Annotated in this window: 61 protein-coding genes (2 of these 61 only partly in view); 30 read left to right on the top strand and 31 right to left on the bottom strand. The window is 56.3% G+C overall.

From position 1 onward, the window contains the following. The 10 genes from ACFO5Q_RS06300 to coxB all read right to left on the bottom strand — a co-directional run. Positions 1-759: the 5' portion of a M16 family metallopeptidase gene (locus ACFO5Q_RS06300; RefSeq protein WP_068153073.1), read on the bottom strand. 483 nt of this gene lie to the left of the window's left edge; only the first 759 of its 1,242 coding nucleotides appear in the window; the start codon lies at positions 757-759; its stop codon lies beyond the left edge, outside the window. A 1-nt stretch (position 760) separates the two neighbouring features. Then, the gene (gene thrC / locus ACFO5Q_RS06295) at positions 761-2,152 is read right to left on the bottom strand and encodes a threonine synthase (RefSeq protein WP_068153499.1); all 1,392 of its coding nucleotides are present in this window, start codon (positions 2,150-2,152) and stop codon (positions 761-763) included. Between the two features lie 132 nt (positions 2,153-2,284). Then, on the bottom strand, positions 2,285-2,989 hold the full coding sequence (locus ACFO5Q_RS06290) for an SURF1 family protein (protein WP_068153070.1): 705 nt from the start codon (positions 2,987-2,989) through the stop codon (positions 2,285-2,287). Further along, complete coding sequence (locus tag ACFO5Q_RS06285) at positions 2,982-3,398, bottom strand: DUF983 domain-containing protein (protein WP_197421343.1); 417 nt, start codon at positions 3,396-3,398, stop codon at positions 2,982-2,984. The genes ACFO5Q_RS06290 and ACFO5Q_RS06285 overlap by 8 nt, the downstream gene beginning before the upstream one ends. 15 nt (positions 3,399-3,413) lie before the next feature. Next, positions 3,414-4,265 carry a cytochrome c oxidase subunit 3 gene (locus ACFO5Q_RS06280; RefSeq protein ID WP_068153064.1) on the bottom strand — a complete coding sequence of 284 codons (852 nt, stop codon included), beginning with the start codon at positions 4,263-4,265 and terminating at the stop codon, positions 3,414-3,416. 60 nt (positions 4,266-4,325) lie between these two features. Next, on the bottom strand, positions 4,326-4,895 hold the full coding sequence (locus ACFO5Q_RS06275) for a cytochrome c oxidase assembly protein (protein ID WP_156432082.1): 570 nt from the start codon (positions 4,893-4,895) through the stop codon (positions 4,326-4,328). Beyond that, positions 4,892-5,023: a hypothetical protein gene (locus ACFO5Q_RS06270; RefSeq protein ID WP_269448995.1), complete on the bottom strand. Its 132-nt coding sequence runs from the start codon at positions 5,021-5,023 to the stop codon at positions 4,892-4,894. The genes ACFO5Q_RS06275 and ACFO5Q_RS06270 overlap by 4 nt, the downstream gene beginning before the upstream one ends. Beyond that, positions 5,020-5,940, bottom strand: coding sequence for a heme o synthase (locus tag ACFO5Q_RS06265; protein WP_068153059.1), 921 nt, complete (start codon positions 5,938-5,940; stop codon positions 5,020-5,022). The genes ACFO5Q_RS06270 and ACFO5Q_RS06265 overlap by 4 nt, the downstream gene beginning before the upstream one ends. Before the next feature lie 39 nt (positions 5,941-5,979). Beyond that, complete coding sequence (gene ctaD, locus ACFO5Q_RS06260; protein WP_068153057.1) at positions 5,980-7,584, bottom strand: cytochrome c oxidase subunit I; 1,605 nt, start codon at positions 7,582-7,584, stop codon at positions 5,980-5,982. 23 nt (positions 7,585-7,607) lie between these two features. Next, entirely contained in the window at positions 7,608-8,498 is an 891-nt protein-coding gene (coxB, locus tag ACFO5Q_RS06255; RefSeq protein WP_068153055.1) for a cytochrome c oxidase subunit II, read from the bottom strand. Between the two features lie 368 nt (positions 8,499-8,866). Between coxB and tldD the strand changes: the two genes are divergently transcribed. Further along, the gene (gene tldD, locus ACFO5Q_RS06250; protein WP_068153052.1) at positions 8,867-10,300 is read left to right on the top strand and encodes a metalloprotease TldD; all 1,434 of its coding nucleotides are present in this window, start codon (positions 8,867-8,869) and stop codon (positions 10,298-10,300) included. Here the strand turns inward: tldD and ACFO5Q_RS06245 are convergent. Next, positions 10,297-10,869 (bottom strand): PAS domain-containing protein, encoded by a 573-nt coding sequence (locus tag ACFO5Q_RS06245; protein WP_068153049.1) that lies wholly within the window; start codon positions 10,867-10,869, stop codon positions 10,297-10,299. The two genes, tldD and ACFO5Q_RS06245, sit on opposite strands and share 4 nt — an antisense overlap. A gap of 144 nt (positions 10,870-11,013) precedes the next feature. On the opposite strand from ACFO5Q_RS06245, the gene ACFO5Q_RS06240 reads away from it, so the two are divergent. Both ACFO5Q_RS06240 and ACFO5Q_RS06235 read left to right on the top strand, forming a co-directional pair. Further along, on the top strand, positions 11,014-11,769 hold the full coding sequence (locus tag ACFO5Q_RS06240) for a transporter substrate-binding domain-containing protein (protein ID WP_068153045.1): 756 nt from the start codon (positions 11,014-11,016) through the stop codon (positions 11,767-11,769). Positions 11,770-11,947: 178 nt separating this feature from the next. After that, positions 11,948-12,985 carry a GGDEF domain-containing protein gene (locus ACFO5Q_RS06235; protein WP_197421341.1) on the top strand — a complete coding sequence of 346 codons (1,038 nt, stop codon included), beginning with the start codon at positions 11,948-11,950 and terminating at the stop codon, positions 12,983-12,985. A 46-nt stretch (positions 12,986-13,031) separates the two neighbouring features. On the opposite strand, the gene ACFO5Q_RS06230 is transcribed toward ACFO5Q_RS06235, so the two are convergent. Together ACFO5Q_RS06230 and ACFO5Q_RS06225 are read right to left on the bottom strand one after the other, a co-directional pair. Next, positions 13,032-13,661 (bottom strand): CoA transferase subunit B, encoded by a 630-nt coding sequence (locus tag ACFO5Q_RS06230; RefSeq protein WP_380084299.1) that lies wholly within the window; start codon positions 13,659-13,661, stop codon positions 13,032-13,034. Continuing rightward, positions 13,661-14,365, bottom strand: a complete 705-nt coding sequence (locus tag ACFO5Q_RS06225) for a CoA transferase subunit A (protein ID WP_068153038.1) — start codon at positions 14,363-14,365, stop codon at positions 13,661-13,663. Before ACFO5Q_RS06225 ends, ACFO5Q_RS06230 begins: the two co-directional genes overlap by 1 nt. Before the next feature lie 275 nt (positions 14,366-14,640). Between ACFO5Q_RS06225 and ACFO5Q_RS06220 the strand changes: the two genes are divergently transcribed. Further along, a complete protein-coding gene (locus ACFO5Q_RS06220) occupies positions 14,641-14,910 on the top strand; it encodes a hypothetical protein (RefSeq protein ID WP_156432081.1) in 270 nt (89 codons plus the stop codon). Positions 14,911-14,968: 58 nt separating this feature from the next. Here ACFO5Q_RS06220 and ACFO5Q_RS06215 read toward each other — a convergent pair whose 3' ends face one another. Then, positions 14,969-15,862: a CPBP family intramembrane glutamic endopeptidase gene (locus tag ACFO5Q_RS06215; protein WP_068153033.1), complete on the bottom strand. Its 894-nt coding sequence runs from the start codon at positions 15,860-15,862 to the stop codon at positions 14,969-14,971. Between the two features lie 287 nt (positions 15,863-16,149). On the opposite strand from ACFO5Q_RS06215, the gene ACFO5Q_RS06210 reads away from it, so the two are divergent. From ACFO5Q_RS06210 to ACFO5Q_RS06195, 4 genes are read left to right on the top strand one after another with little or no spacing between them, the layout of a single operon-like run. After that, the gene (locus tag ACFO5Q_RS06210; protein ID WP_068153030.1) at positions 16,150-16,878 is read left to right on the top strand and encodes a glutathione S-transferase family protein; all 729 of its coding nucleotides are present in this window, start codon (positions 16,150-16,152) and stop codon (positions 16,876-16,878) included. 56 nt (positions 16,879-16,934) lie between these two features. Beyond that, positions 16,935-17,231, top strand: a complete 297-nt coding sequence (locus tag ACFO5Q_RS06205) for a YciI family protein (RefSeq protein WP_068153027.1) — start codon at positions 16,935-16,937, stop codon at positions 17,229-17,231. Between the two features lie 10 nt (positions 17,232-17,241). After that, entirely contained in the window at positions 17,242-17,847 is a 606-nt protein-coding gene (locus ACFO5Q_RS06200; RefSeq protein ID WP_068153024.1) for a DNA-3-methyladenine glycosylase I, read from the top strand. 32 nt (positions 17,848-17,879) lie between these two features. Further along, on the top strand, positions 17,880-18,257 hold the full coding sequence (locus tag ACFO5Q_RS06195) for a VOC family protein (protein WP_068153021.1): 378 nt from the start codon (positions 17,880-17,882) through the stop codon (positions 18,255-18,257). Between the two features lie 100 nt (positions 18,258-18,357). Here ACFO5Q_RS06195 and ACFO5Q_RS06190 read toward each other — a convergent pair whose 3' ends face one another. From ACFO5Q_RS06190 to ubiA, 3 genes are all read right to left on the bottom strand, one after another. After that, positions 18,358-18,723: a group I truncated hemoglobin gene (locus tag ACFO5Q_RS06190; RefSeq protein WP_068153017.1), complete on the bottom strand. Its 366-nt coding sequence runs from the start codon at positions 18,721-18,723 to the stop codon at positions 18,358-18,360. Positions 18,724-18,884: 161 nt separating this feature from the next. Then, positions 18,885-19,421, bottom strand: coding sequence for an inorganic diphosphatase (ppa, locus tag ACFO5Q_RS06185; protein WP_068153014.1), 537 nt, complete (start codon positions 19,419-19,421; stop codon positions 18,885-18,887). A gap of 82 nt (positions 19,422-19,503) precedes the next feature. Continuing rightward, positions 19,504-20,442 (bottom strand): 4-hydroxybenzoate octaprenyltransferase, encoded by a 939-nt coding sequence (gene ubiA / locus ACFO5Q_RS06180; protein WP_068153496.1) that lies wholly within the window; start codon positions 20,440-20,442, stop codon positions 19,504-19,506. Positions 20,443-20,578: 136 nt separating this feature from the next. Here ubiA and ACFO5Q_RS06175 point away from each other — a divergent pair, with 136 nt between their 5' ends. Beyond that, a complete protein-coding gene (locus ACFO5Q_RS06175) occupies positions 20,579-21,430 on the top strand; it encodes a hypothetical protein (protein ID WP_068153009.1) in 852 nt (283 codons plus the stop codon). 32 nt (positions 21,431-21,462) lie between these two features. Here ACFO5Q_RS06175 and ACFO5Q_RS06170 read toward each other — a convergent pair whose 3' ends face one another. The 3 genes from ACFO5Q_RS06170 to ACFO5Q_RS06160 form a co-directional block, all read right to left on the bottom strand. Further along, positions 21,463-22,074: a DUF6151 family protein gene (locus ACFO5Q_RS06170; protein WP_068153004.1), complete on the bottom strand. Its 612-nt coding sequence runs from the start codon at positions 22,072-22,074 to the stop codon at positions 21,463-21,465. 87 nt (positions 22,075-22,161) lie between these two features. Then, positions 22,162-22,557, bottom strand: coding sequence for a helix-turn-helix transcriptional regulator (locus tag ACFO5Q_RS06165; protein WP_082720110.1), 396 nt, complete (start codon positions 22,555-22,557; stop codon positions 22,162-22,164). 429 nt (positions 22,558-22,986) lie between these two features. Then, the gene (locus tag ACFO5Q_RS06160; RefSeq protein WP_156432080.1) at positions 22,987-23,697 is read right to left on the bottom strand and encodes a hypothetical protein; all 711 of its coding nucleotides are present in this window, start codon (positions 23,695-23,697) and stop codon (positions 22,987-22,989) included. A gap of 129 nt (positions 23,698-23,826) precedes the next feature. Here ACFO5Q_RS06160 and ACFO5Q_RS06155 point away from each other — a divergent pair, with 129 nt between their 5' ends. After that, complete coding sequence (locus ACFO5Q_RS06155) at positions 23,827-25,494, top strand: isovaleryl-CoA dehydrogenase (protein ID WP_068152991.1); 1,668 nt, start codon at positions 23,827-23,829, stop codon at positions 25,492-25,494. 88 nt (positions 25,495-25,582) lie between these two features. Here the strand turns inward: ACFO5Q_RS06155 and ACFO5Q_RS06150 are convergent, their stop codons facing one another. Further along, entirely contained in the window at positions 25,583-26,533 is a 951-nt protein-coding gene (locus ACFO5Q_RS06150; protein ID WP_068152987.1) for a hypothetical protein, read from the bottom strand. A gap of 162 nt (positions 26,534-26,695) precedes the next feature. On the opposite strand from ACFO5Q_RS06150, the gene ACFO5Q_RS06145 reads away from it, so the two are divergent. Then, positions 26,696-27,175, top strand: a complete 480-nt coding sequence (locus ACFO5Q_RS06145; protein ID WP_068152984.1) for a GNAT family N-acetyltransferase — start codon at positions 26,696-26,698, stop codon at positions 27,173-27,175. On the opposite strand, the gene ACFO5Q_RS06140 is transcribed toward ACFO5Q_RS06145, so the two are convergent. Continuing rightward, positions 27,172-27,690, bottom strand: a complete 519-nt coding sequence (locus ACFO5Q_RS06140) for a hypothetical protein (RefSeq protein WP_082720108.1) — start codon at positions 27,688-27,690, stop codon at positions 27,172-27,174. The genes ACFO5Q_RS06145 and ACFO5Q_RS06140 overlap by 4 nt on opposite strands. Before the next feature lie 140 nt (positions 27,691-27,830). Between ACFO5Q_RS06140 and ACFO5Q_RS06135 the strand changes: the two genes are divergently transcribed. The 3 genes from ACFO5Q_RS06135 (at position 27,831) to ACFO5Q_RS06125 (ending at position 30,815) form a co-directional block, all read left to right on the top strand. Beyond that, positions 27,831-28,574 carry a 16S rRNA (uracil(1498)-N(3))-methyltransferase gene (locus tag ACFO5Q_RS06135; protein ID WP_068153493.1) on the top strand — a complete coding sequence of 248 codons (744 nt, stop codon included), beginning with the start codon at positions 27,831-27,833 and terminating at the stop codon, positions 28,572-28,574. Positions 28,575-28,709: 135 nt separating this feature from the next. After that, a complete protein-coding gene (locus ACFO5Q_RS06130; protein ID WP_197421339.1) occupies positions 28,710-29,267 on the top strand; it encodes a cysteine dioxygenase in 558 nt (185 codons plus the stop codon). 189 nt (positions 29,268-29,456) lie between these two features. Further along, complete coding sequence (locus tag ACFO5Q_RS06125) at positions 29,457-30,815, top strand: glutamate--cysteine ligase (protein WP_068152978.1); 1,359 nt, start codon at positions 29,457-29,459, stop codon at positions 30,813-30,815. A 58-nt stretch (positions 30,816-30,873) separates the two neighbouring features. Here the strand turns inward: ACFO5Q_RS06125 and ACFO5Q_RS06120 are convergent, their stop codons facing one another. Genes ACFO5Q_RS06120 through ACFO5Q_RS06110 form a run of 3 tightly spaced genes read right to left on the bottom strand, consistent with a single transcriptional unit; the run spans position 30,874 to position 32,361 of the window. Then, a complete protein-coding gene (locus ACFO5Q_RS06120) occupies positions 30,874-31,392 on the bottom strand; it encodes a hypothetical protein (RefSeq protein WP_156432078.1) in 519 nt (172 codons plus the stop codon). A 4-nt stretch (positions 31,393-31,396) separates the two neighbouring features. Beyond that, a complete protein-coding gene (locus ACFO5Q_RS06115; RefSeq protein WP_068152974.1) occupies positions 31,397-31,939 on the bottom strand; it encodes a pyridoxamine 5'-phosphate oxidase family protein in 543 nt (180 codons plus the stop codon). After that, on the bottom strand, positions 31,939-32,361 hold the full coding sequence (locus tag ACFO5Q_RS06110; RefSeq protein WP_068152972.1) for an MAPEG family protein: 423 nt from the start codon (positions 32,359-32,361) through the stop codon (positions 31,939-31,941). Before ACFO5Q_RS06110 ends, ACFO5Q_RS06115 begins: the two co-directional genes overlap by 1 nt. Positions 32,362-32,570: 209 nt before the next feature. Between ACFO5Q_RS06110 and ACFO5Q_RS06105 the strand changes: the two genes are divergently transcribed. The 3 genes from ACFO5Q_RS06105 (at position 32,571) to ACFO5Q_RS06095 (ending at position 34,461) form a co-directional block, all read left to right on the top strand. After that, positions 32,571-32,807, top strand: coding sequence for a hypothetical protein (locus ACFO5Q_RS06105; protein WP_068152969.1), 237 nt, complete (start codon positions 32,571-32,573; stop codon positions 32,805-32,807). 98 nt (positions 32,808-32,905) lie between these two features. Beyond that, on the top strand, positions 32,906-33,400 hold the full coding sequence (locus tag ACFO5Q_RS06100) for a GNAT family N-acetyltransferase (RefSeq protein ID WP_068152967.1): 495 nt from the start codon (positions 32,906-32,908) through the stop codon (positions 33,398-33,400). 83 nt (positions 33,401-33,483) lie between these two features. Further along, positions 33,484-34,461, top strand: coding sequence for a hypothetical protein (locus ACFO5Q_RS06095; RefSeq protein WP_068152963.1), 978 nt, complete (start codon positions 33,484-33,486; stop codon positions 34,459-34,461). Here ACFO5Q_RS06095 and ACFO5Q_RS06090 read toward each other — a convergent pair. From ACFO5Q_RS06090 to uvrB, 4 genes are all read right to left on the bottom strand, one after another. Continuing rightward, complete coding sequence (locus ACFO5Q_RS06090) at positions 34,458-34,772, bottom strand: cupin domain-containing protein (protein WP_068152962.1); 315 nt, start codon at positions 34,770-34,772, stop codon at positions 34,458-34,460. The two genes, ACFO5Q_RS06095 and ACFO5Q_RS06090, sit on opposite strands and share 4 nt — an antisense overlap. Before the next feature lie 80 nt (positions 34,773-34,852). Next, on the bottom strand, positions 34,853-35,215 hold the full coding sequence (locus ACFO5Q_RS06085) for an MmcQ/YjbR family DNA-binding protein (protein WP_068152959.1): 363 nt from the start codon (positions 35,213-35,215) through the stop codon (positions 34,853-34,855). A 4-nt stretch (positions 35,216-35,219) separates the two neighbouring features. Further along, positions 35,220-36,095 carry a hypothetical protein gene (locus ACFO5Q_RS06080; protein WP_068152956.1) on the bottom strand — a complete coding sequence of 292 codons (876 nt, stop codon included), beginning with the start codon at positions 36,093-36,095 and terminating at the stop codon, positions 35,220-35,222. A gap of 9 nt (positions 36,096-36,104) precedes the next feature. Further along, positions 36,105-38,264, bottom strand: a complete 2,160-nt coding sequence (gene uvrB / locus ACFO5Q_RS06075) for an excinuclease ABC subunit UvrB (RefSeq protein ID WP_156432089.1) — start codon at positions 38,262-38,264, stop codon at positions 36,105-36,107. A 258-nt stretch (positions 38,265-38,522) separates the two neighbouring features. Between uvrB and ACFO5Q_RS06070 the strand changes: the two genes are divergently transcribed. The 6 genes from ACFO5Q_RS06070 to ACFO5Q_RS06045 all read left to right on the top strand — a co-directional run bounded on the left by ACFO5Q_RS06070 (position 38,523) and on the right by ACFO5Q_RS06045 (position 43,207). Next, the gene (locus tag ACFO5Q_RS06070) at positions 38,523-39,233 is read left to right on the top strand and encodes a TorF family putative porin (RefSeq protein ID WP_082720128.1); all 711 of its coding nucleotides are present in this window, start codon (positions 38,523-38,525) and stop codon (positions 39,231-39,233) included. Positions 39,234-39,580: 347 nt separating this feature from the next. After that, positions 39,581-40,783, top strand: a complete 1,203-nt coding sequence (locus tag ACFO5Q_RS06065) for a pyridoxal phosphate-dependent aminotransferase (RefSeq protein WP_068152950.1) — start codon at positions 39,581-39,583, stop codon at positions 40,781-40,783. A gap of 12 nt (positions 40,784-40,795) precedes the next feature. Next, complete coding sequence (locus ACFO5Q_RS06060; RefSeq protein WP_068152948.1) at positions 40,796-41,647, top strand: EamA family transporter; 852 nt, start codon at positions 40,796-40,798, stop codon at positions 41,645-41,647. Between the two features lie 72 nt (positions 41,648-41,719). Next, the gene (locus tag ACFO5Q_RS06055) at positions 41,720-42,013 is read left to right on the top strand and encodes an autorepressor SdpR family transcription factor (protein WP_068152945.1); all 294 of its coding nucleotides are present in this window, start codon (positions 41,720-41,722) and stop codon (positions 42,011-42,013) included. Further along, the gene (locus ACFO5Q_RS06050) at positions 41,997-42,656 is read left to right on the top strand and encodes an SdpI family protein (RefSeq protein ID WP_068152942.1); all 660 of its coding nucleotides are present in this window, start codon (positions 41,997-41,999) and stop codon (positions 42,654-42,656) included. Before ACFO5Q_RS06055 ends, ACFO5Q_RS06050 begins: the two co-directional genes overlap by 17 nt. Before the next feature lie 92 nt (positions 42,657-42,748). Beyond that, entirely contained in the window at positions 42,749-43,207 is a 459-nt protein-coding gene (locus tag ACFO5Q_RS06045) for a Dps family protein (protein ID WP_068153488.1), read from the top strand. Positions 43,208-43,210: 3 nt separating this feature from the next. On the opposite strand, the gene ACFO5Q_RS06040 is transcribed toward ACFO5Q_RS06045, so the two are convergent. After that, a complete protein-coding gene (locus ACFO5Q_RS06040) occupies positions 43,211-44,503 on the bottom strand; it encodes an NAD(P)/FAD-dependent oxidoreductase (RefSeq protein WP_068152938.1) in 1,293 nt (430 codons plus the stop codon). A gap of 146 nt (positions 44,504-44,649) precedes the next feature. On the opposite strand from ACFO5Q_RS06040, the gene ACFO5Q_RS06035 reads away from it, so the two are divergent. The 5 genes from ACFO5Q_RS06035 (at position 44,650) to arsH (ending at position 52,393) form a co-directional block, all read left to right on the top strand. Further along, positions 44,650-44,949, top strand: coding sequence for a FeoA family protein (locus tag ACFO5Q_RS06035; protein WP_197421332.1), 300 nt, complete (start codon positions 44,650-44,652; stop codon positions 44,947-44,949). Then, positions 44,946-46,787 (top strand): ferrous iron transporter B, encoded by a 1,842-nt coding sequence (gene feoB, locus ACFO5Q_RS06030; protein ID WP_068152933.1) that lies wholly within the window; start codon positions 44,946-44,948, stop codon positions 46,785-46,787. The genes ACFO5Q_RS06035 and feoB overlap by 4 nt, the downstream gene beginning before the upstream one ends. A gap of 134 nt (positions 46,788-46,921) precedes the next feature. After that, positions 46,922-48,097: a dipeptidase gene (locus ACFO5Q_RS06025; RefSeq protein WP_082720106.1), complete on the top strand. Its 1,176-nt coding sequence runs from the start codon at positions 46,922-46,924 to the stop codon at positions 48,095-48,097. A 151-nt stretch (positions 48,098-48,248) separates the two neighbouring features. Then, positions 48,249-51,572 (top strand): S41 family peptidase, encoded by a 3,324-nt coding sequence (locus ACFO5Q_RS06020; protein ID WP_068152925.1) that lies wholly within the window; start codon positions 48,249-48,251, stop codon positions 51,570-51,572. Between the two features lie 104 nt (positions 51,573-51,676). Further along, a complete protein-coding gene (gene arsH, locus ACFO5Q_RS06015) occupies positions 51,677-52,393 on the top strand; it encodes an arsenical resistance protein ArsH (protein ID WP_068152919.1) in 717 nt (238 codons plus the stop codon). A gap of 27 nt (positions 52,394-52,420) precedes the next feature. On the opposite strand, the gene ACFO5Q_RS06010 is transcribed toward arsH, so the two are convergent. After that, entirely contained in the window at positions 52,421-53,167 is a 747-nt protein-coding gene (locus ACFO5Q_RS06010; RefSeq protein WP_082720105.1) for a hypothetical protein, read from the bottom strand. Between the two features lie 135 nt (positions 53,168-53,302). Between ACFO5Q_RS06010 and ACFO5Q_RS06005 the strand changes: the two genes are divergently transcribed. Both ACFO5Q_RS06005 and ACFO5Q_RS06000 read left to right on the top strand, forming a co-directional pair. Further along, on the top strand, positions 53,303-54,586 hold the full coding sequence (locus ACFO5Q_RS06005; RefSeq protein ID WP_068152916.1) for a spinster family MFS transporter: 1,284 nt from the start codon (positions 53,303-53,305) through the stop codon (positions 54,584-54,586). 96 nt (positions 54,587-54,682) lie between these two features. After that, positions 54,683-55,239 carry the 5' portion of a sulfatase-like hydrolase/transferase gene (locus ACFO5Q_RS06000; protein ID WP_068152911.1) on the top strand. The gene runs 1,084 nt beyond the window's last position, so the window shows 557 of its 1,641 coding nt (coding positions 1-557); it begins with the start codon at positions 54,683-54,685; the stop codon falls past the right edge of the window.

Genomic DNA, 55,239 nt, shown 5'->3' with positions numbered 1-55,239 from the left:
GTAATAATTGTCGTCCGTAAAGGACACGCCCGGCCACGCCGCCGTCACATGTACCTGTTCAAGGTCGCGTTTCTCGCGGATATCCCCACCAGTAAAGCGCGCGGGTGTTGTGCTGCTGGCCACGCCTGCCTTAAGCCCTGCCAACTTCTCTTCCGCCAAAGCCACTAGGTCCTTGTGCTCAAGATTGCCTACAGCAGAGACCACAATATTTGATGCGGTATAATTACTGGTCAGGTAGCTACGCAGATCAGCGCTTGAGAAACTACGCACGCTGTCTGCTGTACCCAGGATTGACCGGCCGATGGCCTGGTCGCGGAAGGCCGCGTCCTGAAGGTGGTCGAACACGATATCGTCTGGCGTATCAAGCGCCTGCCCGATTTCCTGCAGGATCACCTCTTTTTCACGCACAAGTTCACTGTCATCACACTGGCTGTTTAGGATGATGTCCGCCAGAACATCGAATGCAAGCGGCAGGTCATCTTTCATCACACGGGCGTAATAGGTGGTGTTGTCGCGACTGGTATAGGCGTTCATCTGGCCGCCAACGGCTTCAATCTCGCTGGCGATATCGCGCGCGGTCCTACGCTTCGTGCCTTTGAACAGCATATGTTCCAGGCAGTGCGTGATGCCGTTGAGCTTCAGAGGTTCGTGGCGTGCGCCGATATCCACCCACATGCCGACGGCCACAGTTTGAAGCTGGGGCCGGCTTTCACTGACAATACGGAGGCCTGATGGCAGGCGGGTAACCTCTACACTCAATCTATAGTCCTTGCTCTATTCGCGCCTGAAGCGCTGTCACGTCGTTGGCGAGCGTGATAAGCCTTTCTTCGCGCGAAAGCAAGTCTGCCATATGGGCGGGGAGTGCTGGGTCAACGCCAGTGGCCTCTGTAACCGCCGCACCAAACTTGGCCGGATGGGCGGTCGAGAGCGTCACCATAGGTACACTTGGGTCAGTGTTGCACACGGCAGCAGACGCCAGCCCCACGGCAGTATGCGGGTCCGCCACATAGCCGCTGGCCTTGTAAAGATCAGCCATCACCTTGGCCGTCAGGGCGTCATCTGCCTGGCTTGCGGCGAAAGACGCCCGCAGTGCCTCAAGGTGCGCCTGTTTGAGGTCAAAGCCCTTCTCAGCCGTCAGCGTATCCATATAGGCCCGGATTTCCGCAGCGTCGCGACCGGCCAGATCAAACATCAGGCGTTCGAAGTTGCTGGACACCTGGATATCCATGCTGGGCGACAGCGTTGCCTCCACCCCGTCTGCACGGTAAGCGCCCGACTGCAGCGCGCGGGCCAGGATGTCATTCTTGTTCGTGGCGATCACCAGTTGGCGGACCGGCAGGCCCATGCCCTTGGCAATATAGCCCGCGAAAATATCCCCGAAGTTGCCGGTAGGCACAGTGTAGGACACTTCGCGGTCAGGTGCACCAAGTGCGACCGCGGAGGTGAAATAATAGACAATCTGCGCCATCACCCGCGCCCAGTTGATGCTGTTCACAGCCGTCAGGCCCACACGGTCGCGGAACTCAAGGTCATTGAAGCAGGCTTTCACCAGCGCCTGGCAGTCGTCGAAATTGCCCTCTACGGCGATATTGACTACATTGTCCTCAAGGACCGTCGTCATCTGGCGGCGCTGCACTTCAGACACACGGTCTTTGGGGTGCAGCATATAGATGGTGACATTGTCGCGCCCGCGGCAGCCCTCAATGGCGGCAGAACCGGTGTCGCCAGACGTTGCGCCCAGAATTGTCAGCTTCTGCCCGCGCTTGGCCGTGAAATGGTCGAAGAAACGGCCGAGCAGTTGGAGTGCGAAATCCTTGAACGCCAGCGTCGGGCCATGGAACAGCTCCAAGAGCCAGTCGTTTGCGCCAAGCTGCACCAAGGGCGCCACAGCCGGGTGGCGGAAGGCCTTGCCATAGGTGGCGTCCAGCATGGCTTTGAGGTCTGCGTCCGACAGGCTTCCGGCAACGAAAGGCTGGATCACTTCGAACGCCACGTCTGCATAGGGCTTGCCGCGGAAGCTGCGGATCTTGCCTGCGCTGAATTTTGGCAGTTCCTCAGGCACATAGAGACCACCGTCCCGGGCCAGGCCAGTCAGCGTTACCCCTTCAAAATCCAGTTTTTCGGCTTCGCCGCGCGTAGATATATATTTCACGATCAGTGCACTCAACTTTACGAATCTTGCGAAGGCTAGTAGTAGGCGCAGACCGACCGGGATGCAAGAGTAAGCGCGCCGGATTGCGGCATAATTGCTTTAGCCTTCGTGAAGACCGACTTTTTCGAAAGTCTACTCTTCCCGGCCACGCTTGAAGCCGAAAGCGATATAAACACCAAGGAGCGTCATGGCGAGGCCATACCATGTAAGGGCATACTGAAGGTGATCGTTGGGGATATCCACCCGCACCTGCCCGCCCTGCGGCAGTGCACCTGGCTGCCCCACATGATCACTGAAAATGCGGAAGTGATAATATTCCTTGGTCCTGAGGCCCCAATAGGCTGCCATCTCATGCACGTCAGCGGTAAACCAGTTGCCGCCGGCCGCATCGTTCGGCGGGGTCATGGAACCCGGCGTAGCGCTGGTGCGCAGCACGCCGGTTACCGTGATGTCACCTGACGGCAGCGCCGGGATTTCTTTCTGGTGGAATGGTATCCAGCCGAAATTCACGACTACGACCATGCCGTGGCGCTTCTGCACCGGCGCATAAACGTGATAACCAGCCTTGCCAGACATGCTCGTGGCCGACACCTTGATCGGCGCGCGATCCAGCACTGTCCCGGTAAAAGACACGCGGTGATATTCCAAGCTAAGCGGATCATCAAGATGCACAGGCAGCGGCATGGGTGCTGCCGCGAGCCCGGCCTCTATCCGCGCCAAGAGGTCGGTCTTGGGGCCAACCTTGCTGGCCTGCCAAGTACCAAGGCCGATCAACACGATCATGCCCAATAGAGCACAGACTGTCAGCGCCACACCAGGTTTGAAGCCCTTAGGCATCTTTGTCCTCGCCATCTGTCAGGCGGCCCTCGGCGGCGTCATGATGGAACTGCAGCGCTACCAGTGTGGCTTTGAACACCCGCAACATCCAGATGCTGCCAAACAGGATCAGGGCGAAGATGATGGTCATGGCGAGCCACGGCGGCATATGCATACCGCCGATCAGGATAAAGCCGACAAGGGCCGCAATCGCCCCCATGATCAGGATCACGAACACCTGCGCGCCATCGCCCGGGTCTGCCGCCCTTAGGTCGAAACCGCAGACATCGCACGTATCGCGGATATCCAGGCTCATGGGCTTGAAGAAAGCGCCTTCGCCGCACTTGGGGCAGCGGCCAAGGAAACCGGCCCTATAAGGCGAAACCGACCGGGATTGCTCCCGGCCGGCTTCTTTTTCTTTATTCTGCATGTCTGCAGGCATGCCTTATGCACCGCCCCAGATGTAGATGCAGAAGAACAGGAAGATCCAAACAACGTCCACGAAATGCCAGTACCAGGCAGCAGCCTCGAAGCCGAAGTGGTGGTCTGGCGTGAAGTGGCCCTTGTAAGAACGGCCCAAGCAAACAGCCAGGAAGATGGTGCCGACAAGTACGTGGAAACCGTGGAATCCGGTTGCCATGAAGAATGTCGCGCCATAGATGTTACCGGAAAACTCGAATGCCGCGTGCATATACTCATACACCTGAACGCAGGTGAAGATCGCACCCAGGATCACGGTCAGCCACAGGCCCTTTTTCAGGCTGTCGCGGTCACCTTCAACCACAGCGTGGTGTGCCCAGGTCACGGTCGTACCGCTAAGCAGCAGGATCAGCGTGTTCATGAATGGCAGGTGCCAAGGATCGAACGTCTCGATACCGGCTGGTGGCCACATAGCGTCGTTATTCAGCGTTTCCCAGAAAGCGCCAATCTCAGGCAGTGGGATCTTTGGGTACAGGGCAGCATTGAAGAATGCCCAGAACCAAGCCACGAAGAACATCACTTCAGAGGCGATGAACAGGATCATGCCGTACTTGAGGCCAATACGAACAACCGGCTTATGGTCGCCGCCTTCGGCTTCGTCGATCACATCCGACCACCACGCAAACATGGTGTAGAGGAGGCCAAGAAGGCCTGCGCCAAACAGCCAGTTGCCAAAACCGGACATGCCAAACAGCGTTGCATCCGGCTTCATGGCGAAAACTGCTCCGACCATCATGATCAGAACAGCAAATGAGCCAAATGCCGGCCATGGGCTTGGGTTTACCAGGTGATAATCATGTTTCACATCGCCCGCCATAAAATCTCTCCTAACAAGCACCGGCACATTTGCCGACGTTCCCTTATTGTTACCCTAGCTTTAGCGACTCTGTTCCGCTTGCACACGCGCCGTCTCGTCTTCCATGACGAAGAAGGTGTATGAAAGCGTCACTTCGCTAACGTCATCCAAATTTGGATCCTCAGCAATCAGAGGATCAATGAAATAGACGACAGGCATATCTACCCGTTCGCCTGGTTCCAGCACCTGCTCCGTAAAGCAGAAGCAATCAATCTTCGCAAAATATTCACCTGCCTTGTGCGGCGTAACATTATAGGTGGCCGTACCCACGATCGGCTTGTTCGTTGGGTTATAAGCCTCATAGTGCGCAATGGCCTGCTCGCCGATCTTCAGCTTCTGATGCACCTGCACAGGCTTGAAGTCCCACGGCATATCGCGGTGAACGCTGGCATTGAAACGCACGTCCATTTCACGGTCCAGCACAGCACCTGATGCCACTTCGGCAACCTGCGTGGTGCCGCCATAGCCAGTCACTTTGCAGAACAGGTTATAAAGCGGCACTGCAGCATAGGCGAGACCGATCATGCCGGCCACCACAAGGCCGACAAGCATCGCCACACGCGTATTCTTATTTGCAGCCACGGCCGTCAAGGTGTCAGCCCCTTGATCTTGAAATAGCTGAACACCGCAACAAGCAGTACAAAGGCGCCAAGCGACAAGCCCAGCACGCGGTTGCGCTTTTTCATGCGTTTGTGCATTTCGCTATGGTCGTCACTCATGCCAGCCACCCCGTTATCAGGCGCTCAAAAGCGAGCGTCGCAAAAAGAACGAAAAGATAAAGGATCGAAAATGCGAAAAGCTTTCGCTCGGCTTTTTCAACACCCTTGAATACCAACGCAGCCAGCATCAGGAACCAGGCACCGAAAAGCGTGGATACCACGCCGTAAACGGGCCCGGCAAAGTCCAGGAAATACGGTGCGATGCCGCACGGCACCACAAGCAGGCTGTATAGAAGAATCTGCTTCCGGGTCTCACGCTCACCGGCCACGACCGGCAGCATAGGCACACCCACTTTTTCATAGTCCTTGGAAATGAAAAGGCTGAGTGCCCAGAAGTGCGGCGGAGTCCACAGGAAGATAATACCGAAGAGCACCATGCTCTCAATCGTAACGCTGTCGGTAACTGCGGCCCAGCCGATCATCGGCGGGAAAGCGCCAGCTGCACCACCGATAACAATATTATGCGGTGTGCGGCGCTTGAGCCACATGGAATAAATGACAACATAAAAGAAAATCGTAAGCGCCAGAAGCGCTGCTGCCGTCATATTGACGATCAGGCCCAGAAGCACCACCGAAGCGACGCTTAGCGTCAGGCCAAAGCCGAGTGCATCACCCGGTGTAACCTTACCCGCAGGGATCGGCCGCTTGGCCGTGCGGTCCATGATGGCGTCGATATCGGCATCATACCACATATTGAGGGCGCCAGACGCCCCTGCCCCCACAGCGATCAAGAGGATCGCAGCGAAAGCCAGTACCGGGTTCATGGTGCCGGGTGCAGCCACAAGGCCCACAAAGCCCGTGAAGATAACAAGCGACATGACCCGTGGCTTCAGAAGTGCCACGAAGTCACGCGCTTCAGCCTCCCGGGTACCGGAAGGCTGAATGGTTTGATCATAAGATGTCAGGCTATCGGCCAAAACGTCTGTCCTTTTCCCAAAGGAGTAAGCCCGGTGGGCTTACTTAATCTTTGGCAGTTCGTTGAACTGGTGGAATGGTGGAGGCGAAGAAAGCGTCCACTCAAGCGTCGTGGCACCTTCACCCCATGGGTTGTCGGCACAGTCTTTCTTCTTCTTGAATAGAGTCATAGCCATCACAACGATGAAGAGAAGCACACCAACAGCCGTGATCTTGTAGCCGAGCGTAGATACCCAGTTCCAGTATTCATAGGCATCAGGATAGTCCACATAGCGGCGTGGCATCCCCTGCAGCCCCAGGAAGTGCTGCGGGAAGAAGATCAGGTTTACGCCAACGAATGTGATCCAGAACTGAATGTTCGCCAGAATGTTCGGGTATTGCTTGCCCGACATTTTGCCAATCCAGTAGTAGAGACCCGCGAAGATAGCGAACACCGCACCCAGCGACAGTACATAGTGGAAGTGAGCAACCACATAATAGGTGTCGTGCAGGACGATATCAGCACCAGCGTTCGACAGAACCACGCCCGTTACACCACCAACGGTGAACAACAGGATAAAGGCAATCGCGTACATCATCGGCACTTCAAAGGTGATGGAGCCACCCCACATGGTCGCAATCCAGGAGAAGATCTTCACACCAGTCGGTACTGCAATCACCATGGTTGCTGCCACGAAGTAAGCCTTCGTGTCCACATCCAGACCAACGGTGTACATGTGGTGTGCCCACACGACGAAGCCGATGAAGCCGATTGCCGCCATGGCGTACGCCATCCCCAGATAGCCGAAGACCGGCTTACGGGAGAAGGTCGACACAATGTGGCTGATGATGCCGAATGCCGGCAGGATCATGATGTACACCTCAGGGTGACCGAAGAACCAGAACAGGTGCTGGAACAGGATTGGGTCCCCACCGCCTGCTGGATCGAAGAAGGTCGTGCCGAAGTTACGGTCTGTCAGCAGCATGGTGATGGCGCCAGCCAGAACAGGCAGCGACAGAACCAGCAGGAAGGCCGTGATCAAGATGGACCAGCTAAACAGAGGCATCTTGTGCAGGGTCATGCCCGGCGCACGCATGTTGAAGATGGTCGTGATATAGTTGATCGCACCCATGATGGACGAAGCACCAGCCACGTGCAGCGAGAAGATCGCCAGATCCATGGAAGGACCAGGGTGACCGCTCGTCGACAGCGGAGCATAAGCCGTCCAGCCACCGCCGAAACCGTTCATGCCAGGTGCGCCTTCCACAACAGTGGACAGCAGCAGCAGAATGAAGGCCGGAGGCATCAGCCAGAAGCTGACGTTGTTCATGCGCGGGAACGCCATGTCAGGCGCACCGATCATGAGCGGCACGAAATAGTTACCAAAACCACCGATCAGCGCAGGCATTACCATGAAGAATACCATGATCAGGCCGTGGCCGGTGGTCAGTACGTTAAACATGTGACGGGCGTGATCTTCGGTGATGCCGAGGAATTCTGGCAGGAATTGAACACCAGGTTCAGCCAGTTCCATACGCATCAGACCGGACATTGCAAAGCCGATCATACCGGCAAAGAATGAGAACCAAAGATACATCACACCGATGTCTTTGTGGTTGGTGGAATAGACCCAGCGTCTCCAACCAGTTGGGTTATCGTGAGCCATTGCTCTTCTCTCCCTAACTTGTCTTAGCGACCAAGGGCCGTGGTACCCGCGTCAGCATATTCTGCTTTCGCACGTTCCACCCACTTGGCAAATTCATCTTTGGACACAACTTGTACCGCAATCGGCATGAAAGCGTGGTCCTTACCGCACAACTCCGAGCATTGACCGTAGAAAATGCCAGTTTTGTCTGCTTCGAACCAAGTTTCATTGAGGCGACCAGGCACAGCATCCAGCTTCACACCAAACTCAGGCACAGCCCAGGAGTGAATAACGTCAGAAGCCGTGAGCATCACCTTGATCTTGGTGTCAACTGGCACCACCAGTCGGTAGTCCGTATCCAGAAGCCGAGCGTTCAGTTTTGCGTCCTTACCCAAGAAAGCCGATAGGTTGGCTTCAGCCTTGGCTTTCTCCGCAGCGTCCTTGAACGTGGCGTCCGGAATAACCATCGCCGTAAACTCGATACCGTCGTGATCCGGATAGTTATAGGTCCAGTTCCACTGGTTACCCGTTACACGGATCGCAAACTCTGTCTCCGGCACTGTATCTTGGAAATACAGGAGCGGGATCGACCAGAAGCCAATAACCACAAGTACGCCAATCGGAACCACCGTCCAGATGATCTCAATCAGGGTGTTGTGACTTGTTTTGGATGGCTCTGGGTTCGCTTTGGCACGGTAACGCACCATCACGTAGAACATGAGGATGAATACAAATGCCGTGATTACAGTGATGATCCAGAGAAGGAGCTCGTTAAACTCTACTACCCGGCTGGCTTGGTCGTTTGCGGCTTCACGAAGCCACAGACCCTTGTCCTGAGGAACGCCGAGACGGTCCTCTGCCAGCGCGCTAACCGAGAAACCGAACAGGGTCGTCAGTGCGACCATAATTCCGGCGGTAAGCCTTTTGACGTTCATAGTTCTGCTTTCCTTTTGTTCCTACCCCTTTGCGGGGGACCGGCGCCATTCTTGTCTGTGGCGTCCAGTAATCAGCCTCGAAAAAGTATAACCTGCTCCCCGTGGCCGATATGAATGCGGGCCCGTTTATACCAGACGTTCCCAAAGGCTCAAGTCCGAGTGAGCACCTGATGCCGTTTTTTTGCCTTTTTTTACCCAAAGCCACCATAATTTATTGAAGATGGCTTGTCATTCCCACATCTCCATACCATGGTAGCGCCAGCGATTGCCTCAAAAATGCGACATTGTGCCGCACTTTCGGTGTAATCTGCCTTTCTGGCCCATAAATCATAGAATCATTCTCGCATAGCGATAGAAAGGGACGTTCCATGACCGATGCAGCCGCGTCGCTGAATTTTTTCTTCCAAGAGTCGGACCTTGATGAGAAGCGCACAGAAGCGCTGGTCTCCGATACCCTCTCGGATATGGAAGACGGCGAACTGTATCTTGAGGCTACGAGTTCCGAGTCATTCAGCTTCGATGACGGGCGCCTGAAGGGGGCGAGCTATGACAGCAGCCAGGGGTTTGGCCTTCGTGCTGTGATAGGCGAAAGCACAGGCTTTGCGCATTCGAATGAACTGTCGGAAGACGCAATCCGGCGCGCTGGCGAGACTGTGCGCGCGGTGAAAACCGGGAACGCAGGCATCATGGCCCCGGCGCCCGTGCGCACCAACAAGCAGCTTTACACCGACGCAAACCCGCTCATGGGCATCGAGTTCGGTCGCAAGATCAAGCTTCTTGAAGAAATTGACGCCTACACCCGCGCCAAAGACCCGCGCGTGGCACAGGTCAGCGCAAGCCTTCTTGGCAGTTGGCAGGCAGTGGAGATCATCCGCGCTGACGGCCACCGGGTGCGCGACATCCGCCCGCTTGTACGCCTGAATGTGCAGGTGGTGATGCGCGACGGCGACCGGCAGGAAATGGGCTATGAGGGCTCAGGCGGACGCCAGGCCTATGACTTCCTGTTTGATGAGGCCCATTGGCAGGCACAGGCAGACGAGGCGATTCGCCAGGCCGCCGTGAATATGGAAAGCGTGGATGCCCCCGCGGGTGAAATGACTGTGGTCTTGGGCCCAGGCTGGCCCGGCGTGCTGCTGCATGAAGCCATCGGCCACGGGCTGGAGGGTGACTTCAACCGCAAAAAAACCTCTGCCTTCGCCGGCCTTTTGGGCGAGCGCGTGGCGGCACCGGGTGTGACCGTGGTGGACGACGGCACGCTTTCTGACCTGCGTGGCAGCCTGACGGTGGATGACGAAGGCACACCGACCGAGCGCACTGTGCTGATCGAGGACGGAATCTTGAAGGGCTACATGCAGGACCGGCTGAACGCCCGCCTGATGGGCATGCAGGCCACCGGCAACGGCAGGCGTCAGAGCTTTGCCCACTCCCCGATGCCGCGCATGACAAACACTTTCATGCTGGCGGGCGACAAGGACCCAGCGGAGATTTTGGCAAGTGTCGATGACGGCCTTTATGCCGTGAACTTCGGCGGCGGCCAGGTGGACATCACCTCCGGCAAGTTCGTCTTTAGCTGTACCGAAGCCTACCGCGTGCGCGGCGGCAAGATCATGGAACCGGTCAAGGGCGCGACGCTCATAGGCAACGGACCGGATGTACTCACGCGCGTGTCGATGATCGGCAACGATCTGAAGCTGGATAACGGTGTGGGCACCTGCGGCAAGGGCGGTCAGAGCGTCCCCGCGGGCGTTGGCCAGCCAACCCTCCGGATTGACGGCCTCACGGTCGGGGGCACTGCAGGTTAGGCCTCCACACCCGTATCCGGTTTGCCGGCGCCAATGTCGATGTAGCGGAAATTGTCGGACAGATAGACTGTCTCGCGTTCATATTCGCGTGCCGCCACCTTGGCCTCATGGACTTCCTTCGACAGCACGGTCAACTGCATGATCTTGCGCGGGTGCCCCTCTTCATCTGGAAGGATGGGAACACTTGCGCCTATGAAATCCACATTGCCGACGGGAGGCGTGGTCCAAACCGCTGCTGCGGGCTGGGCAACCACGCCCCAGAGACGTTTGGCCCTGAGCGCGCGATTTTCCTGCGGCGTGATATCCATATAATTCAGCCCAGTAAAATCGAACTTATACATGTCCTGATACTGAGACCCGGCATAGCGAAAGACCATTTTCTCAGGCGCAAAGGCATCCATCAGCATCACGCCGCGCATAAGCCCGGGAATATCGCCCGGCCTGATATCGCTGCGTTTGGGCGCAACGGCTTGCCCCCGCCAACGGTTCCACGCCGCAAGAAAAGCCCTTATCGAAGGATCCTGCGCAAATGCCGGAATTTCAAAGTTAAATTCTTGTACAGCGGACAAAACATTCCCCAGCGATGATCTGTTTGTTGAATTCTGCGACACTTTCGCGGGCAGCACAATAAATTGGTGACAAGCCCCTAGCTGAACGATTTGTTAAGGCGACAACACTATACTGCAAAGTCTATAGGAGGCCCGGCTGAGAGATTGAAACCGCTTATAATATATAGCCTTATCGTCTTTCTGACGACCGCAGTGGCGGCTGACGACCGGCCAGCCATCACGATCACCTATTATCATTATCCGCCCGACATCAGGGTCGTGAACGGCAAACCCACGGGTAAATATATCGATCAGTTGACCGCAGTGGCCGATACCGCAGGCTATGATGTGCGCTGGATGGCTTCTACAATTGACGAAGAAGCCGACATGTTGAATGAAGGCCGTCGGGCCATCTGCACAACGGGCCGCATGCCCACGCCAGAGCGGGTAAAGAAATGGGCCTTTCTGCCCTACCTGTTTGACTTGGTGCCCGGTGATATTGTCCTCACATTGCCTAAATACCGCGACCGACTGAAGGCCCACGGCAACATTGTCTCGCTGGCGCAGGACAGCAGCATGATCGGTACGCTCCTTGAAAGCGGCATATATGGCGAGGAAGTAGATTCGATCGTGCGCGCAAACCCAAGCTGGATCCTCCGCACCGGTAAAACAGACTTTCAACTGATGAACATGGTCCTGGCAGGCCGCGCCCACTATACCATCGTGCCGCTGGACCAGTGGGACGAAGCCAGGCGGGTTATGCCACAAACCAATACACTGGTGACCCTCCCCAATTATGGCACCCACCCGGACTATCCTATAGCCATTGCCTGTAGCAAGGGGGTGCCCTCAGCGACCCTGAAAGCGCTTGGTGAAGCCATGGCCGAACATGGTTTCAAGCCATATGATCTGCCGCACTAACAAGGCGCGACAGCTGAGAAGAGGTCCCAGGCTCGAAGCAGCGTCAAGATGTTCCGCCTCCAGGAAGCTGTAAAAAGACTTTATTTACCCTTTCAGCACAATACTATGTACCTAACGTACGGGGTCGTATCACTGGAGAAAAATCATCGATCGCCTTCGTCAGACACTGCTTGACCAGATGCAAATCAGCGACTTCGAAATCTCGAACCGGATGAAGTTGCTTGGCCTGAGACAATCTGATTTGAAGCAGCTTGCATCCTTGCAGGACAAAATCTCCGCTGTTCTCGGCGCCATCGTCGATGAATTTTACCAGAAACAGACACAGATTGATGAAGTGATCCTGCTGATCGGTGACGCTGAGACGCTCGCCCGGCTGCGGCGGTCTCAGTATGACTATGTGCTGGAGCTTTTCTCTGGCAGATATGACGCGGAATATGCCAACAGCCGCCTGCGCATCGGCATGGTTCACAAACGCATCGGCGTTGATCCCAAGCTATACCTTGCCGCCATACGGTCATTGAAAGAAATCCTCTCGCGGGTCATTTCCTCGCTGGTTGAAGATGCTGAGAAGGCCTTCAGCCTCATAGATACACTGGATAAGCTGATTTATTTCGACACCACACTGGTCTTTGACGCCTATATCCTCAGCCTTGTTAGTGAGATTGACGCCGCCCGTAGTCGTACCGAAAAATATGCGCTGGACCTGGAACGAAAAGTGGAGCAGCGAACAAAAGAGCTGGAACGTATCGCCCGCACCGATCCGCTTACAGGCCTCTACAACAGGCGCTCGATGGCTGACCTGTTCGAGCGGGAGCTTGCCCACGCACGCCGTAAAAGGGGCACGCTATGCTGCGCTTATTTCGACGTCGACAAATTCAAATCCATTAATGATGAAAAAGGCCACGTGTATGGCGACCAGGTCCTGATTGCCGTGGGCAAGGCTATCCTGTCCAGTATTAGGGAAGTGGATATTGGCTGCCGGTATGGCGGCGACGAATTCTGCCTGATCCTGCCGGACTGTTCCCAGGATGATGCCCGGATCATTTGCGGCCGCATCATCGCGGCCTTCAATGAAAAATTCCCGAACCATACCCTCAGCATTGGTGTGGCACAGAAAGGGATAGAAGACACGCCGACAACGCAGGACCTGATAAGCGCAGCCGACAAAAAAATGTATGAGTCCAAAAAGGCCGAGGGCTCTTGTATTTCCTGCTAGCCGACTTGCGGCAGTGAGAAAAAAAGGGGCTTCCGCCCCTTTTTCCTTAGCCCACGATGGTGGCTTCTGTTTTGGCGCGAACCTCGTCCATGGTGACGTCGGGCGCAAGCTCGACAACCTTCAGGCCGCCTTCCGTCACGTCGAACACGCCAAGGCCGGTGACGATGCGGTCCACCACCTGTGTGCCGGTCAGCGGCAGCGTGCAGGATTTCAGAAGCTTCGGTTCGCCCGCCTTGTTGGTGTGATCCATGATCACCACCACCCGCTGAACGCCAGCCACAAGGTCCATCGCACCGCCCATGCCCTTGACCATCTTGCCCGGGATCATCCAGTTGGCCAGATCGCCATTCTCCGCCACTTCCATGGCGCCAAGAATGGAGAGGTTGATATGCCCGCCCCGGATCATGCCGAAGCTGTCAGCCGAGGAGAAATAGCTGCTGGTCGGCAGTTCGGTGATCGTCTGCTTGCCGGCGTTAATCAGGTCAGCGTCCACCTCGTCCTCATAAGGGAATGGGCCCATCCCCAGCATGCCGTTCTCGCTCTGCAGCGTTACATGCATGCCGTCGGGGATATAGTTGGCCACCAGCGTCGGTATACCGATCCCCAGGTTCACATAGAAGCCGTCCTGAAGCTCACGCGCGGCACGCGCCGCCATCTGGTTCCTGTCCCAAGCCATTAGCCAGCCTCCCTTTCACGAACGGTACGTTGTTCAATCCGCTTTTCAAACGTGCCCTTGACGATCCGCTGAACAAAAATACCCGGCGTGTGGATGTGATCCGGGTCAATCTCGCCCGGCTCCACCAGTTCCTCAACCTCAACAACCGTCACCTTGCCGGCAGTTGCCATCATCGGGTTGAAGTTGCGGGCTGTCTTCCGGAACACCAGGTTGCCTTCGGTGTCCGCCTTCCAGGCTTTCACGATGGACACATCAGCCACAAGGCCGGTTTCCATGATGTATGTCTGGCCGTCAAAATCCTTGTGTTCCTTGCCTTCGGCGATCAGCGTGCCAACGCCTGTCTTGGTATAGAAACCCGGAATGCCTGCGCCGCCCGCGCGGATGCGTTCCGCCAGCGTGCCTTGCGGGTTGAACTCCAATTCCAACTCGCCGTCCAGATACTGGCGTTCGAACTCCTTGTTCTCGCCAACATAGGAGCTGATCATCTTCTTGATCTGCTTGGCATCGAGCAAGATGCCAAGGCCAAAGCCGTCCACACCGCAGTTGTTGGAAATAACCGTCAGATCTTTCACGCCTGCCTTGTGTGTGGCAGCGATCAGATTTTCAGGAATACCGCACAGCCCGAAACCGCCAGCCATCATGGTCATGCCGTCAAACAGCAAGCCATCAAGCGCAGCTTCGGCACTATCAAAAACTTTTTTCATCGCTGACTCCCGCCTGAAAAGTTAGGGATAACAGAGCACCGGCATAGCCAGTGACGCAGCCCAAAGTGGCCGCCCGCCTCAGATACCGCCAATTAGTTTCACTTGCAACAAATTCTTGCAGCGTCAAACCGCAGATTTCCTTGCATCAAGGAATATATTTCCTTGTATCGGTTACCTTGAAGCCATTGTTAAGCCACATTATATTGATCCTATAAATAGACAAAACTTATGGTGCGGCAAATGCCGCCCGACAGACAGCGAAACGGAGACACCTTGTGGGACGCATTTTGTGCCAAATCATTGGCGGCGCCTTCTGCTTTTTTGGCATTCTGGGCGTATTGACGCCCATTCCTTTCGGGCTGATCTTTTTCGCGATCGGGCTCCTGTTCCTGATTCCGACAACCCCATGGGTGACACGGACGGTTCGCCGGGCGCGCGGTCGGTTTGCGACGTTTGACCGCGCCATGGATGCCATGACCCGCCGGGCACCAGCCCCATACCGCCGCGTGTTGCGGCGCACCGAAATCGGCAATTTCGACTGGTAAAGAAAAAGCCCGGCAGGACTTGTCCAACCGGGCTTGCCAAAACTGATCCTTCAGGGCGCTAGTTTGCTTTGAACTTGCGCACCAGCAAGACACTTGCTCCAATCAGAACCACCACGCAAACGATGCTGGCTTCAGGGCCGACTTCTCCGCCTGTAAGCCACAGCGGCCCCGACGCCTTCATTTCAGCGACCAGCGCCGGAACGGTGGACTGCTGCCCTGTTACCGGAATGGTAAAGCCAACGCCCTGAAACCAGTTCCATCCTGCATGCCAGCCGATGATGCCCCAAATACTGCCCGCCTTGATTGCCCAGTAGCATGCGAACAGGCTGAACAATACGGACGTCGCAGCGTCAACCAGCATGTTTGGATTGTCCGGGTCAAAGTGTAGCAGGGTGAACAGAAGCGCGCTGGTAGAGGAAGCTGCAATCACACCCACCTTGCGCGACATGGCAGACAACAGCCATCCCCGCATCACCACTTCCTCGACGCCGGCCTGCACGCTGTAGCCCACAGCAAGCATGAGCATGGCACCCAAGGCTGCAGGAGAGGTAAAAGCGGGCGCGATAGCCCCGATTTCATAGCCGCCCAGTGCCAAAATCCCAATAACGGTTACAGCGATCATCGCGCTGCCAACAAGAAAACCAACGGAAAACCTGCTGACCTTGGCTTCGCCACCAAGGCCTATGGAAGCCAATGACCGCTTTTCCACAAACCGAAGCCACAACAGCAAAAGAGCAAACATGATGGCGAACGGCACAATCAGGGATGCTGTCAGGTCTGTCGGCAGGATCGGTGCACCGCTTTCGGGAAGCAAGCTAAGGGCACGCATCAGCTTAACGCCGGTTACAAGTGGAATGATGGTAAACAGAATGGCAACAACAGGGACAAGAAGCGCCCAAGGCTTCCAGCCCTTCGGTTCCTCAGAACCAAAAAGTACGGTTGGATTAAACATTTTTCTCTCTCGCTATCTTTGCGGTTTCCCCGCTTTTTTATCCGAACCACGGCCCCCTCGCCCCAATCCGGCGGGTCACGTTTTCTGGCGCGACACCGCAACCATAAAAACGGCTAATAAAATGAAAATCCACAGAAAAATCTAATGCCCAGCATTACATTCTAAAAAGTCAAAGAAACCCGCGAAATTGACATCTAAAATTTCTGAACTTCTCCTGACAATAATTGTCACTAGCCAGGTGTATACGCTTCTCCACGACCCAAGTCACAAGAGCGAGGAGCAAAAAGATGACATCCCTGACCCTATACGCATTCCCCACAGCACCGGGCTATTTCAACGCAAGCCCCTATTGCGGCAAGGTTGATATCTTGCTTAAGGAAGCTGGCCTTGAGTTCACAACAGTGATGCCCGAAGACCCCAAAGGCTTTTCAAAAGGCAAGCTGCCCGTACTGAAGGATGGCGACCAGATTATCGAAGACAGTGAATTCATCCGCCTTCACCTGATCGAGAAGTATCGTGCCACGCTTGACCAGGGCCTTTCGCTTGAGGCCAAAGCTGTAGGCCACGCTGTATGCCGCATGCTGGAGGAACGAACCATCTATGGCTTGGCCTGGTCCCGCTGGGTAGAAGATGAAGGCTGGGCTCAGGCAAAAGAAATCTTCATGGAGGGCGACCCACACGGGTTCGGCGAGACCATGCGCCGTGAGATTCGTGAAGGCTACACTTATGCGGGATACGGGCGGCATTCAGCCGACGAGCAGCGGCAGTTTATCAAAACGGATATCGATTGCCTGGCCAACCTTCTTGGAGAGCAGGACTGGTTCCTCGCGAACCAGCCCACGTATCTGGACGCTACAGTCTTCAGCTTCGTTGCCAATTTTTACGCCAGTCCTATCAAGACATGGCTAATCCCGATCACGGCACAGCATGACAACCTCATTGCCTATTTTGAACGCGGGATGGAACGCTGGTACCCTGACGGCATGTACATGCTCGAACGCGAGGCTGCTGAATAGCTGGCGCTGTTCCGGCCACTCGGGGCCGCCAAACGGACAGAAAGAGGGGACAAACCATGTTTATCGTTTTCCTGAAACTTAAGGGCGACAAAAGCCGCATCCCGGACTTCATGGCCGATCATAAGGCGTGGATCGGAAAGGGGTTTGACGCAGGAACCTTCCTGGCCGTCGGGACGCTTGAACCGGGCTTGGGCGGCGCAATCCTGGCACACGGCGTTGGCCGCACCGACCTTGAAGCCTTCCTGAATGAAGACCCGTTCGTTGTGGAAGGCATTGCTGCGCCGGAAATCCACGAAGTCACCCCCGCACGGACGGAAGAGCGGCTGGCTTTCCTTATGCCATCCTGTGACTGAAGGAAAACTCATGCGCAAGATATTTGAAGGCCCGGACGGGCAACCACGCTGCCACTGGTGCGCCGCCACGGAAGGCTATATCCACTATCACGACCATGAGTGGGGCTTCCCGGTGGATAACGACATCCGCCTGTTTGAAAAAATCTGCCTGGAAGGGTTCCAGTCCGGCCTTAGCTGGCTGACGATCCTGAACAAGCGGGATAACTTCCGCGTCGCCTTTGAGGGGTTCGACTTTAACAAGGTCGCAAACTTCGGCGAAGCGGATGTGGAGCGCCTGCTCACGGACGCAGGTATCGTGCGCCACCGGGGCAAAATCGAAGCGGTGATCAACAATGCCGCCCGCGCGCAGGAAATGGTCGCGACCGAAGGTTCGCTTGCAGCCTTTTTCTGGCGCTATGAAGCCGATGACGCACAAGCAGTAAAGCACAAGCTGCCGTCAACCACTAACCAGTCAGTTGCCCTTTCGAAAGAACTCAAAAAACGCGGCTGGAAGTTTGTTGGCCCCACAACGGTCTATGCCTTCATGCAGGCTATGGGGCTGGTGAACGACCACGCCGAGGCCTGCAAAAGCCGCCTTGAGGTGATACGTGCGCGCAACGCCTTCACCAAACCATAACACCACGACACGATCAGCAGAGGAGACAAAAGATGATCGGATACACTACCGTTGGCACCAACGACATGGAAAAGGCTGCCGCCTTTTATGATGCGCTGTTTGCGGAAATGGGTGCCAAGCGCACCATGGACTATGACATGTTCAAGGTCTGGTCCACCGGTGACGGCGCTGGCTTTTCCATCACCTTGCCGTTCAATCAGGAAGCCGCCACTGTTGGCAATGGCGTGATGATCGCACTGACGGCAGACAGCCCCGAAACAGTAGACCGCCTGCATGCCAAAGCAATGGAACTGGGAGCTACAGACGAAGGCGCACCAGGTCCACGCGGAGACGGAGCCTTCTATGCTGGCTATTTCCGCGACCTTGATGGCAACAAGCTGAATTTCTTCCACTATAACCCGGCAGCGTAACAGCGGGCACAGCTTTACCCCTGAGGTGTCCCAGCACCTCTCCCTACCTTGTGGCCCGGGAATCCCGGGCCTTTCTTTTTCTTGCTGTCGTACCGCGGGGTTAGCGATTCAGAACCGCGTCCCTGAGCCCGGCGGCGGCGCCCATGATCTGGCCAATCAGGTCTTCCGGCACCTGCAGGTCAACGAGTGTGGCGTTCAGGTGTCCTGCAACCGCATCGAAATGCGCGTCACTCAGCCCTTTCTCCGCCACCAGGCCTGCGTGGGCCTTACGCATATAGGCATCGGCGCCCTTGGTCTCGCCCTTGAAAATGGTTGTGAAAAAGGCTTTCTGCTTGCGGTTCTGCGCACCCATTTCCACGCCTTCAAAGAAGGGTACCAACAATGGGTCCGCCATTACCTTGTCGTAAAACAGGTCCACCGCCGCATTCACGGCCGCTTCGCCGCCTACTGCTTGATAAAGTGTCATCTTTTGTTCTGTTTCCTCTTCCCAAAGTCACCTGCCAATGCAGGAGAGCGCAATCTAAGCATGGTCCTAGTTAACAAACTGTGATGTACATCACAGACACAAAAAAGCCCGACCAGAGTATCTCTGAGCCGGGCTTTCATTATCTGGTTAAGCTGTGGCGCCTACTTGTTCGCAGCTGCTTCCGCCGCGATGCCTTCTTCGATCAGGCTGGCAGCTTTTTCAGCGCCTTCCCAACCAACGATCTTCACCCATTTGCCGCTTTCCAGGTCTTTATAGTGCTGGAAGAAGTGAGCGATCTGGTCGAGGAAAATCTTCGGCAGCTCGTCATAGCTTTGTACGTCTTTGTAGAAGGGGTGCAGCTTGTCCACTGGCACCATCAGAAGCTTTTCGTCCATGCCAGCTTCATCTTCCATGATCAGCACGCCAAGTGGGCGGCAGCGCACTACAGCGCCCGGCATGATCGGTGTGCGGTTTGCCAGAAGCACGTCTACAGGGTCACCGTCATCCGCCAGCGTGTGCGGGATGAAGCCATAATTGCATGGATAGCGCATGCTGGTGTGCATGATGCGGTCCACAAACAGGGCGCCTGATTCTTTGTCCAGCTCGTATTTAACGGGTTCGGTGCCGGCTGGCACTTCGATGATAACGTTCACGTCCCAAGGGGCGTTTTCGCCAACGGAGATCTTCTTGATATCCATGGATATGCGTCCTTCAATTTGCCCCGAAATAGAATGGGGCTACTCAAAAATCGCACAAACACCAGAGTGGACGCCGGGGAGGCTACTGGACCGCTTGCCCCAGAAGGAGGGCCGCAAACACGATCCAGCCAAACGCGATGTTCGAGCGGAAAACTTCCAAACAGACAGCAGCATCATCGATATTGACGCGCCTTATCTGTGCGGCGAGGTGGAGCCCCGCAAGCGCGAGCACGGGATAATAGATTATGCCCAGATTTGCAAGGATTCCTGCGCCTAAAAGGGCAAAAATAAATAAACCGTAGAATAAGCTGATTGCAGGCCGGGTTTTCGCCCCCAAGGCAAGCGCCGTGGACTTGACGCCGATCAGCGCGTCGTCTTCCTTGTCCTGGTGGGCATAGATGGTGTCATACCCCAGCGTCCAGAAGAGCCCGCCTGCGTACAAAATGATCGCCGGCCAATCCAGGCTGCCGCGCACAGCGGCCCAGCCGACAAGCGCACCCCAGTTGAACGTCAGCCCCAGCCACGCCTGCGGCCAGTAGGTGATACGCTTCATGAAGGGGTAGATCGCCACCATCGCTAGCGAGCCAAGCCCCACCATGATGGCAAAAGGGTTGAGCTGGATCAGGACCAGAAACCCGATCAAGCACTGCAGCACAAGGAAGGCCCAGGCGCCCTTCAGGCTCACCTCACCCGCCGGGATGGGCCGGCTTTTGGTGCGTTCCACAGCGCCGTCGAAATTGCGGTCGATAATATCATTATAGGTGCAACCGGCACCACGCATCACCAGTGCGCCAATCGCAAACAACAGCATCAGGTAGCCGTGATGAAACGTAAGCGCGCCGTCCGCCGCCAATGCCGTTGACCACAGGCAGGGCCACAGAAGGAGCCAGGTGCCAACAGGTCGGTCCATCCGCGCGAGCTTCAGGTATGGCCTGAGGGCCGCAGGCGCGTGCCGGTAGACAAAGCTACCTTCCACCGCATCGGCCGTTTTCACCACGTCTTTTTTGTTGCGCCAAAACATGCATAGCGGCGTACGCGGCGGCGGCGATGATGTCAAGCAGATGCGCATGCGCCTTCACAGAATGACAGGCCGAAGAGTCTCTCAACAATAAAGGACAGGTCTTTGGACCGAAAATCTCATAAACGGAGGAAACACAATGGCGTGCAAAAACAGGAATGCATTTAAAGGGGCTACCGCGACCCTCGCGGCCGCACTGATGACAGCCCAGGTTTCAGCAGCAGACCCCGCCTTGCTGCTCGGGGACAGCATCTGCGACAATCAGGCAGATTCGTTCGACTTCGCCTGGGTCAACGCCAACAACCAGAATGTGCAACCATTTTTCCTCTCGGGCAATGATGCCAGCAATGGCACTATTACAGCGCTCGGGCACGCCAACCCCTTCAACGATTCAGATGATGTTTTCATCGCCCTTCATGGCTGGACGGATCTGGTCGGTGATTTCTCAGGCGCGGACTTTGCGACCGTGTTTCTAGCCAACCATGCAAGCACACCGCAAAACGTGACCTTCTATGTGTGCCAATCCGGCACGGTACCAAACGGCGGCGTCAGCAGCATGGCTGCCGTGGCGCGCAAATACCCCGGTCAGGCTGCCAACTCAACGCTGATTGGTGCTGTCAACGCTCCATCCCCGGGCACATGTCCGGCACTTGCGGTCAATGCCGCATCGGAACCCTTCAATACCATCACAACCATCCAGCCTGCGGTCTACCGCACAGGCATCAGCATGACCGCCGGTCACAACGCAGCAGAAAATACGCTCACAACCGCATGGACAGATGCAACCAACACGCCCTACCCCAACACGACGCAAAGCTTCAAAGACTATTGCACAGGCAAGCTGGCACAGGACCCAACGGGCGCATCGTGGGTCTTGAGTTTCCTGAACAATGTTGAAACCCAGTTTGCCAATGACTATCTGGGGCTGATCAACACCAATTATGGCGGCAATGCGCTCGCGACCTGCGGGCCGAACGTGCAGTGCGACTAGCGCTCAAGCGGCCTGGCAAATCGCCCGGGCCGCTAGACCACCTTTTCGGCAAGCGCCTTGCTCTCAGCCTTTGAAATCGTGATGGGTTTCCTGATTGGGCGCAGAGTATCCTTGTCAAAGAAAGGCTTCCAGCTTTTTCCGCCGCGAATGCGCCACCACAATAGAAGGCGCATGAGATGCGCGAGCATGCCCCAAACCTTCAGCTTCTCAGCGAGCGTCTGCGGGCGTTTCTCATTCGCCACCGCGCGCACGGGGCCAACCATTTCCACCACCGCCTGGTCAGTGCCCTTGTACCCTGTGCAGATGGGCAGCACGCCAAGGAAGGGCACGCCGCCCTTCGGCAATGTGTTGCCAAGCGGGGTCTTGCAGCAATCTGTATACCACCTGAGCGGCCCTTTGGGCGTCATGCGCACGCAGGCCAGATGCTCCAGCCCTTCCTTGATCTCGAAGGTCACCGGGTCAATCTGGAAAATGTTCGAGTATCCAGCTTCGTCCAGCATGTCGGCGGCGCGGCCCAGATAATGGGCGTAGGACTGGCAGCCCTTGCACGGGCACTGGACATGGTTGCTACTGGCGGCGGACAGACCATGGATCACGCCCTTCACCTTGCCGCATGTGCAACTAACCGAAACGTCTTTCGTCATGATCCCCCTCCTGTGCCTCACTCGTGAAACAGACGGTAAAAGGCTTTGCCGGCTGTTGCAATCCATCAGTGGCGTTCAGCTACCACCCTAGCCATCATCCGGCCCTGGATACTGGAACACCTTTTCCAGCGGCACGCCGAACACATGGGCGATCTGGAACGCGGCTTCGAGCGAAGGGGAATAGCGCCCCTGCTCAATCGCGATCACTGTCTGGCGCGTGACACCGATGCGGCGGGCCAGCTCTGCCTGCGTCATCTCATCCGCCATGAAGCGAAGCGTGCGGATATCGTTGGTGATGCGGGTTTTCTTCGCCATCGTCACACCCCGCGGCGATAATAATAAAGCTGGAACACACCCTTCACGATGCTTGATAGCACCATCGCGCCCAGCAGCGCGTTGGCCGTCCAGAACATGCTGAAGCCTGTCAGCATCATCACAAGCACGCCAAGCGCGCCTACGCTCAGCACGAAGCTGCCGCGATATTCGGCCTTCAGGTCCACCAACTTGTCGCGCTCGTCTTCAGTGTCTTCCACGTCGCCATGCCGCGTGACATCCACAATGGCGATCACGATATGCGCAATGATGGCAATCGCCACAAGCGCGGCAATGGTGATCGCCAGAACCGGTGCGATGGATGCAATGGCCACCGCGCCTTCTTCCACTGGCGCAGTTTCGGCGATGGCCAGCATCTGATTGAAATACCAACCGTAAACGAGGACCGTGCCCCCAAGCATCGCCGCCGTGCTTTTTTCATAAAAACCCATGTCTGGTTTCCTTTTCTTTATGTAAAATATTATTTACGTCATCAGATAGGGGCGTGCGGCGCATATGTCAATTATTTTTTACAATTAGTAGAAAATATTAAACAGGGTCATATGTCTCTGGGCAGAAATATTCTCATACCAATTCAAATCAGAACGGGACCTCTTCATCCCCATCTTTATCTTGAGGCTTAGGCAGTGCCTTTTTGGGGGGCTCTATTTGCTGGCGGTCATTCCATGGCGGCAAGCTATCACTCCATTTCTTTGCTTTGTCTAGCCAATCTAAAACACGGTCGATTCTCTCCCAAATTGGTTCGATTTCTTTTGACGCATTTCCAACTGCCCTAAACAGATCTACAACAAAGTTATTAAACGCTTCTGTTCTGGTCAGGCTGCGGTCCAACTCCGCAACAAAAGCGTTTAGTTTGCCAAACATTGCATCTCTTTTTTCCGGAGAAATATCCAGGTCATTCAGACTGCCCTTGATGGCATCGACCAAACTTCGAATTTTTGCTCTAGACGCCTCATCTAACAGCAAGATATTCTCAGCTCCTACTTTGATGCGTCGCGCTCTTTCCAGCTTAAATTTTAATGTCGTTCGATCCAGTTCACGGATTAATCGTTCGTATGTTACGCCTATCGCCGCTGTCCCTATTGAGTCTGAATCACCATCTAGGCGGACAAATTGTACGTCATAAACTTGCTGAAAAACCCAAACAGCATCTATCAATGATCGTTCTGGCCCCCAATCGCTTCTCCTCCCCCTTTCTTCTTCAGAAATTCTACGCTGTTCTTCGCAGTAAATAAGAAAAGCTTCTTCTGGATCGTCTGGAAGGCCGACAAAATCTTCGATCGATTGCATGAACACCCCTTTCATAACCGCATAGAGCACAAAACCATTGGTAGATAACTTTACTATCAAAATCCACCCTTCCCATCCCTCCCCTCTGCCCTAAATTGGGTGTAGGGTATTTGTGAAGGGGGATATGTGATGGAAAATCAGTTCGACACGCACGAGGTGTTCAACCAGCCGCCGGTGTATGACCATGTGAACCTCTATGAAACGGATGCGCCCTTAAAGGCTGCGCTCGCGGCGGAGGACGCAGGCTGGGCAGGTGCATCGCTTTCCGCTTTCGGCGCACAGCTGGGGACGGCCGAGGCCTTCCATCAGGCGCACTTGGCCAACACCCGCCTGCCAGAACTGAACACGTTCGACACGCAAGGGCACCGTCAGGACACGGTTGAGTTTCACCCCGCCTACCATCATTTCATGGACCTTTCGAAGCGCGCGGGCATCCACTGCGGCGCGTTTGACGGGCTGGCCACAGACGGGCGCGAAAAGGGCCTTGGCGTGGGCGCGGCCCGCGCGGCCAAGCATTATATGATGAGCCAGGTTGAGGCCGGGCACATCTGCCCTATCACCATGACCCACGCGGCAATCCCAGCGCTTCAGAACCAGCCGGATCTGTTCCGGGCGCTGTTGCCGAAGCTCTTGTCCCACACTTATGACCCCACTTTCCGCCCGATTGCCGATAAATCCGGCATCACCATTGGCATGGGCATGACCGAAAAACAGGGCGGCACGGACGTGCGCGCCAACACCACAGTCGCGGAGCCAATCGACGCAGGCGGGCCGGGCCAGCTTTACCGCATCACCGGGCATAAATGGTTCATGTCCGCCCCCATGTGCGACGCCTTCCTGGTATTGGCGCAAACCGGGAATGCGCTATCCGTTTTCTTCGTGCCGCGATTCACGGGCGACGGCACCATCAACGGGCTTCGCTTCCAGCGGCTGAAGAACAAGCTGGGCAATAAATCGAACGCCTCAAGTGAAGTGGAATTTGTTGGCGCCGAAGGCATGCTGATCGGCGATGAAGGCCGCGGCATCGCCAACATCATGACCATGGCCAACTATACGCGGCTGGATTGCGCGCTGGGGTCAGCGGGACTGATGCGGCAGGCGCTTTCGCGCGCAGTGCACCATGCGCAGTACCGCACTGTGTTCCAAAAGAAGCTGATCGACCAACCGATGATGACAGCGCTTCTGGCGGACATGAGCCTGGAGGTGGCCGCTGCCACACACCTGAGCATTCGCCTTGCGGGCGCCTATGAACGCATGGATGACCCCATGAACACTGCCTACGCCCGCCTGATGACGCCGGTGACCAAATATTGGGTCACCAAGCGCGGCCCCACACTGGGGTACGAGGCCATGGAATGCCTGGGCGGCAACGGCTATGTGGAAGACGGCGTTCTGGCCCGCATCTACCGTGAACTTCCAGTCAACAGCATCTGGGAGGGTTCCGGCTCCGTCATGTGCCTGGACCTCTTGCGCGTGGCAAGCCGCGAACGCGAAAGCCTTGAAGCGGTTATTGGATGGCTGAGCGAAGTCAAAGGCCGCTCAAGCCATTATGACGACGCGCTGGCGGAGCTCACGGACAATATCGCGGGCGGCCTGAATGAAGCGCTTGGGCGCTGGCTGACAGAAAGATTGGCCACGCTTGCCGCCGCGAAGCTCCTGATGGAACGAGCGCCTGAAAATGTGGCGGACGCCTATATCGGCACCCGACTTGACCCGTTTGGCCGGCATGGCGCCTACGGCAGCCTGCCCAAAGGCGTGGACGCCCGCGCAGTCATTGATGCAGTGGTGGCCTTTTAGGGGTGGAAAAATCGTCACTCGCCGGCTCGACCGGCGAGTCCACTGATTTAATGGATTCGCCGATCAAGTCGGCGAATGACACCGCACTTCAGGCGTAAAAGGCGAGGATGCCGAGATCCTTCTGGTGCCCAAGTTTCAACCCGCGCCCGTAGGAGGCGTGGCCATCCTTAGCGTGCCCGAGCTTAAGTCCCTGGCCCCTTTCCTTTTCCTCATCCTCGGGGATCGGGTTAAGGGGCTCGTTGGTCGCAAGCTTCGCAGCAACCTTTAGGCTAAGCACCTGTTTGTCCGTAAATTTCGATTTGTCGAACCGGTCGTCATGGATGTTCAATACGCCCACATCAGGCGTGGGCAAAAGATTAAAGGCCTTCAGGTCATCCAGCGTGATATCGCCTGCGCGCTTCTTCTGTTTCCCGGGAACCTCATCCGGCTTGGCCGCGATCTCGTCACGCTTCCTCAGGAATTCACTGACCTTGTCTTTCAGGTCACCCAGCTTGATTTCTGCACCGTTCAGGAAAATCGTGCCCTTGATATTGTTCGGGTTCGATGATCCGTTCCCGCCGTCAAGGCCCACCAGACGATATTTGGCGCCAGGATGATCCGAAAGGCTGAAGGCATAGCTGCCGCCTTCCTCGAAATGGATCACGCCCTTGCCGCCGGTACCGCCTTCGCCTGTAATGGTGACATTGATATTGAAGCTGCCATCCTTCGTGACCGCCACAGCGTTGGTGTCTGCCCCTGTTGTTGCTGTCGTGGCTGCCTCTGTGGCTGACAGGACTGGGGCAGTCGTGCTCGCAACATCATCGCCATTGGACGCGGTCAGCACGCCTGCACCACCAGCGCCCGGACCATAGGTCACGGCTGCTGTGGTCTCTGTCTGCTTTTTGATTTCATCGACAACATGGTCGTGCTTGCGCCTGCCAAAGGCAAAGCCTCGCTCGCGCGCCCCATTAAAGCGGAGCGCGTCACGATCTGCGTCCTGTCCATTTGATGCCGCAAACCGCGGCTGTTGCGCATATGCGCCCGCTACATTCTGTATCATGGTTCTTCCAACCAATTGCCGCTCCCCTTTTGGGAGCCTCATTGCTCGGCCAGAGTGTACGACAACCCGCATACGCTGTCACTGAACGCATAAAATTTGAATTAATGGTGGCACCAAAGTTCATATCTGCGCTATTCTGCATACGTGATCAAAGGAGTTTTTATGGTTGATATTCAACCCCTTAGCAGGCTGAAGGAACAGGACATACTGGCGCTGAACGAAGCCCATGTGCGCGAAACCTCGCACCTTGAGCCTGCAGAGTATCAGGCCATGGTTGCTGGCGCCTTTTACGCGTGCGGCGTTGCACCTGCACAGGCCTTTCTGATCGCCTTTGACGAAACGGCAGACTACAAAAGCCCCAATTTCCTTTGGTTCCGCGATAGGTACCAAAGCTTTGCCTATATTGACCGGGTGATCACCGCAGAAAGCGCTCGCGGCCAGGGCCTTGCCCGCGCCCTATATAACGACCTGTTCGCCAAAGCGCGGGCTTTGGGCAAACCCTGTGTGACCTGCGAGGTTAATATCGACCCGCCCAACCCGGGCTCAGACGCGTTCCATGCCCGCATGGGCTTCTCGGAAGTAGGCACCGGCGTGCTCAAGAGCGGCAAGCTGGTGCGCTATATGGTCAAGCAGCTGGCTTAATCCCCTTCGGCAGGCGTACAGCGTGGGTCTGCCGCCTGTATCTGGGCGATCTGCTTCCTGGTGATCGGGATCGGCAGGCAACCATGTCCCTGTTCACAGATCATGTCCCACTGCGGGCGCGCACGTTCATGGCATTCCAGGCAATTGCCACCAAATTTATTCACGGCCTGATCCGTGCCGCGCACTTTGATCAGGCTGCCGTCGGCCGACACGTCCAGCTCGAAAAACTCCCAGTCTTTGGTGCGTGGGCTCCAGCCCTTCTCGCGCTTGACCATCACTTCTGTTGGTACCAATTGCACGACTGAGCCGGGTGGGTAAACACCACCTTTTTTGCTGTTGGCCACTTCAAGCGTGGCTTCAAGGTCCCCCAAAAGGTTATCGACAAAAAAGTGCCGTACCTTCTGCATGTCGTTCAGGCATTTGAAGCTGTCGCTCGTGATATCAACCTGTTCGGCCCATGCCGCTGTGGTTGCCATAAGGCCTGCAAGCGCGTATGCGCCCAGTTTCCTGATCATGATGCTTCCCCTTCCTTTGTATTCCCCTTTCTACGTGAAATAGGCCCGCGCAGATGGGCGGCAAGAAAATTTCCTTGCGGCGAGGCGCGCATCAAGGCATCACCAACAGGAAGCCATCAACAACGCCGGGATATCCGCCCATGAGCAAGAAAATCCAGCACCGCCTGTATGTGGAAGCCGCCCTCCCGGGCGACGGCATGCTGACGCTGGGGCCTGACCAATCCCACTATCTGGCGAATGTGATGCGGGCACGGGTTGGTGACGCGGTAGCTCTGTTCAATGGCAGCGACGGTGAATGGGCGTCTGAAATCGCGAGCGTCCAGAAAAAGGCCGTGACGCTCAGCCTGGGCGCCAAGCTCAAGGACCAGCGCAAGGAGCCGGACCTATGGCTTGCCTTCGCCCCCATCAAAAAAGCCCGGTTGGACTTCATGGCGCAAAAGGCCACCGAACTGGGTGTAAGCCATATGATCCCCATGCTGACGCGGCGCACCATTGTTGACCGGGTGAAAACAGACCGGTTACACGCCAATGCCGTTGAGGCGGCCGAACAGTGTGAAAGGCTGAATGTGCCCACGGTGGGCGAACCCATCAAGCTCGACAAACTGATCGCCGACTGGCCGATGGACCGCAAGATCATGTTCTGCGACGAAGACCTTTCCGGTACGCCCGCCCATGTGGCGCTTCAGGCAGCCCATGATAAATCAGACCCGGCACCCTGGGGCATTCTGATTGGGCCCGAAGGCGGGTTTGACGACCACGAGCGGGCGCTCATTCGCGCACACCCCAACACGGTAGTGGTTGCCCTGGGTCCGCGCGTATTGCGCGCCGACACAGCGGCTATGTCAGCTATCAGCCTGTGGCAATCTGCTCTAGGTGATTGGTGACCCAAAATCACGTGGTGGAAGAAAAATTTTTCACAGCACCCCATAACAAATCAGAAAATAGCAAACAATTTCTGACAATATATTGGTATATTGTACCTCATCAACAGCGCCATGCAGGTTACAGAGGTTATAACAATGCCAAAAGATGGAATTCCATCCCTTCAGTCACCGGTTGACATTGCCAGCCTGGTCAAGGAAGCCTGCACGGCTGTCACCTGCGCCGCAGCTAACTGCCATAAAGATGAAATTACCCGCCTGATGGAACGCGTGCTGCCACACATCAAGCTGGACGACTTTTCAGACACCCCGGTAAATGCCCGCGGCTACCGCCGCAAGGTCCTCTATTCCCATCCGTCCGGCTTTTTTTCGGTACTGCAGGTGGAGTGGCATCCTGGCGCAGAAACCCCTGTTCATGGTCACAACGCTTGGGGCTGTGTAGGCGTGGTATCCGGCGAAATCGGGTGTGAGACTTACGCGCAGTGCGACAAGGGCGAGAACGGCGTGCGGTCGACAGGGAAAATCACCGCCGGCAAGGGTGCCATCGCAACGGTTAATCCAAACCCTGAAGGTATTCACCGCCTGTTTAACCCAACCGACAAGGTGACAACAACCATCCATGTTTACGGCATGGACCTGTCGGACAATCCGTGCGCCATCAATGTACCATATGGCCCATCTGCTCACAGGAATTAGATTTTTTCACTTGAACGCATTCATCGGTGAAAAGCCTGTCATTCCCTGACTTTTTCGACCAACCGGTCAGCGATCCCAGCCCGCCAAATCTGTAACTAACGCGTGACCGGGGTTTACTTTTCTTGATTGCTGCTTATCTAGGCCCTACTTTTTCTAAGTACAAAAGTTCGGTCGAGGAACACCCCTTTTATGTCAAGCGCCATCATCGAGTCCAAAGCACAGCTTGTGTCATACCTGGAACAGGGCTCGAAGCCTGACAGGTCGAACTGGCGCATCGGGTCCGAACACGAGAAATTCGTTTTTCATCGCGACACTAAAGCCCCCCTTGCTTGGGAAGGCGAAAACGGTCGCCCCGGCATCAAGGATGTTTTGCAGGCGTTCGTCGACAACGGCTGGGAAGCTGTGGAAGAAGGCGGCAAACTGATTGCCGCGAAAAAGAACGGCGCATCCGTGACACTGGAGCCCGGCGGGCAGTTTGAGCTGTCCGGCGCACCGCTTGAAAATATCCACCAGACCTGCGACGAAACATCCAGCCACCTGCGCTGTACCCGCGAAATTGGCGAACGGCTGAACATCGGCTTCCTGGGCCTTGGCTTCCACCCAACCCTCAAGCGCGAAGAAGTGCCGATCATGCCGAAGGCGCGCTATGACATCATGCGCGCCTATATGCCCAAGAAGGGTAACCTGGGTCTGGACATGATGCTGCGCACCTGCACCGTACAGGTGAATCTGGATTTCGCCGATGAGGCCGACATGGTGGAAAAATTCCGCATCAGCCTCGCGCTGCAGCCGCTGGCGACCGCGCTGTTCGCCAACTCGCCCCTCACCGAAGGCAAGCCAAACGGCTTCAAAAGCTATCGCAGCCACATCTGGACCGACACAGACCCGGACCGCTGCGGCACCTTGCCATTCGTGTTCGAAGACGGCATGGGGTTCGAGCGCTGGGTCGATCATGTTCTGGACGTGCCGATGTATTTCGTGCGCCGCGGCGGCAAATATATTGACGCCTCAGGCCAAAGCTTCCGGGACTTCATGAAAGGCGAACTGCCTGCCCTCCCCGGCGAGCTGCCAACCATGACCGACTGGGAAGACCATATGACCACGCTTTTCCCGGAAGTGCGCCTAAAGACATTCCTTGAAATGCGCGGGGCAGACGGTGGCCCCTGGAACCGCCTGTGCGCCCTGCCCGCACTGTGGGTTGGCCTTCTGTATGACACTGAGGCACAAGCCGCCGCGCATGATCTGATCAAGCGCTGGAGCGCCGAAGATGTCGCCAAAATGCGCGCCGATGTGCCGCGTCGCGGCCTTGAAGCCCAAGATCCCAAAGGCGGCTGCTTCCGCGATTTGGGCGAAGAGGTTCTCAAGATCGCTGATCTGGGGCTCAAAAACCGGGCCCGCCTGTCCTCCAGCGGCGATACCGAACAGGGTTTCCTGAACTCACTGTGGGAAAGTGTCGAGACCGGCATGACCCCAGCTGACCAGATCCTGCACAAATACCATGGCACCTGGGGCGGTGTTGAGCCGCTGTTTGACCAGCTAAGCTATTGATACAAGGCTTGCGGTAAGCGCTTGCGCACCATGGTAACTGCAGAGAATCTCTTGGGCCTTAAAGCCAGCGCAGGAATTCGATCAGCCAGATGATCAAGAGAGTAATTCCGGCCAGCACCCCGCCCCACATCAGGGCGAGCGGGAAGCTGGCAGTACGCGACAAGCTGTTCTTGAAATAGCTGTCGCACTGCAGGCAGTGATACCAGCGCTCACCCCTGCTGGCCTTCAGCTTGATCCCCGGGATGATGGTGGGCACCGCGCCTTCAAAGGGGTGCACCCGCTCCGAACCGCAGTGACGACAGGCGAGTTCCTCGCCGTCTTCATCCATCCGCGTCGGCAGCTGGCAACGCGGCATGGTGGCCACTTTGTTGAGGACAGCGTCCACCCGCACCTTGTCGATTGCCCGCACCATCACGTCCGTGCGCAGGCCGATATTCATCGCGCTCATATTCTCGTTGGTGAGAAACACGTCAACGCCGTTGGCATTCAGCACCGACTTCAAAAGCTGGGCATCAGACGCCGACAGCCCGGTCCGGACCGGGATCAAACGGTTATGGTCCTCAAATACCTGCGTCATGGCATCAATCATTCAACCCGGTGTCGAACCCGTCGATCGACACCAGATTTTTCTCTTGCTGATAGGCGCGGATACCGTCTTCGCCCTTTCTTTCAGCGGATTTAACCAAAGTCTGACGTTCGGCCACCAGCTCCATTTCAGGCACGGCATAGCCACAGCTTGTCTGTGTGCTTTCCACATCCACCAGAATGATCTGGCGGGCGCCAGGCTGGTCTGGGAAGTTTGCCTTCAGGGCGCCGAACCCGTCATGGTGCGGCCTTACCACCCTGCCCCGGCCGTATATGCGGTAGATGAGCGCATTACGCGTGAAGCTGTTAAACATCAGCGTAATGCGGCCATCGTTTTTGATGTGGGCGGCTGTCTCATTGCCGCTTCCGGTCATATCCAGATAGCCACAAAGCTTTGGCGAGAGCACACGAAAACAATCCATGCCCTTGGGGCTCAGGTTGATCCGCCCCTCAGCGCAGGCCGACGCCGTGAAAAACATCGGCTGTGCCTCCACAAACGCTTTGTGCTTGTCAGTGATATGATCGAAAAAGTCCGCCATCAGATGCTCCAGTATTTGAGCGCAATCTGACCGAACATGACAAGAAGCACAAGGCCGCTAAGCGTGAAAGCCGTGAAACGGTGCATCACATTGTTGTAACTGGAATGAATGAGGGTGTGAACAAGGCGCAGAGCCACATAAGCCCAAGCCAGTTTCGCCGTCAGCCCATCGCCAAGACCGGTGATCATCGCGCCTAGGCACAGCACATAAAAAAGCACCGGCATTTCAAACAGGTGATTGTAGTTTTCCGCAGCATAACGGGCCTTCGGCGGCAGTTTTGCCAAATTCGCCTTGTCCTGCATCTGTTCCTTGGTTGGCTTCGCTGCCGCCATGGCAGGCAGACGCCGCCAATACAGGATAAGCCAAGCCACGAATGTAAGCGCCACCTGCGCAAGCACAGGCCCCAAAAGTGCATTGTCCATAATTCTCTCCCTCGATCTTTGTTGGTCTGCATCCAATAGGCCACAATTTGCGGAAAAATACCACGCCGCGGCCCGTGGTCATAAATATGAGATAATTCATCGGCATGAACAGTGCCAATCTGTGTATAGGGCCGGTGCCAATAATGAATTCATCTGAAAGAAACAAAGCGCGCATCAGACTACGTCTGCTCAAGTGGGTAGCATTACCCTTGGCTATTATCCTGCTGGTGCTCGGTTTCCTGACTCTGCCCTTGCCGCTTCCCACTGGCATTGTGCTGATTGCTCTTGGCTTCTCATTGGCCGCCTTCCACCCTGGCATGCGCCGCTGGATCAGGCGCACGCGCGGGCGCTATCCGGTCGCCAACAGCAAGATCCGCCTTATCACACCACGCCTTCCGGGCTTCATCCGCCGCGCCCTGCAGCGAACGGACAGCCGCGCACCCTGACTTCATTCATGAGGCCAGATCATCGATTTATGGCAAGTTGCGACTTGCCCAAGGAACAATTTCAGCTGTAGGTTTTCAGCTGCAAGGAGCGCCCGAGGATGATCACAACCCGCGACTATAGCCCCACTGACTGGCCCGATGTGGACCGCATCTACCGCGAAGGCATCAAGACAGGTCTCGCCACCTTCGAGACCAAGCCGAAGGCGCAGGCCGATTTTGAAGGCAAAAGCATCAAAAACAGCACGCTGGTTGCCACCGAAGACGACCATGTTCTGGGCTGGGCCGTCATGTGGCCGGTATCCGACCGCTGCGTCTATGGTGGCGTCGCGGAGGTCAGCGTTTATGTGGGAGAAGACGCGCGGGGCAAAGGCGTGGGAAAATTGTTGCTGAATGCGTTGATCACACGTTCCGAAGAACTGGGCTTTTGGACATTGCAGGCTGGCATTTTCCCTGAAAATGAAGCCTCAAGAGCGATCCACGAAGCCTGCGGATTCCGTGTTTTCGGCGTACGGGAACGTATCGGCCAGCTGCATGGTGTGTGGAAAGACAATATGCAGCTTGAGCGCCGCAGCAGCATCAATGGCATTGACTAAATCAAAAATTGCAGAGATGCAATTTCCTTGTGTTCTTGTTTTGTTCCTGTTATCATCTCCCAAATCCAGGATGGGGGATGACCATGAAACAACTGCTTGTACTCATACTTGTCTTTAGCCTTTTGTCGGGCTCGGCGCTGGCGGACGCGCCCTCAAAATCTTATGAAGACATGACAGTCGCAGAACTGAAGGCTGTCGATACAAAAACACTCAGCCGCGATGAAAGAAAACACCTGAAGAAGGTGCTTAAGGCCAAGAAAAAGGCAGAAAAGGCTCGCATCAAGGCTGAGAAAAGGCGCTTAAAGGCTGAGAGAAAGGCCGAAAAGGCCCGTATCAAGGCCGAGAAAAAGCGTGCGAAGGCTGAGGCCAAGCGGCTCAGGAAAGCCCGCAAGGCAGCGACAAAACAGCTGGCCCTCATTGAAACCGTTTATAAAAATTCCGGCATCTACCGCGACCCGGGCTACAGCAACCTGCGCATTCGCGGCGCCGACGCAAAAATCAGCACATCGGAAGCGATTTTCGCACTCAGCAGCAATGGCGGCCATGTGGGCTATTTCATCCGCACCTACTTCAACCCCCTTACAGGTGGCCTGAGCCCGCAGATTTATATGACCGTTAGTTTCTCTGACGTTGTAGACCAGGACATGCTGTACGAAAAAGGCATGACCGCCGAAGCTATGGCAAATCGGAACGGATGGTGGAAAAATTACCGCTGGGCAGCGCTCCGCAATGGTGCGGGCCGCAGGCTCACCCCGGTTGATCGATACAGCAATAATTCGCCCTATTATGCTTCCTTTTTTGAGGAATATATCATCCAACTGGCATTTGAAGACATCACAGCCGCCGTGAAGGCTGGCACGGCACTCCGTGTTGAAGTGAGTTCGCCCTCGCGCGGGGCTTACCCCTTCACCATTGCCGTGTCCTATGATTATCTGCTGGGGTACCTTATGCGCCTGTCGGAAGCTGATCAGCGTCTTGCCCATATGAAAGGCTGGGCAAACCCGCGCATCATGGCGCTTAAAGAAACGCTCGCCGAAGCCACGACAAGCACCACCCCCTAGACACTGTCTGGCTTTTCAACCACCAGAATGCGCGCCTCGCCCAAGGGGTGCGCAACGTGGGCGTCGCCCACGCCCGCGTGATAGATTTCGCCCACCTCCATCCGGGTGACCGTCACCTCGCCTGCAGCGTCTTTGGTGTGCATATCCACCACGCCGTCCAGCACCACGAAGACCTCTTCGCCTTCATTGACATGCCACTTGTAAGGCTGGTCGGTCCAGTGCAGGCGTACACTTGCGCCCTCCACAGTTGCCACATCCATGGCACCCCAGGCGCGGTCGGCAGTGAAATCTTTTGCTTTGATAAATGTCATGCTGTCGCCTCCATACTTTACGGCGACTATATCACCCCGGCGGCAGGCATGCCTGCCAGTTTGTTTACCAAACCTGCCAATCAGGCGGTCGATAGGCCGAGGTCCCGTTGCTGCTTTTTGGTCAGCTTGGCGGCGATGATGGCGTGGGCGTCAGCGATATAGGATTTTACATCATCGTCACTGAGCGTCTCGTCCGTTTGCACCTGCACCCATTTGGCGCGCGCCAGATAGGGCGCCGGCACCACGCCCGGCAATTCGCACAGCACCTGATAGCTGTGGTCAGCGCATTTGAAGCTGATGCAATCACGGTCCACCGGGCCCCAATGCGAGCAGATGGCGAAGATTTTCCCGCCCACCTTCCAGACACTTGAGTTGCCCCACTGCACCACGCTTGAGGTGGCTGTTAGAGACTTGCAGTAAGCGTCGAATTCATCGCGGTTCATTCAATCACCCGTTTTTCTCATTTAAAAGTGAGAAACTCCGATCAACAAAGCGCAGAAGCTTGACATACTCTGGGCCAAAAGCTCTCATAGATTTGTCATCCAAGACTTTGCTGATCTTCAATTCTTTTCTAATCGGCTGCAACACGGATGTGATCCGCCCTAGCTCCCAGACAATCGTCACAATCATGTTTAGTGTAGCAATTGAGATAGTAGATGGTTGTCCACGCAATCCAATTCCATAACTTTTAGACCGTCCCAAATTTGGGTAAAGCGAGATTACCCCTACCGTATGGTTTGGATGTTCAGCGATAGATAAAATGTCATCTGTGTCTTTTCGGAAATCATTCCAATATTGTTCCAAAAGATTGTCATCCGATCCCGTCAATTCATTGAATGCCAGAACTGCTAACTTCCTCAACTTTCCTTTTGCCATCCGAAGAAAATACAGTTCCTTTGATTCTTCAACGGAATCACAATTCACAAATTCAGCTGCAAATTTAGGAAACGCTGCAACCGCCCATGCGACATCTGTCTTCTCTCGAGCGGCTCTAATCAAGTTTCGAGCCTGCACATCGAAACCCATTGCCACCAATTCCGCGGCAGCTGTTAGATCTGTTGCAATGTTGGCACGAACACTAAGGCCCGCAGCTATATTAGGCGGGATAGGTTCCTTTTTCACTTCAGTATATACCTGCCCCCATAGGTGGTGCTCATAGCAAACGAACCCCAAACAATCTATGAAGTACGGAACGGCCTTTAAGTAAGCATAAAGATGCCTTGGGTAATCCGAACGCTTCAAGCCGCAAGCAAATTGAAAATCGGAGTCCCCCAACTCCATTTCAAGCAACACGTCTTGGAGGTCACCTACCCTCAAATACATGATCGCCCCCTAATATATCTTCTTGTGGCTTTTGGCCTTCTTGGTGCGGGTGCCGGGGCGGCCACCAGTGGCGCGGCCCTTGGGCTTGACGCGCGGATCGGATATCCCGAGCTCGCCCGCCTCCAGCTTGCGAATTTCATCGCGCAACCTGGCGGCCTCCTCAAACTCCAGGTTTTCGGCCGCTGTGCGCATCTTCGCCGTGAGGTCCTCCAGATGCTTCTTAAGGTTGGAGCCCACCAGATGGCCAGCATCGTCGCCGATATCCACGGTGACATAATCACCGGCTGAAACATCCGCCATCAGGTCGCCGATGTTTTTCTTCACTGTCTGCGGCGTGATGCCGTGCGCCTCGTTATAGGCCAGCTGTTTGGCGCGACGGCGGTCGGTCTCATCAATCGCGGCCTTCATCGACCGGGTAATCTTGTCAGCATACAGGATCACGCGGCCTTCCACGTTCCGGGCCGCCCGCCCGATGGTCTGCACCAAGGACCGCTCAGACCGCAGGAAACCTTCCTTGTCCGCGTCCAGGATGGCCACCAGCCCACATTCCGGGATATCTAGCCCCTCACGCAGCAGGTTAATGCCCACCAGCACGTCAAATGCCCCAAGCCGGAGGTCGCGGATAATCTCAATCCGCTCCAATGTGTCGATGTCCGAGTGCATGTAGCGTACCTTCACGCCGTTCTCGTGCAGATATTCCGTCAGGTCCTCGGCCATGCGCTTCGTGAGCGTGGTCACCAGCACGCGCATGCCCTTTTCGGCCTGCCTGCGGGCCTCATGCATCAGATCGTCAACTTGCGTTTCCACCGGGCGGATGTCGATTTCGGGGTCAATGAGGCCCGTGGGGCGAATGACCTGTTCGGTGAACACGCCGCCCGTGCGCTCCATCTCCCAGTCGCCTGGCGTTGCGGACACATAAACCGTCTGCGGGCGCATGGCGTCCCATTCCTCGAACTTCAGCGGGCGGTTGTCCATGCAGGAAGGCAGGCGGAAGCCATAATCCGCCAGCGTGGCCTTGCGCTTGGCGTCGCCCCGGCTCATGCCGCCAATCTGGCTGACGCTCACGTGACTTTCGTCCACGAACAGAAGCGCGTTTTCGGGGATATATTCAAACAGGGTCGGTGGCGGATCACCTGGACGGCGGCCCGTCAGGTACCGGCTGTAGTTTTCAATGCCCGCGCAGGCGCCCGTGGCCTCCATCATCTCAAGGTCGAAGCGCGTTCGCTGCTCCAGCCGCTGGCTTTCCAGAATCCGGCCCCGGTCTTCATACCACTTCAGCCTTTCCGTCAGCTCCGCCTTGATGTGCTTGATCGCCTGGTCCAGCGTCGGGCGCGGCGTCACATAGTGGCTGTTGGCGTATATCTTGACCATATCGAGCGCGCGGACTTTCTCGCCCGTCAGTGGGTCGAACTCCACGATCTCCTCAATCTCGTCACCGAACATCATCAGGCGCCAGGCCCGGTCTTCATAGTGGCTGGGGAAAATATCGATCACGTCGCCGCGCACGCGGAAGGTGCCGCGCTGAAAGGCAGTGTCGTTCCGCGTGTACTGCATGGCCACCAGGCGGCGCAGCAGCTCCCGCTGGTCCACTTCCGTGCCAGCCTTCAGCGCGAAAGTCATGGCTGTGTATGTCTCCACGCTGCCGATGCCGTAGATGCAGCTGACCGAGGCCACGATGATCACATCGTCGCGCTCCAGGATCGCCCGCGTGGCCGAATGGCGCATGCGGTCGATCTGCTCGTTAATGGTGGCTTCCTTCTCGACGAACGTGTCGGTGCGCGGAACGTAAGCTTCCGGCTGATAATAATCATAGTAGGAAACGAAATATTCCACTGCGTTATTGGGGAAGAAGCTCTTGAACTCGCCATACAGCTGGGCCGCCAGCGTCTTGTTGGGCGCAAGGATCAGCGCCGGACGCTGCGTTTCCTCAATGATTTTGGCCATGGTGTATGTCTTGCCCGAGCCAGTCACCCCCAGAAGCACCTGGTCACGCTCCTTGTCACCAATACCCGCCACCAATTCCTTGATGGCCGTCGGCTGGTCGCCGGAAGGCGTGAATTCGCTCACCAGTTCAAACGCGATCCCTGCCTCGGATTTCTCCGGGCGGTCGGGCCGGTGGGGAACGAAAGGCACATTGGCGCCGTCAGGAATCATGCATGGGCTCCGCATCAAAAGACTCAGGTCCAGGCAGACTGCCTTGTTCACGGTTTGTTTTCAAGCCCGCAGCTGCACAATTTCGTGACGACCGAATGTCTAATTTTTAACCATTGAGTATATTTTAATCATTATGCAAAGCATTCGATTGCAAATGAAACAGAAAATATCCCAGATTCCGGCGGTTTTATAAGATTATTTCAATTTGGCACAGGCTTTGCTGTTTAGGGGGGTGGATAGGAACAAAACACAGATTTTTTTATGGAGGAAACCATGCCCACCAAAACTTTAAAGCCTTCCAAAAAAGCCCTTCTTCTTGGAGCCTCACTGCTTGCAGGCGCGGCCATGGCCCCTGCAGCTTCCGCACAGGATAGCGCATCAGCCTTTTCGCTTTCCGCAAACGCCGCGCTCGTAACCGACTACCGCTTCCGCGGCCTGTCGCTTTCCGACAAGGACATGGCGTTTCAGGGCGGCTTTGACGTAAGCCACGAAAGCGGCTTCTACGTTGGCACCTGGGGCAGCTCGATCGAAAGCTATGCCGGGTCTGAGCTTGAGCTCGACATCTACGCCGGTTACGCATCGCAAATTGGTGACCTTTCCACCGACATTGGTGTCCTTGCCTATACTTACCCAGGTTCCAGCGACACATACTATGTAGAGCTTTACGGCTCCATCGGCGGCACCATTCAGGAAACAGTCAGCTGGACGGCGGGCGCAGCCTATGTCTGGGACCAGGACAATGTTGGCGGCACAGACAACATCTACCTTTATCTTGATGGCAGCATGCCGCTGGGTGAAACGCCATTCTCGCTTGCCGGCCACGTAGCCTATGAAGACGGCGCCTTCGGCAATGATAAGTGGGACTGGAACCTGGGTGTATCCTATGCCTTCGAACAGTATTCACTGTCTGTTTCATACGTTGACACCAACGTATCCGGCATCGGCAGCGCAGGCGTTGTCGCCATGCTGAGCGCAAGCTTCTAAGGAAACAAGGATCTTACCTTGTCCCTCGGAGGGCGGCTGGGCCCTACCAAACCACCCGGCCGTCTTCCACCTTCGACCCGGACCCTTCCCTCTCTCCCAAGTCCTTGTCCGGGTCAAATGGGCCAGACCATGTCGCTATGGCTTGCCTTCTCTGAGGACGATGGCGCGTCAGCCCCGGCCATGAAATTGCCAGACGCCGGCGCGCCATCCGCCTTCCTCCCCATTCTCTAAAGCTGGCAACCTGTCGCCTGATCAGCAACAAACCGTTGCGGGTACAGTGGCTTCAACCTAAGGTATTCGGGAACCTTTCCGGCTGCTATCAGGCACCAGCTAAACAGAGAAAACCCATGGCCTTTTTGTCCGACACACTTTCCCGCATCAACCCATCCCCCACCATTGCCGTATCCACAAAAGCGCGCGAACTGAAGGCCGCAGGCAGGGATGTGATTGGCCTTGGCGCGGGCGAGCCGGATTTCGACACGCCGGATCATATCAAGGAAGCGGCGATCAAGGCCATCTGGGAAGGCCAGACCAAATATACCGCCGTGGACGGCACACCTGAATGCAAGGCCGCGGTGATCGAGAAATTCCGGCGCGAGAATGACCTGCATTTCACCCCCGACCAGATCACAGTGAACGCAGGCGGCAAGCATACGGTCTATAACGCCATGATGGCGACCCTGAACCCGGGCGACGAGGTGGTGATCCCGACACCCTACTGGGTCAGCTACCCCGATATCGTGCAACTGGCGGGCGGCACACCTGTGTTCGTGCACGCATCAATCGACACCAATTTCAAAATGACGCCGGAGATGCTGGAGGCCGCGATCACGCCAAAGACCAAATGGCTGATCTTCAACTCGCCATCGAACCCGTCGGGCGCGGCCTATACGGAAGCTGAACTCAGGGCGCTGGGCGGCGTTCTGGACCGGCACGAGCATGTCTGGGTATTCGCGGACGACATCTATGAGCATATCATCTATGACGACTTCGCCTTCAGGACCATCGCGCAGGCTGTACCGACCATTGCCCACCGCACGCTAACCATGAACGGCGTTGCCAAGGCCTATGCCATGACCGGCTGGCGCATCGGCTTTGCGGGTGGGGATCCGGCGCTGATCAAGGCCATGGCCAAGGTCCAGAGCCAAAGCACCTCGAACCCCTGCTCGATCAGCCAGGCGGCGACAGTAGCGGCGCTAACGGGCGACCAAAGCCTGCTGCCGATCCGCGCTGCCAAGTTCCAGGAGCGGCGTGATCTTGTGGTCAAGATGCTGAACGCGGCAGACGGCATCAGCTGCCCAACGCCCGAAGGCGCTTTTTATGTTTATCCAAGTGTGGCGGGATGCATGGGCAAGACCACACCGTCCGGCAAGCTTTTGGAAACAGACGAAGACTTCGTCACCTATATTCTGGAAGACTACGGCATCGCGGCAGTGCACGGCGCAGCCTTCGGCCTCAGCCCGCATTTCCGTGTGTCTTACGCCACATCAAACGAAGCCCTAATTGAGGCCTGCAGCCGTATCCAGGACGCCTGCAGCAAGCTAAAGTAAACAGGCGCTCCTGTGCCCGACAATACGCTGGCCACCATTCTGATCCTTGTTTCGGCATGCATGCATGCGGTTTGGAACGCGATCCTGAAGCGCACGGACGATAAGTTCGCCGCCATGATGTGCCTCTCGGGCTTCGGGGGCATTCTGTACCTGCCCTTCCTTTGGCTTGCACCTTTCCCGCCTGCTGACCTGTGGCCATGGCTCGCGGCATCCTTTGCCATCCACTTTGTCTACCAACTCGCGCTCACCAAAGCGCTGGAGATGGGGGCACTAACCTTCATCTACCCGATCGCGCGTGGGCTGGGCCCCACCCTTGTGGCGCTCTTCAGCTATTTTTTCCTGACCGGGGAAATGTCGCTCGCGGAAGTCGCGGCGGTGCTGGTTCTGGCTGTTGGCATTTTCCTGAGCACTTCCACAAAGGGCGCAGCAGGCGGCTCCGCACGGGAAAACGGCATCCTGTTCGCGCTTTTGACCGGCGCCATGATAGCAGCCTACACAGTGATTGACGGCCTGGCCGTCAGGCGCGCACCCACAGAACTCACTTATATCCTGTGGTCCGGCATCGGCTTTTCGCCGATTTTCATATCTTACGGCCTCTACAGGCGCGGCACGAAAATCTTCAGGGACGCTGTGGCTGTCTGGCGCCCAGGCATGCTGGCCGCTGGCATTGCGCACAGCGGATATGGCATCGCACTCTATGCTTACAGCATCGGATCGCTGGGCGAAGTTGCCGCCATCCGCGAAACCAGCATTCTCTTTGCTCTTGCCATTGGCGTCTTCTGGTTGAAGGAAACCGTCAGCCGCCGCCGGCTTCTGGCGGTGCCGCTGATCGCAGCCGGTGCCATCCTTCTGAAGTTTTATTGACCCCAGCGCTTGACTTTTCGTCTTTTCATCAGTATTTCGTTATTTAGCGAAATACTGAAATAGGAACCAAAAATGGCAGATGTATTTCATGCATTGTCGTCGCCCGTCAGGAGACAGATTTTGGCAATGCTGAAAGCCCGGGACATGACAGCGGGTGAAATTTCGGACCAGTTAGACGTGGGGAAATCAACGCTTTCCGGACACTTTAACGTACTCAAGGCTGCGGACCTGGTAACCGCGGAACGCAATGGCACAACAATAACATACAGCCTGAACACAAGTGTGGTTGAAGACATGCTGGCGCTAATGGCTGGCATTTTCGGCAAAGAAGAAAAGGGAGCTAGGAACAATGATGGCGAAGTTTAGATTTGCATGGGCCTTGTTTGCTTTAACGCTAGCCTCCGGAATTGTGGCGTTTTTCATGGTAGCGCCCGATGCGCTGATCCCCGTTCACTGGAACGCGCACGGCGAAGTGGACGATTGGGCCAGCCCCATTTTTGGCCTGTTCCTGATACCCGGCTTTCAACTTTTGATGCTATTGATCTTCGCAGCCCTCCCTATTCTTGAGCCGCGAAAGGAAAACATCGGCAAATCGCAAAAAGCGGTACATGCCGTGGTTTTTGGAACAGTGGGTGTGCTGGCCGTTGCGCAGACCGCCATTATAACCGGGACGTTTGGTTATGAACCCTTGGGCCCGAAAACCATCATTGCAGCTGTCGGCATCCTGCTAGCCATCATCGGCAATTATATGGGCAAGCTACAGTCTAATTTCTTCATCGGCATTCGCACGCCTTGGACGCTTTCAAGCGACACTGTGTGGAAGAAAACCCACCGCCTTGGGGGCAAGCTGTTTATCCTGGCAGGCGCGTTGGTCGTCATGGGAAGTTTCCTCATCGAAGCACCCTATCTGGTTGGGCTTGTGCTAGGCGTGATATTGCCGATAACCTTATATATTATCTTCTATAGTTGGCGACTGTGGCGGCAGGAAACTGCGCGGAAGAATGATTGATCGGCAAAATCGATTACAGCGTCAGTTTTAATCAATTTTACTGCTTAAAGCAGCATTGTTATAAAAGCCTCATCAAAGCAACGGAGGATTTTATGACTAGCTTTGCACAGACTGACCAACAGAAAATGGCCGTAGCCCTGAAGCCTGTTTTGGCTGAAACGGTGCAGCTTTATGTGCTGACACAGAACGTCCACTGGAACGTGACCGGCCCCCTGTTCCAGCCAGTGCATACGCTGACCGAAGAACAGTATCTGGAACTGGCTGCCGCGATTGACGATATCGCCGAGCGCATCCGGACACTGGGCGAAAAAGCACCAGGCCGCATGTCCGCTTACATGGAACTGGGCAGCATTGGCGAAGGTGACGAAAACGCCAGCGCCGAAGACATGGTGCGCGCCCTTGTTGACGCCAACCAGACAGTAGCAAACCGCATTCGCCCACTGATCAGCGAAGCTGCAGACATGGGTGACGAGGTAACTGCAGGCCAGTTGACCGACCGCCTGACAGTGCATGAGAAAGCAGGCTGGATGCTCCGCGCCATGTTGGGCTAACGCCTAGAGCCTGTCTTTCAGCCAGTAGTAAAATACGGCGAGAGAGACCGCCTGCTGGCCCAGCCAGCGCGCACAGGACAAATGCCCGAACGGCACCCGCCGCTTGGGCATTTTTGCGAACAGGTCAAAGTGCGCGGTATTCAAGCCCGCGATGGCCTGCCCCAACATATCCCCCGCCAGGTTGCCCATATTCACGCCGTGCCCCGTATAGCCCGCGCCGTACCAAATGTTGTCGCCCACACGGCCGATCAGCGGCACCTGCCCATAAGGCACACCCAACCGACCGCCCCATTCATGGGTGATCTTCACGCCTTCGAGCTGCGGCCAGATTTTAAGAAGGCGCGGCAACAACTTGGCCTGAACCGACTTTGGCTTGCGGCCCGAATAATTCACCCGCCCGCCAAACAGTACGCGCCCGTCCGATGACGTACGAAAATAATCACAAACCTTCTTGGTGTCGCAGATGGCATAGCCCTTGGGATTGAGCTCCGCAAGTAGTGCAGCATCAAGCGGTTCGGTGGCCATCATATAGCTGGCGGCCGCACTTGATGTGCCCGTCAGTTCCCTGACCGGCAGTTGGTGGTGCACATTGGCCGCGAGCAATAGATGATCCGCCACCACGTCGCCGTCTGCAGTAGTGACACGCACTTGGGCGCCAGGTTCAATGCCTATGACCGGGCTGTGCTCGTATATTTCCGCGCCTTTGGATGCGGCGCCACGCGCCAAACCAAGGCATAGTTTCAGTGGATGCAAGTGCCCATCCGACAGGCTCAACAACCCACCCAGGAAATGGTCGCCGCCCATGGTGGCCCGCAGCTCTTCCACGCCCATGAAATGCCAGCCGCGGTCGGGGAATTTAGTCTCCATCTCATTATAGTGGTGATAAAGTGCTGCCAACTGCCGGGGCGTTGACGCCACCTCAAGCCAGCCGGGCGTCAAATCGCAAGCGATACTATAATCATCAATGCGGCGACGGATCAGGTCGTGCCCTGCCCACATCATCTCGTCCACCGCCTTGGTGCCTTCAACTCCCCAGCGTTTCGCCAGCTTTTCCTGCCCAACGAAGCCCCGGATCATCTGTCCGCCGTTGCGCCCGGACGCGCCCCAGCCCACCTGGTGGGCCTCAAGCAGAATCACGCTCTTGCCCGCCTCCACGAGCGTGCATGCGGCGGAGAGGCCGGTGAACCCGCCACCGATGATACATACATCCGCGCGCTTGCTGCCTGAAAGCGCCGGATAGCCGTCGTGATCGCCCACAGAGTGCGCGTACCAGCTCGTTGGATAGCCTGCCTGCATAAATTCTCCCTTTCGCCCACCATACTGCGTCAAATTGCCAGTCCCAAGAGTTTCGTTCATGCTTGTTCACTCTTGACTTCCGTGCTAAGAGCCACCCAATATTAAGAACCATTCTCATTTTAATGTCTTCAAGGTGCGTGCGGTCCATGAATCAGGAACAGCAACTAGATGGCGAAGCGACCGGCGCAGAGAAAGCGCTCGTGGCGCTTGGAACCATGAAACCCGGCATGTTCGGGCATGTAATTGCCTTTGATGCCAGTGGTATTCCTGATGTCAGCCCCGATATGACCGACCGCCTGCGCGAGATGGGATTTGCGGAAGACCTGGAGGTTGAGGTACTGCACCAAAGCCTTTTCGGGCGTGATCCAATCGCCGTCCGCATCGGCCGCATGACCGTTGCCCTGCGCCGCCGTGAAGCCAATATTATCAAGGTCCAGCTTGTATGAGTGCCCCATCGCTTGTCGCAGTTGTCGGCAACCCAAACTGTGGTAAATCCGCCCTTTTCAATGCCCTTACGGGACTGAGGCAGAAGGTTGCCAACTATCCTGGCGCAACCGTTGAGCGGCGGACAGGCCCCCTTCTGGGTAATGACCATATTGAGCTTGTAGACCTGCCTGGCACTTATTCCATGACACCCCGAAGCCCGGACGAAGCCGTCACCACAGACGTGCTCCTGGGCAAGTTCAAGGCCGAAAGGCGCCCGGATGCCATCCTGTGCGTGGTGGACGCCACCAACCTGGCCCAGCATCTCAGGTTCGTGATTGAGCTTCGCGCCCTTGGCGTGCCCATGGTCATTGCCTTGAACATGACAGACTTGGCTGCGCGCGAACGCATCAACATCGACGCGGGCGCCCTGTCCCACAAACTTGGTGTTCCCGTTGTGGAAACTGTGGCTGTGCGCAAGAAGGGGCTTGAAGAACTTAAAGACAAAGCCATTGAGGCCCTGCAGATGGGCACGCTGAGCACGCTTTATTTCGGTTCCACGGTGCGCGACTATCAGCGCGCCGCGCGCAAGATCGCCAAGGACGTGACGCTTAGCGAAGGCATCGGCCACAAGACCACGCGCCTTCTGGATAACGTGCTGCTGCACCCTGTTGCCGGGCCGTTTATCCTTCTGGCTATCCTGTTCCTGATGTTCCAGGCGGTCTTTTCCTGGGCCGAAGCGCCAATGACCTGGATTGAGGACGGCATCGCCTATCTTCAGGCGGGCGTGCACAACCTGTTGCCGGAAGGCTGGCTTTTGAGTTTCCTTTCTGATGGCATTCTCGCAGGCGTCGGGGCCGTTATCGTGTTCCTGCCGCAAATCCTGGTGCTGTTTGCCTTCATCCTGGTGCTTGAAAGCACCGGCTATATGGCGCGGGCAGCTTTCCTGATGGACCGGCTTATGGCGGCTGTCGGCCTCAATGGCCGGGCCTTCATTCCGCTTCTTTCCAGCTTTGCCTGCGCGATCCCCGGCATCATGGCGGCGCGGACGATCGCTGACCCGAAAGACAGGCTGACCACCATCCTGATCGCACCATTGATGACCTGTTCTGCGCGCATTCCTGTCTATACCGTCCTGATCGGGGCTGTCATTCCGAACACGACCCTGTTCGGTGACTGGATTGGCCTGCAAGGCGTGGTCATGTTCTCGCTCTATCTGGCAGGCATTGTGGCAGCACTGGTTGTTGCCGCAGTATTGAAGCGTACGGTCGCCAAAGGCAAGACCCACACTTTCATGCTGGAACTGCCGAAGTATCAGACCCCGCGGCTGCCTTATGTGCTAACCGGCCTTTATGAGCGCGCGCGCCTGTTCCTGCGCCGTGCGGGTACCATGATCCTCAGCGTCACGATCATCCTGTGGTTCCTGGCAAGCTTCCCGGCAGCACCGGAAGGCGCTGCATCCCCCATTTCCTATAGCCTTGTTGGCATTATCGGCGGCTGGCTTGAAGTGATCTTTGCACCCATCGGCTTCAACTGGGAAATCTCGGCAGCACTCGTGCCCGGCATGGCCGCCCGCGAAGTCGCGATCTCTGCACTTGGTACCGTCTATTCCATCGGCGGCAGCGAAGAAATGGTAGAGGCCGGTGTCCGTGCCGCCATCGCCGCGAACTGGAGCCTGCCGACCGCCTTTTCCTTCCTGGCCTGGTTCATTTTCGCCCCGCAATGCGTATCCACCATTGCCGTAGCCCGGCGTGAAACCGGTGGCTGGAAATGGCCGCTTTTCATGCTGGCTTACCTGTTCGGCCTGGCTTACATCGCGTCCTTCATTACCTTTCAGGTGGCCAGTGCGCTCATTGGCTGACGCCTGATCTGATCAATTTCACATGGCGGCCTTGCCGTCGCCATGAATCTGAGGTAGCCACGTTAGCAAGTCATTTTCAAAAAGACGTAATAGTGGGGAGCTAACACGTGAGAGCCTTATTTGCAGCCGCATCCATGCTGGCCATTGCCGCCTGTTCCGAAAGCGCAGAAAACCAAAAAGATTTTAGCGCAGACGCGAACCGCATCGCGCAGGAAACGCTGATCGTCGATACGCATATTGATGTGCCTTACCGCCTTGACACAGGCTGGGAAGACGTCTCGAAAGCCACACAGAGCGGCGATTTTGACTATCCTCGCGCCGTGAAGGGCGGCCTTAATGTGCCTTTCATGTCCATCTATACGCCGGCAAGCTATGACGGCACACCGCGCGCCAAAGAGCACGCAGAAGAAATGATCGGCATTGTCGAGCGCATGGTGGCAACCGCGCCTACCAAATTCCGCATCGCCAGAACGGTTGCCGATGTTGAAAAGGCCATGAAAGACGGCGTGATCGCCCTGCCGCTTGGCATGGAAAACGGCTCGCCAATCTCTGGCGATCTCGCGAACCTTGATTATTTCTATGCTCGCGGCATCCGCTATGTGACGCTCGCGCATTCGAAAGCCAACCATATCTCAGATTCGTCCTATGACACCGAGCGCAAGTGGAACGGCCTTTCCGATTTCGGCAAAGAGGCCGTGAAGCGCATGAACGAGCTGGGTATCATGGTGGACGTCAGCCACGTTTCCGATGAAGCCTTCTATGACGTGATGGAAATTGCCGCTGTGCCTCCGATCGCCAGCCACAGCTCTGCGCGCCACTTCACGCCAGGGTTTGAGCGCAATATGTCAGATGAAATGATCAAAGCGCTCGGCGACAAGGGCGGCGTGATCATGATCAACTATGGCTCTGCCTTCCTGACCGAAGAAGCCAACGGCTATAATGTTGGTCGCGACGAAGCCTATCTTGAGTATCTGGCAGACGAAGAGCTTGAAGACTCGACAGACCTCAAGGACCAATTCACCGAACAGTACCGGTCAGAAAACCCATACCCATATGCAAGCCTTGACGATGTGCTCGACCATATCGACCATGTAGTCGGGATCGCCGGCGTGGACGCTGTGGGCATCGGGTCTGACTATGACGGTGTGGGAGACAGCCTGCCAACCGGCCTCAAGGACGTGGCAAGTTACCCGAACCTGATTGAGGGCCTTCTGAAACGCGGCTATTCGGAAGCTGACATCAAGAAGATCCTGAGCGGCAACATCCTGCGCGTATGGCGGGAAGTTGAAGCCTACGCTGCTGCCAACTAAACCAAAGACATATCACAGGAAAGCCGCTCAACTTTGGGCGGCTTTTTTGTGCGTTTCCTGTGGCATTAGTTACATCTGACACTGGACGCGCGCGCTTTTTTCGCTACAGTTTTGCCCCATAAAACAACTGCGTTTCATAAGGGGGAAACACATGATCAAAAAACACACGACAGCACTTGTGCTGGGCCTTCTTGCTGGCACCAGCCTTTCAGCCACCGCAGCACCAAATGGTGACTGGTTCACCGACGCCGCCATCTCGCCGGACGGCAAGACCGTTCTGGTCGCCTACAAGGGCGATATCTACAGCGTATCATCGAAGGGTGGCACCGCCGTTCCGCTGACGGTTAACGCGGCTTGGGACGGCCACCCCGTCTGGTCAAAAGACGGTAAACAGATCGCCTTCGCAAGCGACAGGAACGGCAACCTGGATATTTATGTGATGCCTGCCGAAGGCGGCGAAGCCACACGGCTGACGCACCACAGCGCCGACGACATCCCGCACGACTTCACACCGGACGGCAAGGCCGTGACCTTTAGCTCCACCCGCACAGACAGCGCCGCCAGCAGCGGCTTCCCGCGTGGTGCCTTGTCTGAGCTCTATAGCGTTTCCACATCCGGCGGCACGCCAAAAATGGAACTGACAACCCCCGCCTTTGAAGCCCAGTGGAACAAGGACGGCAGCAAGCTATTGTACCGCGAGGAAAAGGCGCTCGAAAGTGACCTCAGGAAGCATGACAACAGCGCTTTTGCCCGCGATATCTGGCTGTATGACAGCGAGGCAGGCACTCACAAACAGCTGACCAACCATGTGGGCGGCGACCATAACCCTGTCTGGGGCAAGGGTGACACCATCTTCTATACGTCGGACGAAGCAGACGACACGTTCAATGTCTGGAAGCTGGACCTGGGAAGCCTTGAGCAGAACCAGATCACCAAGTTCACCAAACACCCGGTACGCGAGCTGACACGCGCCAAGGACGGGACGCTTGCCTTCCTGCATCACGGCACGGTTTATACCACTGGTGAAAAGGGCAAGCCAAAGGCGCTCGATATCAACATTAATGTGGACGGCCACGGTGTAGACGCCAAGACCATCCCGGTTTCAAGCAATGTCAGTGAATTCACAGTATCGCCGAACGGCAAGGAAATCGCCTTCGTCGCGCGCGGCGAAGTGTTCGTGACTTCGACTGAATTCAAGACAACCAAACGCATCACCGATACGCCAACCCAGGAACGCAGCGTCGACTTCCACCCGGATGGCGACCGCCTAGTGTATGCGGCGGAACGCGACGGTAAATGGACGCTTGTGGAAGCCAAGCTCCGTAACGCGGACGAAAAATATTTCTTCGCCAGCACGCTGATCGACGAAAAAGTCCTGTTCGACGCAGACAACGAAGCCTTCCAGCCGAAATATTCGCCGGACGGCAAGAAGGTGGCCTTCCTGTCTGGCCGCGACAGCCTGAAGGTGCTGGATATCGAATCTGGCGAGGCGGTCAAGGTGCTTGGGCCAGAGCATAACTATAGCTATGCGGACGGCGATATCACCTTTGACTGGTCACCTGACAGCAAGTGGCTGACGATCGATTTCATTGCCCGCAAGCGCATCTTCATCACCAATGTGGCGATTGTGCCAGCTGATGGTTCTGCCGCCCCTGTGGACATCAGCCTCTCGGGCTATCAGGATGGCGGGCCCAAGTGGCACGCCGGCGGCGAGGCTGTACTCTGGTTCTCCAGCCGCTACGGCCAGCGCGACCACGGCAGCTGGGGCCGTGAATTTGACGTGATGGCAAGTTTCCTCAATCAGGACGCCTATGACCGCTTCCGTATGTCGAAGGAAGAATACCAGCTGATGAAAGAGCTGGAAGAAGACGCCAAGAAGAAGAAAGAGGAAGAAGAGAAAAAAGCCAAAGAGGCTGCCAACGAGACTGACGGCGAAGAAGGCGAAAAGGCTGAGGGCGAAAAAGCCGACGCCAAGGAAGCCGATAAAAAGGACGAAAAGAAAGACGATACCAAGCCGGTTGAGATTGAATGGGACGGCATGCAGGACCGCACAGTGCGCCTGACCGTGCATTCTTCGAATCTCGCAGACGCAGTGCTGACCAAGGACGCGGACAAGCTTTACTACCTGTCCCAGTTTGAAGGCGGCTATGACCTGTGGATGCAGGACCTGCGCGAAAACGAGACCAAGCTTCTCTCAAAACTGAACGCCGACAACGCCACCATTGAACTGTCGAAAGACGAGAAGGCGCTGTTCGTGCTGGCGGGCGGCCAGATCTCCAAGTTCGAGCTGAACGGTGGCGGCGCAAACCGGAAGGGCGTCAGCCTTTCTGCCAGCATGGAACTGAACGGCAAAGCCGAGCGCGACTATTTCTTCGAACATATCTGGCGTCAGGTGAAGGATAAATTCTACACCGCTGACATGCACGGCGTGGACTGGGCCGACATGAAGCTTGAATATGGTACCAAACTTGAAAATGTGGGTAACAACCGCGACTTCGCCCGCATGATGGAAGAAATGCTGGGTGAGCTGAACGCCTCCCACACCGGTGCCTACTATATCGGCGGCCGAGGCGGCGACGCCACTGCCTCTCTTGGCCTGTTGTTCGACCTTTCCGCCCCTTCGGGCGCGCTAGTGGTTGAGGAAGTGCTGGAAAAGGGCCCGTTCGATAAAGCCAAAAGCGATGTCGAAGCCGGCATGAAGCTGGTGGCAGTGGACGGCACCGACCTTGGCGAGAGCGTGAACCTCTATGCGCTTCTGAATCACAAGGCCGGAGAGCGCACGCGTGTGACATTCGAGAAGGCTGACGGCACCCGCTTTGATGAAGTCATCAAGCCGATCAGCGGTGGAGCTGAGAACCAGCTGATGTACGAACGCTGGGTGAAACGTAGCCGTGCGCTGGTGGAAAGCCTGTCTGACGGCAAGGTGGGCTATGTGCACGTGCGCGGCATGAATGACTCCAGCTACCGTGAGGTCTATTCCGACCTGATGGGTCGCAACTTCGACAAGGACAGTGTTGTGGTCGATACCCGCTGGAACGGCGGCGGCTGGCTGCACAATGACCTGGCCAAGCTTCTGTCGGGCGAACAATATCTGAAGATGGAAGTGCGCGGCCGCGAATTTGAAGGCGACCCTCTTGACCAGTGGTACAAGCCATCCATCGTGGTGATGGGCGAAGGCAACTATTCTGATGCCCATGCCTTCCCATACACCTACAAGGCGCTGGATATCGGCGAAACTGTCGGTATGCCGGTGCCGGGCACCATGACCGCCGTGTGGTGGGAAGTGCTGCATTCGGGCGATATCGTGTTCGGCATCCCGCAGGTGGGCCAGCGCGACATGGACGGCAACTATCTGGAAAACCAGCAGCTTGAGCCGGATCACCGGGTGAAGAACATGCCTGAAGAGGTGGCCAAGGGCCTCGACAAGCAGCTTGAAAAAGCCGTTGAAGTGCTGCTGGAGGGCGAGCAGGAATAAGCCTGCCCGGTCAATTTAAAGCTTCGGAAATGGCGCCCTTTCGGCGCCATTTTATTTGTGCTAGAGGCATCATCACCGCACAGACCTGAAGGAATTTTCCATCCATGACCACCAAAGACATGCCTAACATCGATCCAGAGTGCTGGCGTCCGATCAATGAAGAAAAACTGACTCAGTTCGACAAACCGGACAGAAAGCCCCGCATCCTGTTGCTCTATGGCTCCTTGAGGGAGCGGTCCTTCAGCCGTCTCGCCACAGAGGAGGCCGCCCGCATCCTTGAGGCCTTCAGCGCCGAAACCAAAATCTTCGACCCTTCGGGCCTGCCGCTGCCGGATGGCGCGGAAGACACCCACCCGAAGGTGCAGGAGCTCAGGGACCTGGCGACATGGTCTGAAGGTATGGTCTGGTGCAGCCCTGAACGGCACGGGTCGATGACCGGCATCATGAAAGCCCAGATCGACTGGATTCCGCTCGCGCTTCAGGGCGTGCGGCCAACCCAGGGCAAGACGCTGGCGATCATGCAGGTGTGCGGCGGGTCTCAGTCCTTCAATGCCGTCAACCAGATGCGGGTTATTGGCCGCTGGATGCGCATGATTACCATTCCAAACCAGTCATCGGTGCCAAAAGCCTGGCTGGAATTCGGTGACGACGACCGTATGAAGCCATCGTCCTTCTACGACCGGATTGTTGATGTGATGGAAGAGCTGGTAAAATTTACGCTGCTGCTGCGTGCCAACAAAGACTATATGGTCGACCGCTATTCCGAGCGGAAGGAAAGCGCCGAAGAATTCCGCAAACGCATAGACCAGCGCGCCATGTAGAAACGGAAAGGACGCTGATACCCGGCCTTAAGCAGAAGAGTTCAAAAGCCGTTCTATCACCGTTTCATAGTCTGCTACCGTGTTGCACACGCCGTCCGCTTCCCGGGCGCAATAGCTGGCTGACAGGTTAAAGGCAGCGGGCGGATGCTTGTGGCCTGCGAGCGTCATTTCAAGTGCCTTGCCCCCGCCTTCAAGGGCATCCCGGAGCGCAAGCGGGCTGAGCATTCCAATACGTTCCTCGACAAAAAGCCCCGTCATATTGTGAAGGGCGGTCAGGAACTTCGGCCCGATAAACTGGGGCACAAGCGGCGGCTTGGCGCGCGCGAGCATGCTTTCAGCGGCGTCCGCATAGAACGGCAGGAAACTGTCCTCCCGCGAGGTCATCAGGAAGGCATTATGGACCTTCCTATACGCCTTGAGATCACCATGCGAGCCCTGCACCCACACCTCACGCCCCACAGCGTGAGGGCCATCCGGCAACGGTAACTGCCCAGGGGCAAACACAATTACATCAGCATCCAGCCAGACGGCGCGGTCATACCCTTCCTGCAGGGCATTCTGCATCAGGCGCAGGCGCGCCAGGTCCGTTGCGATCACAATCTGGGGGGCGACCTTTTCCCTAATCCAGGCCGGGATATGGTCAAACAATTCATCGTGCATAAACCGGTAATCCGCCCCAATCTGCGTGGCCCAATCCTTGACCGACGCAAGGCAGCGGCGCACCCACGGCCGAAGCGCTTCCTCGGCATGCGACTGCAGAATAACGGTTTTCATATATTGACCGCCCTTCCTCAAGATTTCCGTAACGTTCCGCCCTTGCCGGACAGCAAAAGCAGCCTAGCTTGTTCTGTATGCGTTTGGGAAGGCGCAAGCTGCCAGCCATGTCAACCGGGCAGCGAGGGGAGATGTATGAAAGAGACTGTAGAGACGCCGCCGGTCAGCGGCCTGTCGAACAAAGCCCGTACCTATGCGCTTATTGTTCTGACAATAGTATATGCGTTCAACTTTATTGACCGGCAGATCCTGGTGATCCTGCAGGAAGCCATCAAGAAAGACCTTGGGCTGTCAGATACCCAACTGGGCCTTTTGTCCGGCTTTTCCTTTGCCATCTTCTATACCGTTCTTGGCCTGCCGATCGCCCGTCTGGCAGACCGCATGAACCGCAGGAATATCATTTCCATTGCGCTGGCGGTCTGGAGCGGCATGACCGCCCTTTCCGGCATGGCGCAGAACTTCACTCAGCTCTTGCTGGCCCGCATGGGTGTGGGCGTGGGTGAAGCCGGTGGGAGCCCGCCAGCACACTCAATGATTTCTGACATGTTCACTGCCAAGCGCCGGTCCACAGCGCTGGCCGTTTATTCTGCGGGGCTCTATCTTGGTATTTTCCTTGGATACACGTCTGGTGGCTATCTGCAGGAAGCCTATGACTGGCGGACCACGTTTATGATTGTGGGTATCCCGGGTGTTCTGCTGGCCATCATTCTGCGCATGACGGTTCAGGAGCCCCCGCGCGGGCTGCATGACAAGCCTGGTAGCGACACACGGTATTCACTCGCTGAGACCTTCAAAATCCTGTTCCGGCTGAAATCCTTCCCATTCATTGCTTTCGGCTGCGCCATGTCAGCGTTCGTCAGCTATGGCACCAGTAATTTCATGCCCAGCTTCATGGTCCGCTATCACGGCATTTCCCCCAGCGAAATCGGCCTGACACTGGGGCTGGTGACCGGCATCGGCGGCATGATCGGGACATTCCTTGGCGGCGCGCTGACCGACAGGTTCGGCGAAAAGGACGCCCGCTGGTACCTTTGGCTGCCAGGTCTTACGGCTGTCACAGCCATCCCTCTCGCGCTGGTTACCTACCATACAAGCAGCAAAGAGCTGATGCTGGGCACCTATTTTATCGTGGTTATTCTTTCCACCCTGTACCTAGCGCCTTCCATTGCCGTAACGCACCGGTTGGTGCCGCCAAGCATGCGCGCGCTTTCCTCGGCAGTGTTGTTCCTTGTGCTGAACCTGATCGGTATGGGTCTCGGGCCTGTGCTTGTGGGCGCCATCAGTGACTTCGAAGCTGCGCGAACGGGGGCAGATGGCCTTAGAACTGCCTTGACGGTCGGCACCTGTATCGCCATCGTGAAAGGGTATCTGTTTTGGGCTGGCGGACGTAAACTGCCAGAGGACCTTGCCAAAGACTAATCAGGCATCGGCTTGCTGAATCTGTGCAAAGGCTATAGGTCAACCCGGAATGCGATGAAGGCTAAGCCGACGATCATTCGCTAGGTGGGGAACAAATTGCACGAGGCAAAGCTGGCAGCAAATCGCTTTGAGGCGGTGACAATATTTCTTTTGCTGGCCATATCGCTATGGCCGGCAATGTCCTTCAAGGCTGCAGTCCTCGTACCCATGGCACACGGCCTCTTCCTGTTTGGCATCTTCCTGCTGATACGGCATTATCTGGCGCGCGTGCGCCCACTGGTGGCCCATCTGTTTTTCACAGCCTGCGTATCCGTCCTTGCGATTGAGATCGTGGTCCATCACTTCACCAGCCTGCACCTGAACCGGTTTGTCCTGTCGCTTGCCTTCCAGCCGCAGGCGAAGGAACAGATTGGCCTGTCGAACACACTATTCTATCTGCTGGCGTTTGTGGCAGGACTTGCGTATCTCACCGCCCGGCTCATGCGCTGGCATGTACAGTTGTCAGTCCGTGTGGTGTGGACCGTCACATTTGTCGCCCTTGCCCTCTCTCAGGGACTATATGGCTTCCTGCTGTATCAGCGTGATGCTGGGCTCCTGAACAGCCAACGGCATCTCGTCTTTTTCACCGGCCTGCACCACTATTACGCTGAGAA

The sequence above is a fragment of the Kordiimonas lipolytica genome, from assembly GCF_042651265.1.
In the GTDB taxonomy this organism is placed as follows: domain Bacteria; phylum Pseudomonadota; class Alphaproteobacteria; order Sphingomonadales; family Kordiimonadaceae; genus Kordiimonas; species Kordiimonas lipolytica.
The sequence above is the reverse complement of the archived record's forward strand: the minus strand, read 5'-3'. Positions and strand labels throughout refer to the sequence as shown.

Coding starts and splice junctions, on each gene's coding strand:
- ACFO5Q_RS06270 (WP_269448995.1), bottom strand. CDS start 5,023: ATGAGTGACGACCATAGCGAAATGCACAAACGCATGAAAAAGCGCAAC.
- arsH (WP_068152919.1), top strand. CDS start 51,677: ATGACCACCAAAGACATGCCTAACATCGATCCAGAGTGCTGGCGTCCG.
- ACFO5Q_RS06155 (WP_068152991.1), top strand. CDS start 23,827: ATGGAAAATCAGTTCGACACGCACGAGGTGTTCAACCAGCCGCCGGTG.
- ppa (WP_068153014.1), bottom strand. CDS start 19,421: ATGGATATCAAGAAGATCTCCGTTGGCGAAAACGCCCCTTGGGACGTG.
- ACFO5Q_RS06150 (WP_068152987.1), bottom strand. CDS start 26,533: ATGATACAGAATGTAGCGGGCGCATATGCGCAACAGCCGCGGTTTGCG.
- tldD (WP_068153052.1), top strand. CDS start 8,867: ATGACCGATGCAGCCGCGTCGCTGAATTTTTTCTTCCAAGAGTCGGAC.
- ACFO5Q_RS06095 (WP_068152963.1), top strand. CDS start 33,484: ATGAAACAACTGCTTGTACTCATACTTGTCTTTAGCCTTTTGTCGGGC.
- ACFO5Q_RS06235 (WP_197421341.1), top strand. CDS start 11,948: ATGCAAATCAGCGACTTCGAAATCTCGAACCGGATGAAGTTGCTTGGC.
- ACFO5Q_RS06290 (WP_068153070.1), bottom strand. CDS start 2,989: ATGCCTAAGGGCTTCAAACCTGGTGTGGCGCTGACAGTCTGTGCTCTA.
- coxB (WP_068153055.1), bottom strand. CDS start 8,498: ATGAACGTCAAAAGGCTTACCGCCGGAATTATGGTCGCACTGACGACC.
- ACFO5Q_RS06135 (WP_068153493.1), top strand. CDS start 27,831: ATGAGCAAGAAAATCCAGCACCGCCTGTATGTGGAAGCCGCCCTCCCG.
- ACFO5Q_RS06055 (WP_068152945.1), top strand. CDS start 41,720: ATGGCAGATGTATTTCATGCATTGTCGTCGCCCGTCAGGAGACAGATT.
- ACFO5Q_RS06045 (WP_068153488.1), top strand. CDS start 42,749: ATGACTAGCTTTGCACAGACTGACCAACAGAAAATGGCCGTAGCCCTG.
- ACFO5Q_RS06120 (WP_156432078.1), bottom strand. CDS start 31,392: ATGACGCAGGTATTTGAGGACCATAACCGTTTGATCCCGGTCCGGACC.
- ACFO5Q_RS06100 (WP_068152967.1), top strand. CDS start 32,906: ATGATCACAACCCGCGACTATAGCCCCACTGACTGGCCCGATGTGGAC.
- ACFO5Q_RS06040 (WP_068152938.1), bottom strand. CDS start 44,503: ATGCAGGCAGGCTATCCAACGAGCTGGTACGCGCACTCTGTGGGCGAT.
- ACFO5Q_RS06065 (WP_068152950.1), top strand. CDS start 39,581: ATGGCCTTTTTGTCCGACACACTTTCCCGCATCAACCCATCCCCCACC.
- ACFO5Q_RS06200 (WP_068153024.1), top strand. CDS start 17,242: ATGCGCAAGATATTTGAAGGCCCGGACGGGCAACCACGCTGCCACTGG.
- ubiA (WP_068153496.1), bottom strand. CDS start 20,442: ATGTTTTGGCGCAACAAAAAAGACGTGGTGAAAACGGCCGATGCGGTG.
- ACFO5Q_RS06145 (WP_068152984.1), top strand. CDS start 26,696: ATGGTTGATATTCAACCCCTTAGCAGGCTGAAGGAACAGGACATACTG.
- ACFO5Q_RS06025 (WP_082720106.1), top strand. CDS start 46,922: ATGCTGGCCATTGCCGCCTGTTCCGAAAGCGCAGAAAACCAAAAAGAT.
- ACFO5Q_RS06035 (WP_197421332.1), top strand. CDS start 44,650: ATGAATCAGGAACAGCAACTAGATGGCGAAGCGACCGGCGCAGAGAAA.
- ACFO5Q_RS06215 (WP_068153033.1), bottom strand. CDS start 15,862: ATGTTTAATCCAACCGTACTTTTTGGTTCTGAGGAACCGAAGGGCTGG.
- ACFO5Q_RS06005 (WP_068152916.1), top strand. CDS start 53,303: ATGAAAGAGACTGTAGAGACGCCGCCGGTCAGCGGCCTGTCGAACAAA.
- ACFO5Q_RS06225 (WP_068153038.1), bottom strand. CDS start 14,365: ATGAAAAAAGTTTTTGATAGTGCCGAAGCTGCGCTTGATGGCTTGCTG.
- ACFO5Q_RS06280 (WP_068153064.1), bottom strand. CDS start 4,265: ATGGCGGGCGATGTGAAACATGATTATCACCTGGTAAACCCAAGCCCA.
- ACFO5Q_RS06050 (WP_068152942.1), top strand. CDS start 41,997: ATGATGGCGAAGTTTAGATTTGCATGGGCCTTGTTTGCTTTAACGCTA.
- ACFO5Q_RS06195 (WP_068153021.1), top strand. CDS start 17,880: ATGATCGGATACACTACCGTTGGCACCAACGACATGGAAAAGGCTGCC.
- ACFO5Q_RS06205 (WP_068153027.1), top strand. CDS start 16,935: ATGTTTATCGTTTTCCTGAAACTTAAGGGCGACAAAAGCCGCATCCCG.
- ACFO5Q_RS06160 (WP_156432080.1), bottom strand. CDS start 23,697: ATGCAATCGATCGAAGATTTTGTCGGCCTTCCAGACGATCCAGAAGAA.
- ACFO5Q_RS06175 (WP_068153009.1), top strand. CDS start 20,579: ATGGCGTGCAAAAACAGGAATGCATTTAAAGGGGCTACCGCGACCCTC.
- ACFO5Q_RS06090 (WP_068152962.1), bottom strand. CDS start 34,772: ATGACATTTATCAAAGCAAAAGATTTCACTGCCGACCGCGCCTGGGGT.
- ACFO5Q_RS06115 (WP_068152974.1), bottom strand. CDS start 31,939: ATGGCGGACTTTTTCGATCATATCACTGACAAGCACAAAGCGTTTGTG.
- ACFO5Q_RS06210 (WP_068153030.1), top strand. CDS start 16,150: ATGACATCCCTGACCCTATACGCATTCCCCACAGCACCGGGCTATTTC.
- ACFO5Q_RS06230 (WP_380084299.1), bottom strand. CDS start 13,661: ATGGCTTGGGACAGGAACCAGATGGCGGCGCGTGCCGCGCGTGAGCTT.
- ACFO5Q_RS06070 (WP_082720128.1), top strand. CDS start 38,523: ATGCCCACCAAAACTTTAAAGCCTTCCAAAAAAGCCCTTCTTCTTGGA.
- uvrB (WP_156432089.1), bottom strand. CDS start 38,264: ATGCGGAGCCCATGCATGATTCCTGACGGCGCCAATGTGCCTTTCGTT.
- ACFO5Q_RS06125 (WP_068152978.1), top strand. CDS start 29,457: ATGTCAAGCGCCATCATCGAGTCCAAAGCACAGCTTGTGTCATACCTG.
- ACFO5Q_RS06140 (WP_082720108.1), bottom strand. CDS start 27,690: ATGATCAGGAAACTGGGCGCATACGCGCTTGCAGGCCTTATGGCAACC.
- ctaD (WP_068153057.1), bottom strand. CDS start 7,584: ATGGCTCACGATAACCCAACTGGTTGGAGACGCTGGGTCTATTCCACC.
- ACFO5Q_RS06020 (WP_068152925.1), top strand. CDS start 48,249: ATGATCAAAAAACACACGACAGCACTTGTGCTGGGCCTTCTTGCTGGC.
- ACFO5Q_RS06190 (WP_068153017.1), bottom strand. CDS start 18,723: ATGACACTTTATCAAGCAGTAGGCGGCGAAGCGGCCGTGAATGCGGCG.
- ACFO5Q_RS06130 (WP_197421339.1), top strand. CDS start 28,710: ATGCCAAAAGATGGAATTCCATCCCTTCAGTCACCGGTTGACATTGCC.
- ACFO5Q_RS06080 (WP_068152956.1), bottom strand. CDS start 36,095: ATGTATTTGAGGGTAGGTGACCTCCAAGACGTGTTGCTTGAAATGGAG.
- feoB (WP_068152933.1), top strand. CDS start 44,946: ATGAGTGCCCCATCGCTTGTCGCAGTTGTCGGCAACCCAAACTGTGGT.
- ACFO5Q_RS06085 (WP_068152959.1), bottom strand. CDS start 35,215: ATGAACCGCGATGAATTCGACGCTTACTGCAAGTCTCTAACAGCCACC.
- ACFO5Q_RS06285 (WP_197421343.1), bottom strand. CDS start 3,398: ATGCAGAATAAAGAAAAAGAAGCCGGCCGGGAGCAATCCCGGTCGGTT.
- ACFO5Q_RS06010 (WP_082720105.1), bottom strand. CDS start 53,167: ATGAAAACCGTTATTCTGCAGTCGCATGCCGAGGAAGCGCTTCGGCCG.
- ACFO5Q_RS06110 (WP_068152972.1), bottom strand. CDS start 32,361: ATGGACAATGCACTTTTGGGGCCTGTGCTTGCGCAGGTGGCGCTTACA.
- ACFO5Q_RS06170 (WP_068153004.1), bottom strand. CDS start 22,074: ATGACGAAAGACGTTTCGGTTAGTTGCACATGCGGCAAGGTGAAGGGC.